The organism is Dickeya undicola, from assembly GCF_000784735.1.
GTDB classification, from domain to species: Bacteria; Pseudomonadota; Gammaproteobacteria; order Enterobacterales; family Enterobacteriaceae; genus Dickeya; species Dickeya undicola.
Genome location: NZ_JSYG01000039.1, coordinates 1 through 47,963, shown reverse-complemented (window position 1 = coordinate 47,963; position 47,963 = coordinate 1). Strand labels below are relative to the sequence as shown.

Annotated in this window: 47 protein-coding genes and 1 riboswitch; of the genes, 29 read left to right on the top strand and 18 right to left on the bottom strand. The window is 52.4% G+C overall.

Annotation, left to right across the window (positions count from 1 at the left end; translation table 11 throughout):
* Positions 1-605: 605 nt before the first annotated feature.
* A complete protein-coding gene (locus tag OB87_RS18255) occupies positions 606-1,856 on the bottom strand; it encodes a D-amino acid dehydrogenase (protein ID WP_033570817.1) in 1,251 nt (416 codons plus the stop codon).
* Positions 1,857-2,163: 307 nt separating this feature from the next.
* On the opposite strand from OB87_RS18255, the gene OB87_RS18250 reads away from it, so the two are divergent.
* Positions 2,164-3,699 (top strand): SpoVR family protein, encoded by a 1,536-nt coding sequence (locus OB87_RS18250; protein ID WP_033570816.1) that lies wholly within the window; start codon positions 2,164-2,166, stop codon positions 3,697-3,699.
* A gap of 92 nt (positions 3,700-3,791) precedes the next feature.
* On the opposite strand, the gene fadR is transcribed toward OB87_RS18250, so the two are convergent.
* Entirely contained in the window at positions 3,792-4,511 is a 720-nt protein-coding gene (gene fadR, locus OB87_RS18245; RefSeq protein ID WP_033570815.1) for a fatty acid metabolism transcriptional regulator FadR, read from the bottom strand.
* Positions 4,512-5,729: 1,218 nt separating this feature from the next.
* Between fadR and dsbB the strand changes: the two genes are divergently transcribed.
* A complete protein-coding gene (dsbB, locus tag OB87_RS18240; RefSeq protein WP_033570814.1) occupies positions 5,730-6,260 on the top strand; it encodes a disulfide bond formation protein DsbB in 531 nt (176 codons plus the stop codon).
* A gap of 114 nt (positions 6,261-6,374) precedes the next feature.
* Here the strand turns inward: dsbB and OB87_RS18235 are convergent, their stop codons facing one another.
* The 3 genes from OB87_RS18235 to OB87_RS18225 form a co-directional block, all read right to left on the bottom strand.
* Entirely contained in the window at positions 6,375-6,821 is a 447-nt protein-coding gene (locus tag OB87_RS18235) for a YcgN family cysteine cluster protein (protein WP_033570813.1), read from the bottom strand.
* Between the two features lie 104 nt (positions 6,822-6,925).
* Complete coding sequence (locus OB87_RS18230; protein ID WP_033570812.1) at positions 6,926-7,582, bottom strand: fumarylacetoacetate hydrolase family protein; 657 nt, start codon at positions 7,580-7,582, stop codon at positions 6,926-6,928.
* Between the two features lie 374 nt (positions 7,583-7,956).
* Positions 7,957-8,229 (bottom strand): YcgL domain-containing protein, encoded by a 273-nt coding sequence (locus OB87_RS18225; RefSeq protein ID WP_033570811.1) that lies wholly within the window; start codon positions 8,227-8,229, stop codon positions 7,957-7,959.
* A gap of 136 nt (positions 8,230-8,365) precedes the next feature.
* On the opposite strand from OB87_RS18225, the gene minC reads away from it, so the two are divergent.
* From minC to minE, 3 genes are read left to right on the top strand one after another with little or no spacing between them, the layout of a single operon-like run.
* On the top strand, positions 8,366-9,049 hold the full coding sequence (gene minC, locus OB87_RS18220) for a septum site-determining protein MinC (RefSeq protein WP_033570810.1): 684 nt from the start codon (positions 8,366-8,368) through the stop codon (positions 9,047-9,049).
* 20 nt (positions 9,050-9,069) lie between these two features.
* On the top strand, positions 9,070-9,882 hold the full coding sequence (gene minD / locus OB87_RS18215) for a septum site-determining protein MinD (RefSeq protein ID WP_033570809.1): 813 nt from the start codon (positions 9,070-9,072) through the stop codon (positions 9,880-9,882).
* Between the two features lie 3 nt (positions 9,883-9,885).
* Positions 9,886-10,167, top strand: a complete 282-nt coding sequence (minE, locus tag OB87_RS18210) for a cell division topological specificity factor MinE (RefSeq protein WP_033570808.1) — start codon at positions 9,886-9,888, stop codon at positions 10,165-10,167.
* 72 nt (positions 10,168-10,239) lie between these two features.
* Here minE and rnd read toward each other — a convergent pair whose 3' ends face one another.
* From rnd to OB87_RS18185, 5 genes are all read right to left on the bottom strand, one after another.
* Positions 10,240-11,361, bottom strand: coding sequence for a ribonuclease D (gene rnd, locus OB87_RS18205; protein ID WP_033570807.1), 1,122 nt, complete (start codon positions 11,359-11,361; stop codon positions 10,240-10,242).
* 234 nt (positions 11,362-11,595) lie between these two features.
* Positions 11,596-13,266: a long-chain-fatty-acid--CoA ligase FadD gene (gene fadD, locus OB87_RS18200; RefSeq protein WP_152605909.1), complete on the bottom strand. Its 1,671-nt coding sequence runs from the start codon at positions 13,264-13,266 to the stop codon at positions 11,596-11,598.
* A gap of 230 nt (positions 13,267-13,496) precedes the next feature.
* On the bottom strand, positions 13,497-14,114 hold the full coding sequence (locus OB87_RS18195; RefSeq protein WP_033570805.1) for a Slp family lipoprotein: 618 nt from the start codon (positions 14,112-14,114) through the stop codon (positions 13,497-13,499).
* A 77-nt stretch (positions 14,115-14,191) separates the two neighbouring features.
* Positions 14,192-14,893, bottom strand: a complete 702-nt coding sequence (gene tsaB / locus OB87_RS18190; protein WP_033570804.1) for a tRNA (adenosine(37)-N6)-threonylcarbamoyltransferase complex dimerization subunit type 1 TsaB — start codon at positions 14,891-14,893, stop codon at positions 14,192-14,194.
* 65 nt (positions 14,894-14,958) lie between these two features.
* Positions 14,959-16,878 carry an ATP-dependent DNA helicase gene (locus OB87_RS18185; RefSeq protein ID WP_033570803.1) on the bottom strand — a complete coding sequence of 640 codons (1,920 nt, stop codon included), beginning with the start codon at positions 16,876-16,878 and terminating at the stop codon, positions 14,959-14,961.
* 199 nt (positions 16,879-17,077) lie between these two features.
* On the opposite strand from OB87_RS18185, the gene OB87_RS18180 reads away from it, so the two are divergent.
* A complete protein-coding gene (locus OB87_RS18180; protein ID WP_033570802.1) occupies positions 17,078-17,425 on the top strand; it encodes a RidA family protein in 348 nt (115 codons plus the stop codon).
* A gap of 65 nt (positions 17,426-17,490) precedes the next feature.
* On the opposite strand, the gene OB87_RS18175 is transcribed toward OB87_RS18180, so the two are convergent.
* Entirely contained in the window at positions 17,491-17,682 is a 192-nt protein-coding gene (locus tag OB87_RS18175; RefSeq protein ID WP_033570801.1) for a YoaH family protein, read from the bottom strand.
* A gap of 146 nt (positions 17,683-17,828) precedes the next feature.
* Between OB87_RS18175 and pabB the strand changes: the two genes are divergently transcribed.
* From pabB to OB87_RS18160, 3 genes are all read left to right on the top strand, one after another.
* Complete coding sequence (gene pabB / locus OB87_RS18170; protein ID WP_033570800.1) at positions 17,829-19,199, top strand: aminodeoxychorismate synthase component 1; 1,371 nt, start codon at positions 17,829-17,831, stop codon at positions 19,197-19,199.
* A gap of 15 nt (positions 19,200-19,214) precedes the next feature.
* Positions 19,215-19,838: a CoA pyrophosphatase gene (locus OB87_RS18165; RefSeq protein WP_033570799.1), complete on the top strand. Its 624-nt coding sequence runs from the start codon at positions 19,215-19,217 to the stop codon at positions 19,836-19,838.
* A gap of 206 nt (positions 19,839-20,044) precedes the next feature.
* Positions 20,045-21,406: an L-serine ammonia-lyase gene (locus tag OB87_RS18160; RefSeq protein WP_033570798.1), complete on the top strand. Its 1,362-nt coding sequence runs from the start codon at positions 20,045-20,047 to the stop codon at positions 21,404-21,406.
* Positions 21,407-21,487: 81 nt separating this feature from the next.
* Here OB87_RS18160 and OB87_RS18155 read toward each other — a convergent pair whose 3' ends face one another.
* Positions 21,488-23,041 carry a TerC family protein gene (locus tag OB87_RS18155; RefSeq protein WP_033570797.1) on the bottom strand — a complete coding sequence of 518 codons (1,554 nt, stop codon included), beginning with the start codon at positions 23,039-23,041 and terminating at the stop codon, positions 21,488-21,490.
* Positions 23,042-23,682: 641 nt separating this feature from the next.
* Here OB87_RS18155 and manX point away from each other — a divergent pair.
* The 5 genes from manX (at position 23,683) to mntP (ending at position 27,889) form a co-directional block, all read left to right on the top strand.
* Complete coding sequence (manX, locus tag OB87_RS18150) at positions 23,683-24,639, top strand: PTS mannose transporter subunit IIAB (RefSeq protein ID WP_033570796.1); 957 nt, start codon at positions 23,683-23,685, stop codon at positions 24,637-24,639.
* A 68-nt stretch (positions 24,640-24,707) separates the two neighbouring features.
* Entirely contained in the window at positions 24,708-25,505 is a 798-nt protein-coding gene (locus OB87_RS18145; protein WP_033570795.1) for a PTS mannose/fructose/sorbose transporter subunit IIC, read from the top strand.
* Positions 25,506-25,519: 14 nt separating this feature from the next.
* Positions 25,520-26,356, top strand: coding sequence for a PTS mannose transporter subunit IID (locus tag OB87_RS18140; RefSeq protein WP_024106031.1), 837 nt, complete (start codon positions 25,520-25,522; stop codon positions 26,354-26,356).
* Between the two features lie 114 nt (positions 26,357-26,470).
* Positions 26,471-26,929 carry a DUF986 family protein gene (locus OB87_RS18135; RefSeq protein WP_033570794.1) on the top strand — a complete coding sequence of 153 codons (459 nt, stop codon included), beginning with the start codon at positions 26,471-26,473 and terminating at the stop codon, positions 26,927-26,929.
* A 196-nt stretch (positions 26,930-27,125) separates the two neighbouring features.
* A riboswitch (yybP-ykoY riboswitch) is annotated at positions 27,126-27,309 on the top strand.
* Positions 27,310-27,316: 7 nt separating this feature from the next.
* On the top strand, positions 27,317-27,889 hold the full coding sequence (gene mntP / locus OB87_RS18130) for a manganese efflux pump MntP (protein WP_033570793.1): 573 nt from the start codon (positions 27,317-27,319) through the stop codon (positions 27,887-27,889).
* Positions 27,890-27,940: 51 nt separating this feature from the next.
* Here mntP and rlmA read toward each other — a convergent pair whose 3' ends face one another.
* The 3 genes from rlmA to OB87_RS20110 form a co-directional block, all read right to left on the bottom strand.
* Positions 27,941-28,768, bottom strand: a complete 828-nt coding sequence (gene rlmA / locus OB87_RS18125; protein WP_235425297.1) for a 23S rRNA (guanine(745)-N(1))-methyltransferase — start codon at positions 28,766-28,768, stop codon at positions 27,941-27,943.
* A gap of 80 nt (positions 28,769-28,848) precedes the next feature.
* The gene (gene cspE / locus OB87_RS18120) at positions 28,849-29,058 is read right to left on the bottom strand and encodes a transcription antiterminator/RNA stability regulator CspE (protein ID WP_005968829.1); all 210 of its coding nucleotides are present in this window, start codon (positions 29,056-29,058) and stop codon (positions 28,849-28,851) included.
* Between the two features lie 39 nt (positions 29,059-29,097).
* Complete coding sequence (locus tag OB87_RS20110) at positions 29,098-29,214, bottom strand: DUF2627 domain-containing protein (protein WP_071526204.1); 117 nt, start codon at positions 29,212-29,214, stop codon at positions 29,098-29,100.
* Between the two features lie 1,174 nt (positions 29,215-30,388).
* Between OB87_RS20110 and OB87_RS18115 the strand changes: the two genes are divergently transcribed.
* Entirely contained in the window at positions 30,389-31,246 is an 858-nt protein-coding gene (locus OB87_RS18115) for a fructosamine kinase family protein (protein WP_033570792.1), read from the top strand.
* A gap of 45 nt (positions 31,247-31,291) precedes the next feature.
* On the opposite strand, the gene OB87_RS18110 is transcribed toward OB87_RS18115, so the two are convergent.
* Positions 31,292-31,840 (bottom strand): YniB family protein, encoded by a 549-nt coding sequence (locus OB87_RS18110; RefSeq protein WP_033570791.1) that lies wholly within the window; start codon positions 31,838-31,840, stop codon positions 31,292-31,294.
* Positions 31,841-32,057: 217 nt separating this feature from the next.
* The gene (locus OB87_RS18105; RefSeq protein WP_022633697.1) at positions 32,058-32,390 is read right to left on the bottom strand and encodes a cupin domain-containing protein; all 333 of its coding nucleotides are present in this window, start codon (positions 32,388-32,390) and stop codon (positions 32,058-32,060) included.
* A gap of 323 nt (positions 32,391-32,713) precedes the next feature.
* Between OB87_RS18105 and kduI the strand changes: the two genes are divergently transcribed.
* The 11 genes from kduI (at position 32,714) to OB87_RS18050 (ending at position 45,057) form a co-directional block, all read left to right on the top strand.
* Positions 32,714-33,550: a 5-dehydro-4-deoxy-D-glucuronate isomerase gene (gene kduI / locus OB87_RS18100; protein WP_033570790.1), complete on the top strand. Its 837-nt coding sequence runs from the start codon at positions 32,714-32,716 to the stop codon at positions 33,548-33,550.
* Positions 33,551-33,731: 181 nt separating this feature from the next.
* Positions 33,732-34,493, top strand: coding sequence for a 2-dehydro-3-deoxy-D-gluconate 5-dehydrogenase KduD (gene kduD / locus OB87_RS18095; RefSeq protein WP_033570820.1), 762 nt, complete (start codon positions 33,732-33,734; stop codon positions 34,491-34,493).
* A gap of 262 nt (positions 34,494-34,755) precedes the next feature.
* A complete protein-coding gene (gene pelW / locus OB87_RS18090) occupies positions 34,756-36,387 on the top strand; it encodes a pectate disaccharide-lyase PelW (protein WP_033570789.1) in 1,632 nt (543 codons plus the stop codon).
* Positions 36,388-36,431: 44 nt separating this feature from the next.
* Positions 36,432-37,322, top strand: coding sequence for a carbohydrate ABC transporter permease (locus OB87_RS18085; protein WP_022633693.1), 891 nt, complete (start codon positions 36,432-36,434; stop codon positions 37,320-37,322).
* Entirely contained in the window at positions 37,315-38,217 is a 903-nt protein-coding gene (locus OB87_RS18080) for a carbohydrate ABC transporter permease (protein WP_033570788.1), read from the top strand. The genes OB87_RS18085 and OB87_RS18080 overlap by 8 nt, the downstream gene beginning before the upstream one ends.
* A 13-nt stretch (positions 38,218-38,230) precedes the next feature.
* Positions 38,231-39,358 (top strand): ABC transporter ATP-binding protein, encoded by a 1,128-nt coding sequence (locus OB87_RS18075; RefSeq protein WP_033570787.1) that lies wholly within the window; start codon positions 38,231-38,233, stop codon positions 39,356-39,358.
* 13 nt (positions 39,359-39,371) lie between these two features.
* Entirely contained in the window at positions 39,372-40,664 is a 1,293-nt protein-coding gene (locus OB87_RS18070) for an ABC transporter substrate-binding protein (RefSeq protein ID WP_033570786.1), read from the top strand.
* A gap of 249 nt (positions 40,665-40,913) precedes the next feature.
* The gene (kdgM, locus tag OB87_RS18065) at positions 40,914-41,633 is read left to right on the top strand and encodes an oligogalacturonate-specific porin KdgM (protein WP_033570785.1); all 720 of its coding nucleotides are present in this window, start codon (positions 40,914-40,916) and stop codon (positions 41,631-41,633) included.
* A 307-nt stretch (positions 41,634-41,940) separates the two neighbouring features.
* Positions 41,941-42,867: a pectin acetylesterase PaeX gene (gene paeX / locus OB87_RS18060; protein WP_395857150.1), complete on the top strand. Its 927-nt coding sequence runs from the start codon at positions 41,941-41,943 to the stop codon at positions 42,865-42,867.
* Between the two features lie 83 nt (positions 42,868-42,950).
* Positions 42,951-43,529 carry a metal-dependent hydrolase gene (locus OB87_RS18055; RefSeq protein ID WP_033570783.1) on the top strand — a complete coding sequence of 193 codons (579 nt, stop codon included), beginning with the start codon at positions 42,951-42,953 and terminating at the stop codon, positions 43,527-43,529.
* 136 nt (positions 43,530-43,665) lie between these two features.
* Positions 43,666-45,057, top strand: coding sequence for an L-cystine transporter (locus OB87_RS18050; protein ID WP_033570782.1), 1,392 nt, complete (start codon positions 43,666-43,668; stop codon positions 45,055-45,057).
* A 66-nt stretch (positions 45,058-45,123) separates the two neighbouring features.
* On the opposite strand, the gene osmE is transcribed toward OB87_RS18050, so the two are convergent.
* Positions 45,124-45,453, bottom strand: coding sequence for an osmotically-inducible lipoprotein OsmE (osmE, locus tag OB87_RS18045; protein ID WP_033570781.1), 330 nt, complete (start codon positions 45,451-45,453; stop codon positions 45,124-45,126).
* Between the two features lie 225 nt (positions 45,454-45,678).
* Here osmE and nadE point away from each other — a divergent pair, with 225 nt between their 5' ends.
* The 3 genes from nadE (at position 45,679) to OB87_RS18030 (ending at position 47,950) form a co-directional block, all read left to right on the top strand.
* A complete protein-coding gene (nadE, locus tag OB87_RS18040; protein WP_033570780.1) occupies positions 45,679-46,503 on the top strand; it encodes an ammonia-dependent NAD(+) synthetase in 825 nt (274 codons plus the stop codon).
* 84 nt (positions 46,504-46,587) lie between these two features.
* On the top strand, positions 46,588-47,481 hold the full coding sequence (gene yddG / locus OB87_RS18035) for an aromatic amino acid DMT transporter YddG (protein ID WP_081977417.1): 894 nt from the start codon (positions 46,588-46,590) through the stop codon (positions 47,479-47,481).
* A gap of 70 nt (positions 47,482-47,551) precedes the next feature.
* Positions 47,552-47,950: a nitrous oxide-stimulated promoter family protein gene (locus OB87_RS18030; RefSeq protein WP_235425296.1), complete on the top strand. Its 399-nt coding sequence runs from the start codon at positions 47,552-47,554 to the stop codon at positions 47,948-47,950.
* Positions 47,951-47,963 lie beyond the last annotated feature (13 nt).

Genomic DNA, 47,963 nt, shown 5'->3' with positions numbered 1-47,963 from the left:
CACCGCTTTCATCCCTGAACTCCTAAATAATAATGCACAAGGCAAACCCGTAACCTAACGGTACAAATGCGTAGCCCATTCAGTTCGCATGGCGCGAATAGCAGCTGAACAGATCTGTATCGTTTTTTGTTTTATGCCAAAACGCTGCCGCGATATCGGCTGCTGTGTATTTCCGTCGGGGCGACGGCGAGGAAAAGCAGGATGTAAGAAGCAAGAAGGAATGACAGCAGGAACCGCCAACGCCCTGTTACGCAAACCACATCCATGCAGTAATAATCGGCGTCATATTAATTCGTCATCTTTTCAAAAACAATACAAAAATTTACAAAAAAATTCAATTAACACATAGAAAGAGAATAATTCAACAGACTGATATTAATAATTTTTTTGACACATCAGCCTCTTTTTCCTGTCTTCAGGAATCAACTGACCGCTTATTTATTCATGAAAAAGTAAGCGAGTGAAAACCAGACGAAAATCCAGATGACAACCGGATAACAGAGGCGTGTTGTTTACCCTCATTATGTTTCACGGCTTTTTAACAGGGTTTACAGATAAAGCAAACCGCCCCAATGGGACGGTTTGCTAGCGATGGAAATCACAGGTTAGGCATAACGGGAGAAGGAAAGATCATCGTATTCGATTGCTGGCGTATTACCGGAAATGATATCAGCCAGCAATTGGCCGGAACCGCATCCCATCGTCCAGCCCAATGTACCGTGCCCGGTGTTTAGATAGAGATTTTGTAATGGCGAACGCCCGACCAACGGTGTGCCATCTGGCGTCATCGGTCGTAATCCGGTCCAGAATGTCGCCTGTTCTATCGGCCCACAGTCTGGGTACAGATCACGCACCACCATCTCCAACGTTTCACGGCGTTTCTGATTCAGAGAAAGATCAAAACCAGCGATTTCCGCCATACCGCCAACGCGGATACGCTGGTCAAAGCGGGTAATAGCGATTTTATAGGTTTCATCCAGTACGGTGGAAATCGGTGCCCCTTCCTCGCTGGATAGCGGAATGGTCAACGAATAGCCCTTCAACGGATAGACAGGAATGTCGAACCATTTTTCCAATAGGCCACGGGAATAAGAACCACACGCCATGACATACGCGTCAGCGGTGATCTTTTCGCCGTTGCAATACACCGCGCTGACTCGCTGCCCCTCTACATCAAGATGTTGCACGATGCTGTCGAAACGGAACCTGACACCGGCCTGTGCCGCCATTGTCGCCAATTGCTGGGTAAACAGCTGGCAATCACCGGTTTCATCGTGCGGCAGGCGCAACCCACCGGACAGTTTATGACGCACACCAGCCAGCGCCGGTTCAACCGTGGCCAGTTGGTCAGCGTCCAGCAGTTCATAAGGTACGCCAGCGTCTTTCAGTACGGCGATATCACGGTAAGCGTTTTCATACTGCTGCGGGGTACGAAACAGTTGTAACGTGCCGCCCTGACGCCCTTCATAGGCAATACCGGTCTTGGTGCGCAACGCCTGCAGACAATCACGGCTATATTCAGCCAATCTGACCATACGGGCTTTATTGACACGATAATGTGCGCTGTCGCAATTCAGCAGCATCTGCCACATCCAACGGAGTTGCGTGGCGGTAAAGTCCGGGCGAATCGCCAGTGGTGCGTGCCGCTGAAACAACCACTTAACCGCTTTGAGCGGAATGCCCGGTGCAGCCCAGGGGGCAGAATAGCCTGGAGAAATCTGACCCGCGTTGGCGGCGCTGGTTTCCAACGCCGGTTCAGCCTGCCGGTCAATAACGGTGACATCATGCCCTGATTGCGCCAGATACCAGGCTGTGCTGACGCCGATAACACCACTCCCTAAAACAACCACCTTCATTATTACTGTTCTCCCTACTACCTTCGCCAGTCCCGCGGAATATGCTGCATAACGCCGTAAACACCAAAATAAACGTCTACTTTAGCATTTGGCTATTAATTGTCATCTGTTGCAGATATAGCTTTTATTTATTATGAGAGAGTGAACACGGCAACGTAGGATAAAGGCAGGCAACGTGCAGCCGATCAGGCATAGCGCGCGAAGGCTTCATCCAAGCTACCGATTTCACACCACTTTTCTCAAAGTAAGCTACGATTAAATAGGCCGACGCAATGAGGCGGCGGCTGTTATTGTGAGGGGTGCGCTGATGGTTATATCGACTGATGAGCGGGTAACGAACCCACAACGTCTGAGTGACGGACCTGACTGGACATTCGATTTGCTGCAGGTCTATCTGGATGAAATTGACCGGGTAGCCAAACTCTACCGTCTGGATACCTATCCCCACCAAATCGAGGTGATCACCTCCGAGCAGATGATGGACGCCTATTCCAGCATCGGGATGCCCATCAACTATGCCCACTGGTCATTCGGCAAAAAATTCATCGAAACCGAGCAACGCTACAAGCACGGTCAACAGGGGCTGGCTTACGAAATCGTTATCAATTCCAATCCCTGCATTGCCTACCTGATGGAAGAGAACACCATGCCGATGCAGGCACTGGTGATGGCTCACGCCTGTTATGGTCACAACTCGTTTTTCAAGGGTAACTACCTGTTTCGTAGTTGGACCGACGCCAGTTCAATCGTCGATTATCTGCTGTTTGCCCGTCAATACATCGCCCAATGCGAAGAACGCCACGGCGTTGACGAGGTGGAAAAATTGCTCGACTCCTGCCACGCATTGATGAATTACGGCGTGGATCGCTACAAACGACCGCAAAAAATCTCGCTGGAAGAGGAAAAACTGCGTCAAAAAAGCCGTGAAGCCTATCTGCAGAGCCAGGTAAACGAACTCTGGCGCACGCTTCCCCGCCGCGAGCAAGGAACATCACCGGAAAAAGCCCGCCGTTTCCCGAATGAGCCACAAGAAAACTTGCTCTATTTCATGGAGAAAAATGCCCCGCTGCTGGAACCCTGGCAGCGTGAAATCCTGCGTATCGTGCGTAAAATCAGCCAGTATTTTTACCCGCAAAAACAGACGCAGGTAATGAATGAAGGCTGGGCCACGTTCTGGCACTACAGTATCCTCAATCACCTCTATGACGAGGGAAAACTGTCCGACCGCTTTATGCTGGAGTTTCTTCACAGCCATACCAACGTGGTCTTTCAGCCACCGTACAACAGCCCTTACTATAATGGCATCAACCCCTATGCACTCGGCTTCGCCATGTTTCAGGACATCAAGCGTATCTGTCAGGAGCCAACGGAAGAAGACCGCTACTGGTTCCCGGACATTGCGGGCAAAGACTGGCTGGATACGTTGCACTTCGCGATGCAGAACTTTAAGGATGAGAGTTTCATCAGCCAGTTCCTGTCGCCTAAGGTAATGCGCGATTTCCGCCTGTTTACCGTTCTGGATGATGACCACAATAATTATCTGGAGATTGCCGCCATCCATGATGAAAAAGGCTACCGCAAGATCCGTCAGGAACTCTCTTCCCAGTACAACCTGAGCAACATCGAACCTAACATTCAGGTCTGGAATGTGGATTTACGCGGCAACCGCTCGCTGACGTTGCGCTACGTGCCGCAAAATCGCGCACCGCTGGACAAAAGTAGTCATGAGGTGATGAAGCATGTGTACCGGTTATGGGGATTCGAGGTAACGCTGGAGCAGATAAATGAGGATGGCAGCGTCGAACTGATTGACCGTTGCCCACCGCGTAACACCGCCCTATGACGCACGAGTGAAAAGGCAGCAACAAAAACGGGTAGCTGAAATCGCTACCCGTTTTTCTATCTGGCAGGTTTTATCAACCTGCGGTTTATCTACTAACCGCGGCCTTCGGCCAGATCACGCGGAATGGCACTCTGCATACTGTGCCACAGCGCTCCACTCTCTTTACCGTACTGGCGAATGACATCAGGAACCTGTTCATACAGCCCATCACGACTCAACGACTCCAGACGATGATAGAATGCCAGCGCCGTTTTACGCGCTTCCTGATTGGAGAAGTAATAGCGGCCAACACGGATATACAATCCTTTCAAGCCATTGATAATCAGGCCATAGATCGGGTTGCCAGAGGCAAACGCTAATCCGCGGAACACGTTGTAATCAAGCTCAGCGTAAGCATCTGATGTATCGTTGACTGATTCAGCCAGCTTAAGAATTTCCACTGACTTAGCCGGATGCAGACGAATCGCGGTGCGAATGAAAATCCCGGCGATATTGGTACGCACCGCCAGTAGGTTATCAATCAATTGAGGAACGCTGTCATGGTCCAGCCGGGCCAGCGTTTCAAGAATATTCAGCCCGGACGTTTCCCAAAAGTTGTTGATTTTGGTTGGTTTACCGTGCTGAATCGTCAGCCATCCGTCACGAGATAAACGTTGCAGTACCTCGCGCAACGTAGTACGCGTGACCCCGATTAATTCGGACAACTCCCGCTCTGCGGGCAGAATAGATCCTGGGGGAAAACGATTATTCCATATACTTTCAATAATGTACTCTTCCGCGAATCCCGCCGGACTTTGCGCCTTTATAACCATAAGTTTATATTCCGTAGCGATGTTTACTAGTGAAAGTCAACATCATCATACCAAACGAACCCTACATCACATAGCATAGCAGGACCTGAAAATCTTAATTCGATATAAAAACTGTGACTAAAGACAATTCCTGCCAGACAAACGCGAATATGCCCCGTTTTACGATAATTTTCTTTAAACACACATCGATTGTTAAATTAAATTAACGTTAAAAGAAGAAAGCCAACGGTGCGGGATCCGCCACTTCAACCGCATTCTTCTGAAAACGTTTCTGGCAACATTCCGACTGGGTACAAGCCAGCATTCTATTATTGATGATTATCAATCACCTGCTGTTCTTTCTGTTCAACGCTTTTGCCACCGGCTGGTCGGCCAGGTGTTATTTCATTCTGGACAGCCGTTGAAATACAACGGGTCCCAACCCGGTTGTTCTGCCTGACATCGGGGACTATTTTCACTGGCATGACCAGTCCAGATCAAGTATGGCATGGTGTTACCAATAATATAAAATTTTTGTCATTGCCCGTTTCCAATGATAACGGGAATTGCGCTCCTCAAACAGGGCTTGCGGCTTATGCTTATCGTAGTCTGCTGAATACCTGATTGGTCGCGAATTCGTCGACGCCTGAACGGTGTGGGATATTCATTTTCCTGATACCTCGCCACCATACCGCTCACATCTCTATACCCGTCATACTTCAAGTTGCAGGTGTGTTGGCTGCGTTCATTCACCCGAATCACTTACCTAAGTAAGCTCATCGGGATTCACTCACTTGCCGCGTTACAAGGCTCAAATGAGCCTTGCCCTGAAGGGCCAACGCTTCGCGTTGTTCAAAACGCAATACGTTTTGTCCTGCAACTTGAATTATTTAGGGTATATACCCTATTGATATTTTCCACTATTTATCATTGTGTTGACCTCTCACCAGTCGGTGCGAACACTTCATTGATCAATACCGTCATGCACCAGCATAAATCGTGTATAGTAAGGGGCGGATTTCGCCATGAAACTGGCGTTCCCCCATAGAAAGCGTTAAAAACAGCAGAGTATTTGTTGGCACAGCAGAATCTCTCAGGCACTGATGCAAGTTCCGTGCGGTACAAGGCGTCACTGGCACTGCCGTAAGAAACGTCAGGTCACCCGGATCAGAGATTCAATGAGGGCAGCGAGCACGGTTATCACTGCCCATACTATCGTTTTTAGCATGGAATATTTTTATGTTGCGATTTTTGAACCGTTGCTCCCGTGGTCGGGGCGCCTGGCTTTTGATGGCGTTCACGGCACTGGTTTTTGAACTGATTGCCCTCTACTTCCAGTACGTGATGATGCTTAAACCCTGCGTACTGTGCATTTATCAACGCACCGCGCTCTATGGTGTGATGGCCGCCGGTCTTGTGGGTGCCGTCGCCCCCGGTACGCTGCTGCGCTATCCGGCTATCGGTTTATGGATTTACAGTGCCTGGGAAGGGTTATCACTGGCCATCAAACACACCAATATCCAGTTGCACCCGTCACCGTTCGTCACCTGCGACTTTTTTGTCAGCTTCCCGTCCTGGTTGCCGCTGGATAAATGGCTGCCAACGATTTTCACCGCCACCGGCGACTGTGCCGAGCGCCAGTGGAGTTTCCTGAATCTGGAAATGCCGCAGTGGATGATCGTGATTTTCGGTGCCTATCTGCTGGTCGCCGTGCTGGTACTGATTGCCCAACCTTTCCGCCCCAAACGCCGCGACCTGTTCGGTCGGTAAACGCGTTCTGAACCGGGTCTGACCGTTGTCGGCCCGGTTTAGCGATTATCCAGCCTTTTCAACGCAGCAGCATTGAGCAAATTGGCCGTCATCAGTGCGGCGATAAACAACGAATTATCTGGCCCACTCCGGTTTGTTCAGGATGTGATCCTGCCAGTCCATCACGTCACTTTCACGCACAGCGATGTTGCGTACCGAGATCCGTTGCTGGTGCATCGCCGCTTTAGAGCCAGACAACAACGGATGCCACGGTTGTAGCCCTTTCCCTTCGTGTATCAACCGGTAAGCGCAGGTTTCAGGCAACCAGTCAAACGACAACAGGTTTTCCCGCGTCAGCTTGATGCAGTCCGGCTCGTACTCAAACCGGCGCGCATAATTACGGCACTGGCAGCTTTTAATATTCAGCTGATTACAGGCTACATTGGTGAAATAGAGTTCCTCCGTGTCTTCATCGATCAGCTTGTGTAAACAGCAACGCCCGCAGCCGTCACAAAGTGCTTCCCACTCGTCGTCCGACATTTGCTCCAGGGTTTGGGTTTCCCAAAAGGGTTTTTGAGTCATAACTGCAATTCCGATGATGATAAACAGGGCGTCTGGTTGTGTATTGTAAAGGGGGATGAGGCGGGATACCACCCACGACAACGCCGCGGGTGGTCACAAGAGACTCAGATAACGTGGGTTGTCAGTACGCGATCGTTGAGCGTGATGGTTAATGCATCGCTCGGTTGCAGCGGCCCGACCCCTTGCGGTGTACCGGTCAGGATGATGTCGCCAGCGCGCAGGGTGAAAAAGCGGCTCATGTAGGCAATCAGCGGCAGAATCGGCGTGATCATGTCTCGTGTATTCCCCTGCTGACGCACTTCGCCATTGATGCTGATACCGAGTTCCGCCTGCTGCGGATCGCCAAATTCAGCCACCGGAATAAATCCAGACACCGGGCAGGAACCATCGAACCCTTTGGCTTTCTCCCACGGCTGCCCGGCTTTCTTGAACCCGGCCTGCAAGTCACGCAGCGTCAGATCCAGCGCCACACCGTAACCTGCAATCGCTCTGGCAACGCGCTCTTCGTTCGCTTGCTTGAGCGGCGTGCCGATCAACACCGCCAGTTCCACTTCATGGTGTACCGAGCCCAGATCTTTAGGAATCGCCACCGGCTGACGTAAATCGCATAACGCGGTTTCAGGCTTGATGAACAGAACCGGTTCCGCCGATTTGGCGCTGCCCATTTCACGAATGTGCTCGGAATAGTTGCTGCCGACGCAGACCACTTTGTTAACCGGAAAATCCAGTAATGCGCCCTGCCAGTCTCTGTGTTGATACATGTACCTTCTCCTGACCTTCTGTTAGCGGATAGCGCCAGCCTGTGATGACAGGCTCAGCTTGACCATCATACCGGCATCGCCAGCAAAAAAGTAAGCACGATTGATGAACAACAGTATCCAAAATTTATCATCATCCCCGGGCACTCTTTTGCGACCACTATCAAAACACCAGCCCAAGAAAGCAATTGCGCGGGATGGATGAAAATTCGTTTATTTAGTCACTGCGACGAATATACCTGTATATAAATCAGTATCGAGAAATAGCATCAACAGAATTAAACCATTGCCCGGTTTATTTCTGACACCCCTGTATTAAAAAACAGCGGCCCATTCCCGTCATCACATCGAACATTATCTGAAAAATAATTCGAGTATTATTTTTTTACACTTGCCTGCAGTTCATCCAATAGATTTTCTGGCGGCGGCGGTAGTTGCAGATAAAAACCCTGTTCGGTAAGCATCTGTTTTACTTTATTAATATCAGCTGACGCCAGTTTTTTCCTGCCATCAAGCGGTAATAACATGACCAAATGCGGCAGGCCGAAACTTTTCATCAGTTCGTCAGGTACGCGGGAAAAATCGTCTTTTTTTTCGACATAAAGATATGTTTGATCGCGTTTGGAACTTCTGTAGATCACACAATACATGTTTTTTACTCTGAACTAGGGGAATGGTGTCTTGCCTGTATTTTCATGTAACTATAACATGCTTAAAGCGCTCTGGAATATCATGCCTTAAAGGCTACTCTGGGGATTTAAAGATGCTGAAACTGAGTCAGGACAGATGTCACAAACGCCAATTGAGTTGAAAGGCAGCAACTTTACCTTATCCGTTGTTCATCTGCATGATGCGCAGCCCGATATTATTCACCAGGCCCTGCAGGAAAAGATCGAACAGGCACCGGCGTTTCTTAAAAACGCGCCGGTCGTCGTCAATGTCTCGACGCTGCCCGTCGACGCTGACTGGATTAAGCTCCAGCAGGCGATTACGGCTGCCGGTCTGCGGGTCGTGGGGGTAAGCGGGTGCGATGATGAGCAACTGAGGCTATCTATTACCAAAGCGGGGCTCCCGCTGTTGCGTGAAGGCAAGGAACGCCGGGCGACCCAACCTCCAGCCCCCGTCGCCGCACCGGTTAAAACCCGAGTAATCAATACCCCCGTCCGTTCCGGACAGCAGATTTACGCCCGCGACTGTGACCTTATCGTTACCAGCCATGTTAGCGCCGGTGCCGAGGTCATTGCCGATGGCAATATCCATATTTACGGCATGATGCGCGGCCGAGCGCTGGCGGGGGTTTCTGGCGATGTCAGCAGCCAGATCTTCTGCACCCATCTGGCCGCCGAGTTGGTGTCGATCGCCGGGCGTTACTGGCTTAGCGATCAGATACCGGAAAACTATTTCGGGAAGGCGGCACGCTTGAAACTCAGTCCGCCCGACCATGCTCTGACTATTCAACCTCTAGACTAGGCCCTTGGAAGGAATTATTTATGGCACGCATCATTGTTGTTACTTCAGGTAAAGGGGGCGTTGGCAAGACCACTTCAAGCGCGGCCATTGCTACCGGTTTAGCCCAAAAAGGTAAGAAGACGGTTGTCATTGATTTTGACATCGGTCTGCGTAACCTCGACCTGATCATGGGATGTGAGCGACGGGTCGTGTATGACTTTGTGAATGTCATCCAGAACGACGCTACCCTGAATCAGGCGCTGATAAAAGATAAGCGTACCGAAAATCTGTATATCCTGCCGGCATCGCAGACCCGCGATAAAGAAGCCCTGACCCGTGAGGGTGTGGATAAGGTACTCAAGGATCTGGCTGATATGGAGTTCGACTTCATTATCTGCGATTCCCCCGCTGGTATCGAAACCGGTGCGTTGATGGCGCTTTACTTTGCCGATGAAGCCATCATCACCACCAACCCGGAAGTGTCGTCAGTACGCGACTCCGACCGTATCCTGGGGATTTTATCCTCCAAGTCGCGCCGCGCCGAACAGGGCCAGGAGCCGATCAAAGAGCATTTGCTGCTCACCCGTTACAACCCAGGCCGCGTCAGCCGCGGCGACATGCTGAGCATGGAGGACGTGCTGGAAATTCTGCGCATTCCGCTGGTCGGCGTGATCCCGGAAGATCAGTCGGTGCTGCGTGCGTCCAACCAGGGTGAGCCAGTCATTCTGGACAAAGAGGCCGACGCGGGCAAAGCCTATGAGGACACCGTAGATCGTCTGCTGGGAGAAGAGCGGCCTTACCGTTTTATCGAGGAAGAGAAGAAAAGCTTCCTGAAACGACTCTTTGGGGGGTAAATCATGGCGTTACTTGATTTCTTTTTGTCCCGCAAAAAAACGACAGCCAATATCGCCAAGGAACGGCTACAGATTATTGTCGCGGAGCGACGCCGAGGGGACAGTGAACCGCATTACCTGCCGCAGTTAAAGCGCGATATTCTGGAAGTTATCTGCAAATACGTGCAGATTGACCCGGAAATGGTGACGGTACAGTTGGAACAGAAAGGCGACGACATTTCGGTACTGGAACTAAACGTTACCTTACCCGAAGCCGACGAGCCAACCACGCCCGCCGATAAATAATCACCGTTTCCTCTACACCAGCAGGAAACGATTTCGGTCGCCGCCCTTATCTGCAAGGGCGGCGTGCGGATATCAGTAATGCGCCAGAATATCTTTCAGACCGTCACCAAACAGGCGGCCACGCCAGCCAGTTACCATTTCAGGTTCATTTTCCGACAACGTTAGTTTCCAGTACCCGTTCAGCAAGCGGTTAATCTGCCGCCGGGATGCCAGCAATTCGGCCGACAATCCGCTTTGCTCCGCACACTGCTGCACCAGCGCCTTAATGTCGCGAAACGCTTTCTTATAGCCAGGATGATCGATCAGATTGGCTACCGGCGGTGGATAATCCGCCTCGCTCAGCGACGCACTTTCCGCCACCAGCGCCAGCAGCGTCTTGCCGTGATAACGAATTTCCGGCCCGCTCAACCCCAGCGAATCCAGCTCGCCAAGCGAACCCGGCAGACAGCGGGCCACTTGCCACAAGTTCTCTTCGCGAACGATAAAATTGACCGCGCTGTCGCGCTCCCGCGCCTTACGAAGACGCCACGCCGCCAGCTTCTGCAAGCAGGCCAGATGACGGCCACGCAGTTGCCAGGCATTGCCGATCTCCCGATACGCCACCTCCGGTGCCAGCACCTCCTGACGGCGTTGGCACAGTAACAGGCACTCGTCCAGCGCCGCTTCCAGCCAACCAGCCGCACGCGTTTCCTCCACCAGCGTTCTGGCGACCGGCAACAGATAGAACACGTCCGCCGCGGCGTACTGGCACTGTTTCTCGCTGAGTGGACGCGCCAGCCAGTCGGTGCGGGATTCGCTTTTATCCAGCACAACCTGACGGTAGTCGGCCACCAGCGCAGCAAAACCATAGGACAACGGCTTACCCAGAAACGCCGCCAGAATCTGGGTATCGATGAACGGCGACGGCAGGCAGCCGAACGCATTCAGAAACACTTCCAGGTCTTCACTACCGGCATGTAGAAACTTGGTCACCTGCGGGTTCTGCAACAGTGTGCGAAACGGTGCCCAGTCACTGATCGCCAATGGGTCGATCAGTGACAGATGGTCACCGTCATACAGCTGAATCAGCCCCAGTTGCGGGTAATAGGTACGGGTTCGGACAAACTCAGTGTCCAATGCCACCTCAGACACCGCGCACGCCTGCGCGCACACCGCTGATAATCCTTCATCGGTAGTAATCAACTGATAATTCAAAACGGTATTCTCTTGGTTGTGCCCCGATGCGGCAACCGCAACAGGGCATGGAACATATTTATGGCGGACAATACATCACGCGAGTCAGACCGCGCCATCAAGGTAGATAATGTCTTAACAACAAATAATGTCTTGACACAAGCAGGTAACCTTTTGACGCGAAAGGCGATGTTGACCTGTGGTACTCAGCAGGCAGGCCACCACCATACCCGTCATGACTACCACAGGCAACCATCAGGCGGCTGACTGCTCATTACGCAGCTCACGCCGGAGAATTTTCCCCACGTTAGATTTTGGTAACTCGGCACGAAACTCGAATAGCCGCGGCACCTTATACCCGGTGAGATTACGACGGCAGTGGCTGATCAGCTCTTCTACCGTTAGTGAGGGATCACGGCACACCACGAAGACTTTAACCGCCTCACCCGACGTTTCGCTGGGCACGCCAATCGCCGCCGCTTCGGATACCTTCGGATGGCGCACCACCACTTCCTCGATTTCATTGGGATAAACATTGAAGCCGGACACCAGAATCATGTCTTTTTTACGGTCGACGATTTTCAGGAATCCTTGCTCGTCAGACGTGACAACGTCACCGGTCGCCAGCCACCCTTCTTTCAGCACGTCATGCGTCGCGGCAGGTTGCTGCCAGTAGCCGGACATCACCTGCGGGCCGCGTACCCACAATTCGCCAGGCTCGCCAGGTGCCACATCCTGACCGTTGTCATTAACAATGCGCACATCGGTGGACGGCACCGGCAAACCGATGCTGCCGCTATAATGTTGCAGGTCATACGGATTTCCCGCCACCAGCGGTGCGCTTTCTGTTAATCCATAGCCTTCCAGCAGATGGATGCCGGTCAGTTTTTCCCAGCGTTCAGCCACCACCTGCTGCACCGATGCGCCGCCGCCTACCGACAGCCGCAGCGTGGAAAAATCCAGCCGACTAAACGCGGCGTTGTTCAGCAACGCGTTGAACAGCGTATTCACCCCGGTAATGGCGGTAAACGGATAGTGCGCAAGCTCTTTGATCATGCCGGGAATATCACGCGGGTTGGTGATCAGCAGGTTTTTTCCGCCGATTTCGACAAACAACAGGCAATTCACCGTCAGCGCAAAAATGTGATAGAGCGGCAGCGCCGTCACCACCAGTTCTTTCCCTTCCTGCAATACCGGACCGTAAGCGGCTTTGGCCTGCATCAGGTTGGCCTGCATGTTCCGGTGAGTCAGCATCGCCCCTCTGGCGACGCCAGTGGTGCCGCCGGTATATTGCAGGAACGCCAGGTCCTGATTGTTCACCTCCGGCTTCACATACGGCATCCGCTTGCCCTGTTGCAACACCTGACGGAACGAGATGGCGTCCGGCAGGTGATATTTCGGCACCAGACGCTTGATGTACTTGACCACGAAGTTGACCAGCGTGCCTTTAGCCGGTGCCAGTTGATCGCCCATGCGGGTCAGGATCACATGTTTCACCGGGGTGTTGTACACCACCTTTTCCAGCGTATGAGCAAAATTAGAAACGATAACGATGGCCGAAGCACCGCAGTCTTTCAGCTGGTGTTCCAGCTCGCGCGGCGTATACAGTGGATTGACGTTGACCACCACCAGACCGGCCCGCAGGACGCCGAATAGCGCAATCGGATACTGCAACAGGTTGGGCATCATCAACGCGACGCGCTCACCTTTTTTCAGTTTCAACTGTTGTTGCAGGTAAGCGGCAAAAGCACGGCTGCGCTCCTCCAGCCGACGGAAGGTCATCACCTCGCCCATATTGATAAAGGCGGGCTGGTCGGCATAACGTGACACCGCGTGTTCAAACAACTCGATTAGCGAAGTGTAGCGATCCGGGTCAATTTCCGCGGGGACATCCGCCGGATAACGCGCTAACCAGATTTTTTCCAAAACGTCACTCCCGAGATATTTTTTAAGTGGCATAAGCAATCCCAACCTGAGTGATCTGTAACAACATTTTAACTCATATTAACAACTGTGAAATTCACAATGTTCAGGTTGAGAAGATGATCACTTATTTCAACTTGTTATCCGTGCCGAAAAAACAGTACCGAAAAAAAACGAGGCGACCCAGGCCGCCTCTGTTCACTGTCAGGCTGTCGCCTGATTGCTGACGATCGTTACTCCGTGACGACAGACTCCACCTGAGCAGGCGCATATCCATCGTTCCAGTTCGGCCCCCAGCCAGGTCCCCAGACATGGCGGTAACGGCGATCCCACCAGGGATCGTAAGCACGTGGCGGCAACACCACCTGCTGCACCACGCGCCAGCGTTTGTAGCCCTGCACGCTAATCACCACGTACTGATATGGCCGTTCACCAATTTTACCCTGCTCGGTGCCGGTAATTGGCCCTACCACAGTGATCAGTTGGTTTTTGAAATCCACCGGCTCCAGAAACCCATTGACGTAGGCGACCAGACGGCCGCCTGATGGCTCGCTCAGTCGCGGCCGCCCCGCCTCATCCAGCGGTAAACTGACAATTTCCAACCGAGTGCGATGAGCTTCGTTGCGAATATCCGCAATCCGACCACCGAAACGCGATTCCTGCCCAACGTACAGGTTCGGCGCATTCATCACCCGAATCAGGTCCATCTGCGGTGTGGCCGAGGTCCCACGGATTTCATCCGGCAACGTAACGCAACCAGACAACACGCTCAGACTCAGCAACAGCAGTCCGCACAGCCCAGCTCGGCGCAGTCGCATCGACGTTTTATTTCCGAAAGAGTGGATAGTCATCACCTATACCCTGATTGCCATCGTCAATGTGTGAAGATACTTGTGACTTAGACTGTAGCCGATGCGATAAGTTGCTGTTATTCCCGGCCGGGTAATTTTTTCCACGCCACTTCGTTGCGCAGGTAACGGGGTTCGGCCTGCTCCACGCTGACCGCTGCGCCCGAGGTCCACAACCGCCACGCCAGCGGCAGCATGTCCTGCGCCTGCGGCAACAACATATCGGTGTGATTCAGAGCGATATCAGCAGAGCCGACCAAATCCGGATAGGTTTGCCAGCCGGTTCCCGCGGTGGCCCAGTCGCCGTTCAGCGCAGCCGCCAGTGACTGCACCTGAACCGGTGCCAGTACAGCTTCGCTGGCCTCGCCGTGCCAGTTGCCTTGCTCGTCACGTTCGTAGCTCGCCCAGTAGACTTCGCCCATGCGGGCATCAATGGCGGTCAGCACCCTGCTGGCACCGGTCAGGCGGTACGCCCCTTGCGCCAGCGTCGCCAGCGTCGATACCCCGAGCATCGGTAAATCCGCACCCAGTGCCAGCCCTTGCGCGATGCCGATGCCAATACGCACGCCGGTGAAGCTACCTGGCCCACGACCGAATGCCAGCGCATCCAGTTGGCTGAGCGCCACACCATGCTCGGCCAGCACTTGCCGGACCATCGGCAATACCCGCTGGGTATGCTCGCGGGGGCAAATTTCAAACAGGGAATGGATTTCACCGTCATTCCAGAGTGCAACGGAACAGGCTTCCGTTGCGGTATCAAGCGCTAAAATTCGCGTAGACATGCCAACCTCAGGCAGGGAGAGAATATTTCAACGGCGCGCATCATAACAGCCAGCGCCGGTGAGCGTCACGGTTTGCGCGTCAGAAAATCGATGGCGTGCCGCAAATCCCGTGTTCTGGGTGCTGGCGGCAGGCTGGTGAGAAACACTTCGCCATACGGCCGCGTCACCAACCGGTTGTCGCAAATCACCAGCACACCCCGGTCTTCCACGTCACGAATCAATCGGCCGACGCCCTGCTTCAACGTAATCACCGCATCGGGCAATTGCACCTCGTCGAACGGGTCGCCGCCGCGCACCCGGCAATCTTCCATACGCGCCTTGAGCAACGGATCGTCCGGGGAGGTAAACGGCAGCTTGTCGATAATAACGCACGACAGCGCATCGCCCCGCACGTCCACCCCTTCCCAGAAACTGCCGGTCGCCACCAGTAACGCATTACCTGCCGCCAGAAACTGCGCCAGCAGCTGCGGTTTACTGGTTTCACCCTGCACCAGCACCGGCAATGTCAGCGACGCCCGAAACTCAATGGCCAGGTCGCGCATCATCTGGTGTGAGGTGCACAGCATAAAACACCGCCCCTGATTGGCTTCGATCAGCGGGCGCAACATGCGCGCCAACTGTTTGGCCGCGCCGGGCCGATTGGTTTCTGGCAAGTAGCGCGGCACGCACAATAACGCCTGACGCGCGTAATCAAATGGGCTCGGCAGCAGCAATGTGCGGGCCTGATCCAGCCCCAGACGGTCAATAAAATGTGTGAGCTGATCGTTTACCGACAGCGTAGCCGAGGTGAATACCCAGCAGGCTGGTTTTTCTTTCATCACATCCCGGAAACGGTCCGCAACGGACAGCGGCGTCAGCGCCAGCACGAAATGACGCGAGGTGCATTCATACCAGTAGCTATAACCGGGTTGCTGCACGTCCCGCAGCCGCTTCAGCCGGGCACGGTATACCGTCGCGCGTTCAAACGCCGCATCCAGCAACGCGGAGCGGCCCAGCGACAGCTTGGCGACATCGCAACACAGTTCCAACGCGTCATCCAGCAACGTCAGCGACCGCTGCAACAGGTTATCCGTGACAATGTCACGTAAATTGCCACGAAAGCCTGGGTCACCCAGTGCCAGGCGAAAATCCTGCGTACTCTGGCTCAGGCGATCTGCGCTTTTCTGTAACTGGTTGGCGTCCCGCACTTCGGTGCGGTAGGCAATCACGATATCTTTAGCGAGGTCCAGCAACTGGCGACTGGAAAGTTGCTGACCGAAGTACTGGCTGGCGATGTCCGGGATCTGGTGAGCTTCATCAAATATCACCACGTCGCTATCGGGGATCAATTCGGCAAATCCGCTCTCCTTGACCACCATATCCGCCAGATAAAGATGATGATTCACCACCACCACATCGGCATCCATCGCCCGTCGGCGCGCCTTCACCACAAAGCACTCCTTGTAATGCGGGCAGTCGCTACCGAGACAGTTATCGTTGGTGCTGGTCACCAGCGGCCATACCGCGCTGTCTTCAGCCACATCGCCGCACTGGCTGATGTCGCCGTCTTCAGTTTCGGAACTCCAGCCACGCAGCCTCACCAGTTCGCGCAGCACATCACGGCCAAGATCACCGCCCGCCAGCGATTGTTGTTCCAATCGCTCGATGCACAGATAATTGGCGCGCCCTTTCAACAGCGCCAGCTTGCCCTGAAACTTCAGCGCGTTGGCGACAGTCGGTAAATCACGGCTGTACAGTTGATCCTGTAGCGCGCGTGAGCCGGTGGAAACAATCACCTTTTTGCCAGAGCGCAGCGCAGGTGCCAGGTAAGCGTAGGTTTTACCGGTGCCGGTGCCCGCCTCCACCACCAGTGGCTTTTTGGCGTCGATCGCCTCCAGCACGGCGGCTGCCATCTGGCGCTGCGGTTCACGCGGCTGGAAGCCACGAATCGCCTGCGCCAGTACGCCATCGGTTGCAAAATCGTCGATTGAGCTGTCTGCTGCCACGCTGCCTCTCTTGTCTGACACTGCCGTCGCCGTGATTCGGCCGGATAAAGGTGGCTGATTATGCCAAGCCTGCGCGCACGACACCACTTCGGGTCGTGTCGCTGTTCCTGCTCGGGGGTCACCTGTTGGGAAGAACTGTGTTAGTCTCTGCGGTTTTAGCACCTGTCCCCGCGCAAACTGAACCGAGGAGCCTGACTTCATGTCGATTACCCGCATCAACCCGGACGCACGCTGGTCCGACGCCGTTATCCACAACAACACGCTGTACTACACCAGCGTGCCGGAAAACCTCGACGACGACGCCCGCGCCCAGACCGAAAATGCGCTGGCGTCACTGGATGCCATTCTGCAACAGGCGGGTAGCGATAAAAGCCGTCTGCTGGACGTGACTCTTTTCCTGGCCGATAAAGCTGATTTCGCCGCCATGAACGCCGCCTGGGACGCCTGGGTCGTGCCCGGTAGCGCACCGGTGCGCTGCACCGTGGAAGCCAAACTGATGAACCCGAAGTTCAAAGTGGAAATCAAAGCGATCGCCGCTGTCGGCTGACCCGGCTCGGGCGGCGGCGTCTACGCCGCCCGTAAACCATGCGCCCGTAAACCATGATAGTGCTGTTACTCCTGCGAAGACGCCTCATCGTCTTCAAAACGCGCCACCACCCGCGCCCCTTGATGATTCTGACGCAATTCTTCCGCCACCAGCGCGATGGCTTCGCCGCTGCTCAAGCCGTCCTCCATCAGCTGTTGTATTCTTTCCACCGCCTGTTGCTGCTGCTCATGGGTCAGCGCCGGGATACCTGCAAACATCTTTCTTCTCCTGAAAACCTTTTTATGCCAACGACACCCGCGATCCACCACGGTTTGTGGTACGCTTGCACCCGCTGCGATGCAGCTGCCGGTTCAGCGCACGGCTACCGGCATGATCAACGCCGGGAAACGATACCAATACTGCTATGCCGACACCGATAGTCTATCACGCGCTCCCGTATCAGCCGGATGCGCTGTTGCGCCTTTTTAGTTCCCTGTCGCACCAACCCTGGGCGATGTTGCTTCATTCCGGGTTTGCTGACCATCCTCATAACCGTTTTGACATTCTGGTGGCGGAGCCGCGCCTGACCCTGCAGACCGTCGGCGAATTGACCACTACCCAACACGGTGATACCCGACAGACCTCCACGGAAGACCCGTTTTACCTGCTGCAACAGCAGCTCGATGCACTGGCGTTGGATGTGCCACCTCACCCGGATTACCCATTTCAGGGCGGTGCTCTCGGCCTGTTCGGTTACGATCTGGGGCGTCGGGTCGAGCAGTTACCGACCATCGCCGAGCGGGATATCAACCAGCCCGACATGGCGGTAGGTATTTACGACTGGGCGCTGATTGCCGACCATCATCAACAGCGACTGACCCTCATCGCCCACGGCGACATCGACACCAGACTGGCCTGGCTCAGCGCCCTGTCGCCTGCCAAACCGGGTGCATTTCATCTGACCAGTGACTGGCAAGCCAACATGAGCCGCGAGCAATACGGTGAAAAATTCCGCCGTATTCAGGCTTATCTGCGCGCGGGCGACTGCTATCAGGTCAATCTGGCCCAGCGCTTTCAGGCCGGTTATCAGGGCGACGAATGGCAGGCGTTCCTGACACTTTCCGCCAGTAACCGGGCACCGTTTTCCGCTTTCCTGCGGTTGCCGCACAGCGCGGTGATCAGTATTTCGCCGGAGCGCTTCCTGTGGCTGCACGATAGCCATATTCAAACCCGGCCGATCAAGGGCACATTGCCACGGCTGCCGGATGCCGACGCCGATGCCCGTCAGGCACAGCAATTGGCTGATTCCGAAAAAGACCGTGCTGAGAACCTGATGATTGTCGACCTAATGCGTAACGATATCGGCCGGGTAGCGGTGCCGGGCAGCGTTCGGGTGCCGGAATTGTTTGTGGTGGAGCCGTTTCCGGCGGTGCACCATCTGGTCAGTACTATCGAAGCGCGCTTACCCGCACAGCAGCACGCCACAGACGTGCTGCGCGCCTGCTTTCCCGGCGGTTCCATTACCGGAGCCCCCAAAGTGCGCGCCATGGAGATCATCGAAGAGTTGGAGCCACATCGCCGTAACGCCTATTGCGGCAGCATCGGCTATCTCAGCGTCTGTGGCACGATGGATACCAATATCACCATCCGAACACTGATCGCGGCTAATGGCTTACTGTCCTGCTGGGCTGGCGGTGGAATTGTGGCCGACAGCAAAGAACAGGCAGAATATCAAGAAACCTTTGACAAGATTGGCCGTATTCTGCCGTTATTAAGCGTATCGACCACGGATTAAACAGGGCTGACCGACATGACCGACATTTCGCTGTTGCCTTTCACAGATAGCACTGACGGATACCATCCTTATAATCTGGACACGTTTATTACCCGTTTTCAGTTGCAGAGCGCCCCCAGCCTGCCGGTCACGCAGTATCACAGGCAGGCCGCGGTGCTGGTGCCGATTATCCGTCGCCCTGACCCTTGCCTGCTGCTGACCCGTCGTTCACTTCGTTTACGCAAACACGCCGGACAGGTGGCCTTTCCCGGCGGTGCGGCTGACCCAGAAGATCAATCACTTATTGCCACTGCGCTGCGCGAAGCACAGGAAGAAGTGGCGATTCCGCCCGCATCGGTCCAGATATTGGGAACGCTACCCTGCTTTGACAGCACCAGCGGTTATCAGGTCACCCCGGTAGTTGGCCTGCTGCCGGAAAACACCTCTTTTCATCCCAATGCCGACGAAGTGGCGGAACTGTTTGAAATGCCACTGCGGGAAGCCTTTGCCCTCCAGCGCTACTACCCACTAGATATCAAACGCCACCAGCAGCGCCACCGGGTTTACCTTTCCTGGTATCAACAACAACTGGTTTGGGGGCTGACCGCCGCGATTATCCGCCAATTGGCATTGCAAGTGGCGACGCCGGAAGCGGCGTAATCGCCCGGCCAATACGTCGAGTCTGGCATAAGTTATTTTTCGGCATAACATAACTTTATTTCATGTGAAAAGCCGAATGCAGCAGCATACTCTCCACTACAATAGCGCGATCTATCGAGTTTTATTCTGGAGCGAGTCGTATCATCGACCATAACGTCCCCCTCGCTCCCCTATAGTAACAAGCCGTGCCCTAAAGGAGTTTCAGCGTGATAAGCGTATTCGACATGTTCAAAATCGGTATTGGCCCCTCCAGCTCTCACACAGTCGGACCGATGAAAGCCGGTAAGCAATTTGTCGATGAACTGCAACAACGGGATTTGTTGTCCCGCACCGATCGTGTGATGGTGGAGGTTTATGGCTCCCTTGCCCTGACCGGCAAAGGCCACCATACCGATATTGCGATTATTCTTGGCCTGGCGGGCAATCAACCGGATACCGTGGATATTGATGCTATCCCGACGTTTATCCGTGACGTGGAGCAGACGGAGCGGCTATCGCTGGCTGGCACGCATGACGTCGCGTTCCCCCGCGAAGGCGGTATGATTTTTCGTGGCGAAAACCTGCCGCTACATGAAAACGGCATGACACTTACCGCCTTTGCCGCCGACCTTCCACTGTTTCGCCAAACCTATTACTCGATCGGCGGCGGGTTCATCATTGATGAAGCACACTTTGGTCAGTCTCAGGAATCCACCTTCACCGTGCCGCATCCTTACCGCTCCGCGCGGGAAATTCTGGAGCACTGTAAACAAAGTGGCCTGTCTATCTCCGGCATGATGATGCGCAACGAGCTGGCGCTGCATAGCCGTCAGGAGATAGAAGACTATTTTGCCGCTGTCTGGCAGACCATGCGTGCCTGTATGGATCGTGGCATGAATACCGAGGGCGTGCTCCCTGGTCCGCTGCGAGTCCCTCGCCGCGCCGCCGCGCTACGCCGTATGCTGGTGTCATCGGACAAGTTATCCAACGACCCGATGAACGTCGTGGATTGGGTCAACATGTTCGCCCTGGCGGTTAATGAGGAAAACGCCGCGGGTGGGCGCGTGGTCACTGCGCCGACCAATGGTGCCTGCGGCATTGTGCCTGCGGTACTGGCCTACTACGATCATTTTATCGAGCCAGTCGGCCCCGGTATTTATCTGCGCTATTTCATGGCTGCAGGCGCGATCGGGTCGCTGTATAAAATGAACGCCTCGATCTCTGGAGCGGAAGTGGGTTGTCAGGGCGAAGTCGGCGTAGCCTGTTCGATGGCGGCGGCTGGCCTGGCCGAGTTACTGGGTGCCAGTCCTGAACAGGTGTGTGTCGCCGCAGAAATCGGCATGGAACACAATTTGGGGTTGACCTGCGATCCGGTGGCAGGTCAGGTGCAGGTGCCTTGTATCGAGCGTAACGCCATCGCCGCGGTCAAAGCTATCAATGCCACCCGCATGGCGGTGCGTCGCACCACCGAAGCCCGCGTGTCACTCGACAAAGTGATTGAAACCATGTACGAAACCGGTAAAGACATGAACGCCAAATACCGTGAAACCTCCCGCGGTGGTCTGGCTATCAAGGTGCAATGCGACTAACCAAAAACAACGCCGACGGGGGTTCCCTCGTCGGCGTTGACATTACTGGCTAAAAAATAGGTATTAGGTTCGCGGCAAGCATTACGCCTCTTCTTCCGCAGTCGCTTCTGGAATACGGGTAATGCGCACCAGCTCGATACGATAGTCCGTTGCTTCCACGATCAAGAACCGCAACCGGTGCAATTCCACCCAATCCCCCACTTTGAGGAATTCATCGCTGTGCGCCAGTAGCAGACCGGCCAGCGAGGTGTACTCTTCTTTCGGATCGACTAAGTCCTGCACGTTGAGCACCTGCTGCAACGAATGCAAGTCGGTGCCGCCTCGCACCAGCCAGCCGTCACCGTCTTCGATGATATCCAGCGTTTCATCTTCATCCGGGAACTCACCGGCGATCGCTTCCAAAATATCCAGCGGCGTTACCAGCCCCTGCACAACGCCAAACTCGTTGGTGATCATCACCAGGCTGCCTTTCGCGCGGCGTAGCACCGGCAACAGGTTGATGACATCCAGCGTTTCCGGCACCACGATCGGCGGGTTGGTAGCGGCGAACTGCTCCACATCGGTGTGTTCATCCAGCGCCACCAACAGGTCTTTGGCGCGCACTACGCCGACCAGTTCATCCAGCGAGCCGCGGCACACCGGGAACAGACTGTGCGGCGTATCTAACAGTTGCAGGCGAATATCCTCCACCGAGCGCTCGCAATCCACCCAGGAGATATCGGTACGCGGTGTCATCACACTGCGCAGGGAACGGGAGGCCAGCGTCAGCACGCCGCTGATCATATAGCGCTCTTCTTCAGCAAACGTTTCTTCCGGTTGCTGCTGCGGTTGTTCTTCCTGATCGTCATGGCTCGCTTTGCGTGACCCCATCAGGCGCAGAATCGCTTCGGCGGTACGCTCGCGCATCGGCCGGTGCGACTGATGTTTGATGAAGTTGTGCCGGGCAATCTGGTTAAACATCTCGATGACGATCGAGAAGCCGATCGCAGCATACAGATAGCCTTTCGGAATATGGAAACCAAACCCTTCCGCCACCAGACTTAAGCCGATCATCAGCAAGAAGCTAAGGCAGAGCACCACCACCGTCGGATGGGCATTGACAAAGCGGGTCAGCGGTTTGGAGGCCAGCAGCATCACGGCCATGGCGATTACCACGGCGGTCATCATAACCCCCAGATGGTTCACCATCCCTACGGCGGTAATAACCGCATCCAGGGAGAACACCGCGTCAAGAATCACAATCTGTGCCACGACAGCCCAAAAGCTGGCCTGGGCGCGGTTGGCATTCGGGTCGAGCGGGCGGTTTTCCAGCCGCTCATGCAACTCCATCGTGGCCTTGAACAGCAGGAACACCCCCCCGGCCAGCAAAATCAGGTCACGGCCGGAAAAACTGAACTGCCCGACAGAAAACAGCGGCTGTGTCAGCGTCACCATCCAGGAAATCAGCGATAGCAGGGCAAGACGCATCAGTAGCGCCAGTGACAAGCCGATAATACGTGCTTTATCGCGCTGTTTAGGTGGCAGTTTATCCGCCAGAATGGCGATGAACACCAGGTTGTCGATACCCAAGACAATTTCGAGTACCACCAACGTCAGTAAGCCTGCCCAGATTGAGGGATCCAGCAAAAATTCCATGTCAGACTCCGGAAAATGAACGAGCGAACGGCATCAATGCAACAGCATTGCGCGACGAAAGTAAAAAGGAAGTGTCAGTGTAGGGCTGAATTCGGCCTGAATGGCCCACAGGGTAAAGAACAGCACCGGCCAGCGCCGGAGCAAAGGAAATGAATCGTCGGTGACAGTCCATAGGAAGGGCGCTTGCCCGTTACTCCTCTGTAATTAAAGGGAGAACAACTTTAACAGAGTTAATACGATTTTCCACAACGATTTTCCTTCGCTCCGCGAAGCGGGTCGCATTCATTGGCATCATCGTTCTCCCTGAATGTATTCCGCCACCGATTGTCGACCGGTATCACATAATTTATTTCTTCGACCCCTAAAATAAATCCTGCCGATATCAGCCTGGCCTGAATCGATTCATAACCTGGCGCACTGGGTACTTATATACCCCCAATAATTCGAGTTACAGGAAGGTAGCCAACGTATCGACTACTTGAAGGATGACGGGTATAGACGCTTTTTGTGCCATCTATCGGGCAAGAAACAGTATTACGGCCATACTGAATATCGCTCACGGATAAAAGTGACTAATTTATCTCGATTATCAGACAGATTTCACTCTCAACAAAACAGTGATTCATGAAAGGAGGGAGCAAGTGAGTATCGCTATCATATTATGCACTCACGGCGCCACTGCCGGTCCGCTGCTAAATACGGCTGAAATGATTCTTGGTGAACAGAGTAACGTTGGCTGGATTGATTTTGTTCCCGGCGAAAACGCCGAGATCCTGATGGAAAAATATCAGGCGAAACTGGCCGAACTGGACACCTCACAAGGTGTGCTTTTTCTGGTAGACACCTGGGGGGGCAGCCCGTTTAACGCCGCCAGCCGACTGGTGAATGACAAGAAAAATCATGAAGTGATCACCGGGGTCAATATTCCAATGCTGGCCGAGACGTTTATGGCCCGCGACGACAATCCTGAATTTGGCGAGCTGGTCGCTATCGCGGTGGAGGCTGGGCGCGCAGGCGTCAAAGCGTTCAAGGCACCCGATCCGGAGAAAGCGCCCCGCCCTGCGCCGGTCAGCGCCAAACCGGCAGCAACGCCGGGTGCGGGTGGGCACATGAAGATCGGGCTGGCACGTATTGACGACCGCCTGATTCACGGGCAGGTCGCGACTCGCTGGACGAAGGAAACCAACGTCAACCGCATCATCGTAGTGAGTGATGAAGTGGCAGCAGATAATGTGCGAAAAACCCTGCTGACACAGGTAGCCCCACCCGGTGTGTCGGCCCACGTGGTTGATGTCGCCAAAGCGGTCAGGGTTTACGACAACCCGAAATACGCGTCTGACCGCGTTATGTTGCTGTTCACCAATCCAACCGATGTACTGCGACTGGTGGAGGATGGCGTCAAGATTACGTCGGTCAACATCGGCGGCATGGCCTATCGTCAGGGCAAAACACAGGTCAATAACGCCGTCTCGATTGACGACAAGGACATCGTAGCGTTCAACAAGCTCCATGAGCGCGGTATTGAACTGGAAGTTCGCAAAGTCTCGACGGATACCAAAATCAATATGATGGATTTGATCACCAAGGTGGCGCGTTAGCACTTCCGAAGCAACGGATTGGGTAACGACGTTATTTTTTGGACCACTATTCTCACAGGAGAAGTACCATGGAGATCACCACGTTTCAAATCGTGCTGATATTTATCGTGGCCTGTATATCAGGTATGGGTTCCATCCTCGATGAATTCCAGTTTCACCGGCCGCTGGTGGCTTGTACCCTGATCGGGCTGGTGCTGGGCGACATCAAAACCGGGATCATTATCGGCGGTACGTTGGAAATGATCGCGTTAGGCTGGATGAACATCGGGGCCGCCGTAGCACCTGATGCAGCACTGGCTTCTATTATTTCCACCATTCTGGTTATCGCCGGTGGGCAAAGCGTTGGTGCCGGGATTGCGCTGGCTATCCCACTGGCAGCCGCAGGCCAGGTACTGACTATTATTGTGCGTACCATCACCGTCGCCTTCCAACATGCCGCCGACAGCGCGGCTGAGCGCGGCAATCTTTCTGCCATCAGCTGGATTCACGTTTCCGCCCTGCTGTTGCAGGCCATGCGTATCGCTATTCCTGCGGTGATTGTCGCCATCTCGGTCGGGACTGAAGCGGTGCACGGCCTGCTCTCTTCCATTCCCGAGGTCGTCACCACCGGTCTGAATATCGCTGGCGGCATGATTGTCGTCGTCGGTTATGCCATGGTCATCAACATGATGCGGGCCGGTTATCTGATGCCTTTCTTCTATCTGGGCTTCGTTACCGCCGCCTTCACCAACTTCAATCTGGTGGCGCTGGGTGTTATCGGTGTTGTCATGGCGGTGCTGTATATTCAGCTAAACCCCAAATACAACAAGGCTCAGGGCGTAGCCGCTGCATCGTCAAACAACGATCTTGATAACGAATTGGATTAACAGGAGAGCAAGAAATGGTGGATACGACAAAGAAACTGACTCCCAGCGATATTCGCGCCGTATTTCTGCGTTCTAACCTGTTCCAGGGGTCGTGGAATTTCGAACGTATGCAAGCTCTGGGGTTTTGCTTTTCCATGGTGCCGGTAATCCGTCGCCTTTACCCGGAAAATTCGGAAGAACGTAAGCAGGCCATTAAACGTCATCTGGAGTTTTTCAATACTCAGCCTTTTGTCGCGGCGCCAGTATTGGGCGTAACCATGGCGATGGAGGAGCAACGCGCCAACGGTGCGCCGATCGACGACGGGGCTATCAACGGCCTGAAAGTCGGGCTGATGGGACCACTGGCGGGGGTTGGTGACCCGATCTTTTGGGGAACCGCGCGTCCGGTCTTCGCTGCGCTCGGTGCAGGTATCGCCATGAGCGGTAGTCTGCTCGGACCAATTCTGTTCTTTGTGCTGTTTAACCTGGTGCGTTTGCTGGTGCGTTATTACGGCGTCGCCTACGGCTATCGCAAAGGGGCAGATATCGTCAGCGACATGGGTGGCGGTCTTTTGCAAAAAATGACCGAAGGGGCATCGATTCTGGGGTTGTTCGTCATGGGGGCGCTGGTCAACAAGTGGACCCACGTCAACATCCCGCTGGTGGTATCGCGCGTAACGGGGCAGGATGGGAAGACTGCGGTCACGACAGTGCAATCGATCCTTGATCAACTGATGCCTGGCCTGGTGCCGTTACTGCTAACGTTTGGCTGTATGTGGCTGCTGCGACGCAAGGTTAATGCGCTCTGGCTGATCGTCGGCTTTTTCGTTATTGGCATCATAGGCTACTGGATTGGTTTATTGGGGCTGTGACGCTACCGGCCGGGGTAACCCGGCCATTCCCCCATCCCCATAATGGGTGTTTTGTTTTCATCATATTACCCCGTTGCCTTACACCTCATATTCACACCACCACTGGAGTTGTTCATGTCTTTTACCGACGTTGTTCTGATGGTATCCATTGCGCTGGCCCTGCTATATGCAATTTACGATGAATTCATCATGGACCGGCGGCAAGGCCAAACCCGACTCAAGGTGCAACTACGGCGTGCACATCGCCTCGATGCGCTGATCTTCAGCCTGCTGGTGGCAATACTCATTTATAAAAATGTGACAGCTCATGGCTCACCACTCACCACGCTGCTGCTTTTTTCACTGATACTCATGGCGATATATCTAACCCTAATTCGTTACCCGAAATTACTCTTCAAAGATCAGGGTTTCTTTTATGCCAATACTTATATTGCTTATCATCGCATTAAAAATATGAATTTATCGGAAGACGGCATTTTGGTGGTAGAACTTGAAAAAAGTCGGCTACTTATTGCGGTCAATGAATTGGATGACCTGGAGAAAATATATCACTTTATGATTGAAAATCAGTGATTTAAAATAAATTCATTCTCCATGAGAATAATAAGCCACCTTTCCACAAAAAACATGCTGCTATTTTAACCATATGGTTACTGCTGTAATTAACAGCAATTGTTTCCAAATTATCAAAGATGAAAATAATTATCAATTGCATTACTAACCCATATATTATTTATTGTTGTTTAATGCAGGAATAATATGATATCTTTGCGCCGTCATTGGGGAGTAGCCGGTTCCTGAACCCTCAAATTCAGGAATGCTCGTGTCAACATACTCGTTCTTCACTGAACGTGGTACGGGCGGCCAGGTTGGCAGGCGAGACCATAGACACGTGATCCGTCGTCTGGTTGGGGGTGGGTTACGTGGATATGGAGAACCGCCCAGCCGAGGCTATTACACATGAACTTATCTGCTACACTCATTCTTGCTTTTGGCATGTCTATGGATGCTTTTGCTGCATCCATTGGTAAAGGTGCCGCACTGCACAAACCTCGTTTTCGTGAAGCTATTCGAACCGGCTTAATCTTCGGCCTGATTGAGGCGCTGACGCCATTAATCGGCTGGGCGCTGGGTTTTTATGCCAGTCGTTTCATTATCGCCTGGGATCATTGGGTTGCCTTCAGCTTGCTGCTGATTTTAGGCGGCCGCATGATTATGGAAGGTCTGAAAGGCGAAGACAGTTGCAACTGTGAAAAAATCTCCAAACACAGCCTGTTCGTTCTTATCTGTACTGCTGTCGCCACCAGTCTGGATGCGATGGCGATAGGTGTCGGTTTGGCTTTCCTGCAGGTCAATATCTTCCACACCGCGATGGTTATCGGTTGTGCCACCATGATTATGGTGACACTCGGTATGATGATTGGCCGTTATGTTGGGCCGATCCTCGGCAAACGTGCTGAAATCCTCGGTGGTATCGTACTGATCGGCATTGGCTGCAACATTCTTTACGAACATCTGCTCGACCTCGCCTGATAGATACACCAACGGGCAGCCAAGGCTGCCCGTTTCGCTACGCTATACGCATCAGCTTTCGCGTCGATGAAAACGAATCAAAAAATCGGTTTCACACTCAAACTGCGCTTCCGCTTTCAATCCTTCGCTCACGTCCGGCGTGGCTCGCCAGGCGAATGGTGTCATTTGTAGCAGACTGGCGGCATCGGCTCCCGTCATCGTCATGCGGTACTGCAACCGTTCGACCGTTTCCAATACAAACCCCGGAAATACCTCTTCTACGTCGGGGTGCGGCCTGACTTCCTGATACACCCGCGCCTTCAGAGACAGCAAATGATTTGGCCCCGGAGAAACCGTCATCAGGCCACCGCCAGGCCGAATGACTCGCGCCAGTTCGTCACCGTTACAGGGCGCGTAGATTTTCAATACCGCAGCCAGAGAATGGTCCTGAAAAGGTAAACGCTGACTGGACGCCACACAAAACATGACCTGGGCATAACGTTTCGCCGCGCGTTGTATCGCCGCTTTGGAGACATCCAGCCCATAAACCGGCATCCCCAACGGCGTCAGTTTATCTGCCAACGCCGCCGTGTAATACCCTTCCCCACATCCAATATCCAGCAGTGCGCCCGGTTGTATCTGCAGGAGGGCAGCCAACTGCTCCGATACCCGATCCCGTAATGGCTGATAGTGCCCATTATCAAGAAACGCCCGCCTGGCCTGCATCATTTCGGCGCTGTCTCCCGGCTGTTTGGAACGTTTAAACTGCACCGGCAGTAAATTGACGTACCCTTCCCGCGCACGATCGAAATGATGACGCCCGCAGGACCATCGACCAGCTTCAACATTCAGGGGTTGATGACACAGAGGGCATTGATAAGGCACTGAAGATTTTTGCATAACACTCTTGATGATTTCGCGGATAACACCAGAAAAGCAAAAAACCCGCACAAGGCGGGTTTTATGGCATGAGCTTAAAATTACAGCGCAGTAACGTTCACTGCGGAAGGACCTTTCTGGCCATCCTGAATTTCAAACTCAACATTCTGGCCTTCGGCTAAGGTTTTAAAACCGTTGCCCTGAATTGCAGAGAAGTGTACGAACACGTCTTTGCTGCCATCAGCCGGAGTGATGAAACCGAAGCCTTTAGACTCGTTGAACCACTTAACCTGACCTTTAATCTTTGCCATTTCAAAGTTTCCTTTAATAGTTTAAACCGCACAGAGGCGTTATACAGAAAAACCAGAGTCGTTACTGCTTGAGGCACTAAAATAAGGATCGGCAGAGAAGTGGTATTCAACGCTAACGTTTGTACTCAAGACTTCTTTACTGAAAATGCCATTCATATACAGAACTGTACCTCGTTTTACCCAGATGCGTTATTACATACTCTGTAATCGTTGGCAAGCCATTTTTTGCCAGCGATGGATACACCGCACAAATTAGAGTCTTTAATGTATCATTAATATCCACTCTACAATATTCCGGGATATTGACACGCTAAAGCATTCTCTGTGGCACATCCAATCGTTTGATTATGTGCATGGTATTCCAATTACGCAAGTCGGCATGATTAACTTATTGCCAGTCACCTCATGCCATAACAAAATGATATTACCCCACTGGTTGCAAGATGTATCGGCTCGCTAGCTACCGTTTGTCAAAAATGTGATTAAGGCGTTCTTTTTTTAGCTATCCATACCAACAAATTCCTTTTATAACAAACAGATGAAATCAATCGACTCCTGATAGTGACTGTCTGGTCATATAATAATAATGAAACATAACGAGTATAATCTTTCGCGACTTATCCCCTTCATACTTCAAGTTGCAGGTGTGTTGGCGGCCTTTGCTCACCCCAGTCACTTACTTGTGTAAGCACATGGAGATTCACTCACTTGCTGCCTTCCTGCCGCTCGAATTATTTGGGGTATAGAACAGGGATAACATTATTTTTTCAAAAATATGATTTACCGATGGCTTTCCTTTACCTTACTCCGGTTTTATTTCTGTTTTTTAGCCGCTAAAAAAATGTTTATGTCGTACATTATGTGACGTCGTACCGATTATTTTCCCATCCTTCAATTATGTTGCTGGGTTATTTTTTCTCCCTAAGAACACAGTATGGATTCATCCTTGCACGATCACATTTTATGCTGATAAAAAACCCATCTGCGTCAATCGGCAAGATCCTGACGGTCGATACCAAATACCGCTCTGGGTCAAATCAGCCATCACACAGGTCATTTGCATAGATATCGCCTGCGTTTTTTCGACATCCACAGTGACAACCCCGGCAGAGCGCGTTATTGTGTCCCTGCCGCCACCTTCCAATCACACCATACCCGGCGGACTCACACATTTTGAGGGAAGCAATCAGACTACGGTTGTTATGACGACCGCCCGCTTCCCCCCGTTTCGGCAGCCAGATAGCGCTGTCAGCTGTGCGCCAGATTCCGTTTTTACACTGCATGAATCGCTAATGTAATGATAATCGGCAACATCAACGGGAGGTGACCTATGTGGCAGACGATTGAGCAACTGCTGGAAGAACATCTCGGCCCTGGTGATATTCTGGATCGCCGGGAATTACCAGGTGGCGAGGTACACTCCGCCTGGCACCTGCGTTATGGTCAACATGATGTCTTCGTCAAGTGTGATGCACGTGAGCTGCTGACCAAATTTCGTGCGGAAGCCGAGCAATTGGAACTTCTCGCCCGCAGTAAAACGGTACAGGTCCCGATGGTGTATGGTGTAGGCAGTAACCGCGATTACAGTTTCCTGCTGTTGGAATACCTTTCACCTAAGCCTGCGTCTGCCCACGATGCCTGGCGTCTGGGACAGCAATTGGCACAATTACACCAATGGAGCGACCAGCCCCAGTTTGGCCTTGATTTCGATAATGATCTGTCCACTACGCCGCAACCCAATACCTGGCAACGTCGCTGGTCCAGTTTTTTTGCAGAGCAGCGTATTGGCTGGCAACTGCAACTGGCTGCCGAGAAAGGGCTTCACTTCGGTGATATCGATACGTTGATAGCTCAGGTAGAAAAACGACTCTCCGGTCATCAACCGCAACCGTCATTACTGCACGGCGATCTGTGGTCCAGCAATTGCCTCAATACCGACCATGGTTATTACCTGTTCGACCCCGCCTGTTACTGGGGCGACCGAGAATGCGATTTAGCGATGTTGCCACTTCATGCCGAGTTACCGCCGCAAATCTATGACGGTTATCAGAGCATCTGGTCGCTGGAAAAGGATTTTGTCGAGCGTCAGCCGATTTATCAGATTTACTATCTGCTTAACCGCGCCAACCTGTTTGGCGGCAAGCATGTGGTTACGGCCCAACAGGCGATAGAAGGTCAGTTGTTATAGCGAGGAGAGAAACCGCTGCCGAGGCAACATACCCCGGCAGCGCCATCAGGCTAAGATACCCACGGCTTTCAGCGTGAAATAGCCGATTACGGCAATCACAACCGGCAGGATATACAACGGGAAAAACTGCAACAGGATAGTATGACGAGGTAACTCCACCCGGGATTCCAGCTCCTCACGGGTTTTGCCTTCATCGCCTTTGACCTTCTCCAGAATCAGCTGATCTTCCAGCCCTTCACGAATATGTTTGACCTGGCGGGACAACCGGGAACCCGACACCTGCAGTGCCAGACCGACAAACATCAATAGATAGATTAACCAGAACATGATGGTGGCTGACGCCGACAGACGCCCAAAATCAGGCACCGGCGAGTTATACCAAAAGATGTTCAGAAATGGCGTATTGAAACGTAGTACTTCCACCACCAGGTGCAAAAAATCCTGCATCACGCCGCTAATCCCCTGCTTCTTCTCGGTAAAGGCATGAATAAGATTAGCCAACGAGATAATGGTTGAGAGCAAAGCAGGGAGAAAGATGACCCATCCCGCAATACGTTTGATCACGGCAAAAAGGCCAGCTTGTCGATACGTCATGTGTTCCCCTTGTGCGTGACGTCGTATCCAGTGCCACAGTGAGCAAGAAAAGTGTAGCCCCATAAACCCGTTAGCAGGGTACTTCAGGTTTTCGCAGAGTCAACGTTTTCTTTCCCGATAGCACATAACCGTCGGGCTGATAAAGAATGGACTATAAAGGAAGGGGTTCGGCAAGGCACCGACAACATCGTCGTCGGCACCTTATTAATAGAAAGGATTAGAGGAAGTCAGCACGTTTCGGCGAGAAGGTGTCAATCAACACACTACCTTCTTCCAGCGATACCACGCCGTGCATTTCATTCTTCACCGCCATATAGGCATCACCGGTTTTCAGGATACGCTTTTCACCTTCGATAACCACTTCGAAGCTACCAGCCGCCACATAGGCGATCTGATCGTGGATGTCGTGCTTGTGCGGCGTACCGATGGCACCTTTGGCGAAATGAACGCACACCATCATCAGATCATCACTCCAGGTGATGATTTTACGTTTAATACCACCGCCCAGCTCTTCCCACGGCGTCTCATCGTCAATAAAGTACCTTCTCATGGTTTCTCCTTTAAGATCATTCAGCGTGCCTCCCTTGTGTGAACAAGGTAACACAAAGGGTAAATACCGATATTCTAGTAACATCGGCATCAGATGAAACATAAAATAAGCAAAACCATGACGCCTCTCAAGAAATAAATAAAACATTATTTCATTTTTATTGAATTCACATCTCAACCACACTATCATCGCGCCATAACACGAAAGAACCGGGCAAAAAAGGTTCAGGTGACGTTGTCACTGCCACGCAAGGTCACCTGTTCCGCCCGGCGCTTTCCTGTCAGGCCCCCAGCCTGATTTCCATCTGAAAGCGAGGAGCAAGTATGCAAGTCCGTCAGAGCATCCACAGCGACCACGCCCGTCAGCTTGACACCGCTGGCCTACGGCGCGAGTTTCTGATCGAACACATTTTTGATGCAGATGCCTGCACCATGACCTACAGCCACATCGACCGAATCATCGTGGGCGGGGTAATGCCCGTTCATCAGGCGGTCACTATCGGTGAGGATGTGGGAAAACAGCTGGGCGTCAGCTACTTCCTTGAACGTCGTGAATTGGGCGCAATTAATATCGGTGGTGACGGCGTAGTCAGCATAGACGGCGAGCGCTATGAAATCGGTCATGAAGAAGCCATTTATATCGGCAAAGGCGCACGGGATATTCGTTTTACCAGCGTGAACCCGGCCAGCCCTGCCCGCTTCTACTATAACAGCACACCAGCGCACACTTCTTATCCAACACGCAAGATTACTGCGGCAGACGCTTCTCCGCAAACCATCGGTGATGCGGCGACCAGCAACCTCCGGACTATCAACAAGTATATCGTTCCGGATGTGTTGCCCACCTGCCAGCTCACGATGGGGTTAACCAAACTGGCGGAAGGCAGTCTCTGGAATACCATGCCGTGCCATACCCATGAGCGTCGCATGGAAGTCTATTTTTATTTCGATATGGATGAGGAAACGGCGGTGTTTCACATGATGGGACAACCACAGGAAACCCGCCACATTCTGGTGCACAACGAGCAGGCGGTGATTTCACCGAGCTGGTCGATTCATTCGGGTGTAGGCACCAAACGCTACACCTTTATCTGGGGTATGGTTGGCGAGAATCAGGTTTTCTCAGACATGGATCACGTCAAAGTTAGCGAATTACGCTAACGACTTACCCAATAATTTCGCGTTGCGGGAAAGTGGCAAGTGAACACATCCCCAGTCAGTGACCGGGATGAGTGAAAGTAGCCAGCAAGCCGGCAACCTGAAATATGACGGGTATGAACCGGTATTTCCCTACAGTAACAAGCTCACGACAAAGCATGTCGTTTACAGAGAGATCAAAGCTATGATTCTTAATACATTCAATTTACAGGGCAAAGTGGCGCTGATCACCGGTTGTGATACCGGTCTGGGTCAGGGTATGGCTGTCGGTCTGGCTGAAGCTGGCTGTGACATCGTCGGTGTCAACATCGTTGAGCCGAAAGAAACTATCGAAAAAGTCACTGCCACAGGCCGTCGTTTCCTCAGCCTGACCGCCGATATGAGCGATATCTCCGGTCATGCAGCACTGGTGGAAAAAGCCGTTGCCGAGTTCGGTAAAGTGGACATTCTGGTTAACAACGCCGGTATTATTCGTCGTGAAGACGCCATCGAGTTCAGCGAAAAGAACTGGGACGATGTGATGAATCTGAACATCAAGAGCGTGTTCTTCATGTCACAGACCGTTGCCCGTCAGTTCATCAAACAGGGTCATGGCGGTAAAATTATCAATATCGCGTCTATGCTGTCCTTCCAGGGTGGTATCCGCGTACCGTCTTACACCGCTTCCAAAAGCGCGGTCATGGGGATCACCCGCCTGCTGGCCAACGAATGGGCAAAACATAACATCAACGTTAACGCCATTGCCCCCGGCTACATGGCAACCAACAACACCCAGCAGTTGCGTGCTGATCAGGACCGCAGCAAAGAGATCCTGGACCGTATCCCGGCGGGTCGCTGGGGTCTGCCGCAGGACCTGCAGGGCCCAGCCGTGTTCCTGGCTTCCAGCGCGTCCGACTATATAAACGGTTATACCATTGCCGTTGACGGTGGCTGGTTGGCTCGTTAAGTTTTTCCGCAAAATTTTTTTGTGATCAAAGGCACAATACTGAATTGTGCCTTTTTTATATCTATCAGTAAGTTATCTTCCAATCCCTTTTCCCGCTCGTTTCCAAATCTTCCATAAAAATTTTTCAAAACAACGTTCCGACTTTGATCACACTTTCGATATTGAGCACATGACGAAATTAGAAGTTGGGCAATATAATCAATCAAAACAATGTTTCTATTTATAAGGAACTGTTTCGCACAGTTCTGAAAGAAGGTACTCCATGAGTATTTTTACTGATTTGAACACCAGCAGAAAATGGCAAATCGACCAGTGGTTATCGGCGATTAACAGCCACATTGAAAAGATTCAACAATACGGTCATAGTGCTGTCAACCCAACGCCATTATTAGCTGACGGATTTGAGATAAAAACACAGTCTCCGGTTGTCTGGCAGTTTCCTGACGGCCATGATGCGCCGATCTCTAACTTCGCCAGCCAGCAAAACTGGTTACGGTTGTTAATTTCTATGAGTGCCGTCACAGAAGCAGAAAAATATCGACAGATGGCACACTCTCAGAGCGAATATTTTCTGAATCGCTTTGTCGATGAAAATAGCGGGCTTTTTTATTGGGGTGGCCACCGCTTTATTAATCTTGATACGCTGGCTGGTGAAGGTCCAGAATCCAAATCGATGGTGCATGAATTAAAACACCATCTGCCCTATTACGAATTTCTGCATCAGGTGAATCCAGAAAAAACCCGCCATTTTATTCAGGGATTCTGGAATGCTCACGTAGAAGACTGGAACTGTCTGGACCTGGGCCGTCACGGTGATTACGCCAAGCAACGCGATCCGGAGGTGTTTCAGCACTCCCGTCACGATGTGGTCAACCCAGCCCAATGGCCGGAATTGCCACTGACAAAAGGGCTGACTTTCGTCAACGCCGGTACAGACCTGATCTACGCCGCTTTTGTCTATGCGCGTTACACTGGCGACGAGCACGCAGCAGCCTGGGGTAAGCATCTCTACCGTCAGTATGTGCTGGCGCGTAACCCAGAAACCGGGATGCCGGTTTACCAGTTCAGCTCGCCCTTGCAACGCCAGCCTGTGCCCACAGACGATAACCAGACACAATCCTGGTTCGGCGACCGTGCTCAGCGGCAGTTCGGCGCAGAGTTTGGTGCCATCGCACGCGAAGCCAACGTGTTGTTCCGTGACATGCACCCGCTGTTGATCGATAACCCGCTGGCCATGCTCGATATCCTGCGCCATCAACCCGATGCCGAAATCCTGACATGGGTGATTGCCGGTCTGAAAAACTACTATCAGTATGCTTACGACGTTGACAGCAACAGTCTGCGCCCAATGTGGAACAACGGCCATGATATGACAGGTTACTGCTTTAAACGTGACGGTTACTACGGTAAAGCCGGTACGGTGTTGAAGCCCTTCTCGCTGGAAGGCGACTATCTGTTGCCATTGGTACGCGCCTGGCGTCTGAGCAACGATGATGATCTGTACACGCTGATCGTCACCATGCTGTCTCGGCTGGAAAAACAAGGCATCCATCAATCAGCCTCACCTTTCCTGCTACTGGCAATTACCGAGCTGGCGCAAGCAAAACAATCGGCACAATGGGCGGAATATGCCTGGCAAATGGCGGAGATTTTATTTAAACGTTATTTCCACCACGGTTTGTTTGTGCGTTCTGAACATCATCGTTATGTACGACTCGATGATCCTTTCCCAGCCATCCTGCTGACGTTGATCGCTGCCTGCAGAAATAAATGGCCGGAAGTTCCTGCAGTCCTGACACAAGGGGGATACATCCATGGAGATTATCGAATTAATGGGGAAAGCCGGGTTATTTACGATACGGAATTTATTTACCCAGAAAAATTAATCCACTGATTTTATTTTTACAGATTCACCATTACTAAAAGTAGGTAGGCATTATGAATGAAAACAGAATGCTGGGGTTAGCTTATATCTCCCCCTATATAATAGGGCTGATAGTTTTTACCGCTTTCCCTTTTATTTCATCGTTTGTACTCAGTTTTACTGAGTATGATTTAATGAGTCCACCCACATTCACCGGTCTGGAAAATTACCACCGAATGTTTATGGAGGACGATCTTTTCTGGAAATCCATGGGAGTCACCTTTGCTTATGTGTTCCTGACCATCCCGTTAAAACTGATTTTCGCACTGCTTATCGCGTTCGTGCTGAACTTCAAGTTACGTGGAATCGGTTTTTTCCGTACCGCCTACTACGTGCCGTCGATTCTTGGCAGCAGCGTAGCGATTGCCGTACTGTGGCGCGCGCTGTTTGCTATCGACGGGCTGCTGAACAGTTTTATCGGCGTTTTCGGGCTCGACCCGGTCAACTGGCTGGGCGAACCGTCCCTGGCGCTGATGTCGGTCACCCTGCTACGTGTTTGGCAGTTCGGTTCCGCGATGGTGATCTTCCTGGCTGCGCTGCAGAACGTGCCGCAATCCCAGTATGAAGCCGCCATGATCGACGGTGCGTCGAAATGGCAGATGTTCCTGAAAGTGACCGTGCCGCTGATTACACCGGTTATCTTCTTCAACTTCATCATGCAGACAACACAGGCGTTCCAGGAGTTTACCGCACCCTACGTCATTACCGGTGGTGGACCAACCCATTACACCTATCTGTTCTCGCTCTATATCTACGATACGGCCTTCAAATATTTCGATATGGGGTACGGTGCGGCCCTGGCCTGGGTGCTGTTCCTGGTGGTAGCCGTATTCGCCGCTATCTCCTTCAAATCGTCTAAATACTGGGTGTTCTATTCCGCCGATAAAGGAGGAAAAAATGGCTGATATTCATTCCCCACTGTCTGCGCAGGCTATTGCAGCGGCAGAAGTTCGCCGTACGCTGCGCCGTGAAAAAATCAGCGCGGGCATCCGTTACACCATTCTGCTGGCTGTCGGCATTCTGATGCTCTACCCGCTGGCGTGGATGTTCTCGGCATCGTTCAAGCCGAACCACGAGATCTTCACCACCCTGAACCTGTGGCCGACACACGCCACCTGGGATGGCTTTATCAATGGTTGGAAAACCGGCACCGAATACAACTTCGGTCACTACATGATCAACACCTTCAAGTATGTGATTCCGAAAGTATTGTTGACGGTAATCTCCTCAACCATCGTGGCTTATGGCTTCGCTCGGTTTGAGATTCCGTGGAAGAACTTCTGGTTCGCCACCCTGATCGCCACCATGCTGCTGCCAAGCACCGTACTGTTGATTCCTCAGTACATCATGTTCCGCGAAATGGGCATGTTGAACAGCTACCTGCCACTGTATGTGCCGGTGGCGTTCGCGACGCAAGGTTTCTTCGTCTTCATGCTGATCCAGTTCCTGCGTGGTGTACCGCGCGATATGGAAGAAGCGGCGCAAATCGATGGCTGCAACTCCTGGCAAGTATTGTGGTACGTCGTCGTGCCGATTCTGAAACCGGCCATCATTTCGGTCGCACTGTTCCAGTTCATGTGGTCAATGAACGACTTTATCGGCCCGCTGATTTACGTTTACAGCGTGGACAAATACCCGATTGCGTTGGCTCTGAAAATGTCTATCGACGTTACAGAAGGCGCACCGTGGAACGAAATTTTGGCAATGGCGAGTATCTCCATTCTGCCGTCTATCATCATCTTCTTCATGGCTCAGCGCTACTTCGTTCAGGGCGTTACCAGCAGCGGAATTAAAGGTTAAGTGAGGATTTATCATGGCTGAAGTCATTTTCAACAAACTGGAAAAAGTTTACTCCAACGGTTTCAAAGCAGTTCACGGTATCAACCTGACGATCAAAGACGGTGAATTCATGGTAATCGTCGGGCCGTCCGGCTGTGCGAAATCCACTACCCTGCGTATGTTGGCCGGGCTGGAAACCATCAGCGGCGGTGAAGTCCGCATCGGCGATAAAATCGTCAACAACCTGGCACCGAAAGATCGTGGTATTGCGATGGTGTTCCAGAACTATGCGCTCTATCCGCACATGACGGTTCGCGAAAACCTGGCCTTCGGCTTGAAACTCAGCAAAATGCCGAAAGACAAGATCGAAGCACAAGTTAACGAAGCCGCCAAGATTCTGGAGTTGGAAGAACTGATGGATCGTCTGCCGCGTCAGCTGTCCGGTGGTCAGGCCCAGCGTGTGGCAGTAGGTCGTGCCATCGTGAAAAAACCGGATGTGTTCCTGTTCGACGAACCACTGTCCAACCTGGACGCCAAACTGCGCGCCTCCATGCGTATCCGTATTTCGGATCTGCATAAGCAATTGAAAAAGAGCGGTCACCCGGCCACCAGTGTCTACGTTACCCACGACCAGACCGAAGCGATGACCATGGGCGATCGTATCTGCGTCATGAAACTCGGCCACATCATGCAGGTGGATACGCCGGATAATCTCTACCACTTCCCGAAAAACATGTTTGTCGCCGGTTTCATCGGCGCACCGGAAATGAACATCAAGCCAGGCAAACTGCTGGAAGAAAACGGTCAGATCACGCTGCAGGTAGGCCAGTACACCATGGGCCTTAACCAGACTAAACAGGACAAAGTGCGTGATTACGTCGGCAAGGACATCTGTTTCGGTGTTCGTCCAGAGTATGTCACGGTATCGGAAGCCCCTTTCGACGGCGGTCACTTCCAGGGCGAGCTGGTACGCGCCGAAAACATGGGCCACGAATTCTTTATGTATATCAAGGTTGATGGTTTTGAACTGACCAGCCGTATGCCTTCAGATGAAGCCCGAGTCATTATCAGTAACTGCATGAATAGTAAAGTTTACTTTAAGTTTGATATGGATAAATGTCATATCTTTGATGCAAAAACAGAACAAAATATCTCTCTTTAAAGGAGTATAACCGATGAAAAAAGTAATCCTACGCACATTGATTGCCTCTTCTCTGGCGCTGATGGCACATCAGTCTTTCGCCGCTGACCAGGTTGACCTGCGCATGTCATGGTGGGGCGGCAACGGGCGCCACCAGGTCACGCTGAAAGCCATTGAAGAATTTCAGAAACAGTACCCGAACATCAAAGTGAAGGCGGAATACACGGGTTGGGACGGGCACCTGTCCCGTTTGACCACCCAGATCGCCGGTAACACCGAGCCAGACGTAATGCAGACTAACTGGAACTGGCTGCCCATTTTCTCCCGCACCGGTGACGGCTTCTACGACCTGAACAAGGTGAAAGATGTGCTGGATCTGTCGCAGTTTGAACCGAAAGAACTGCAGGCCACCACCGTAGACGGCAAACTGAACGGGATTCCGATCTCCGTGACGGCGCGTGTGTTCTATTACAACACCGAAACCTGGAAGAAATCCGGCCTGACTGCCCCGAAAAACTGGGATGAACTGCTGAACGCCGGTAAAGTGTTCAAGGAAAAACTGGGCGACCAGTTCTACCCGCTGGTGTTGGAACATCAGGACTCACTGGCACTGCTGAACTCCTACATGGTGCAGAAATACAGCATCCCGGCGGTAGACGAGAAGAACAAGAAGTTCTCTTATACCGACGCACAGTGGGTAGAATTCTTCCAGATGTACAAAAAAATGGTTGATTCCCACGTCATGCCGTCTGCGAAGTATTACGCCTCATTCGGCAAAAGCAACATGTATGAAATGAAGCCGTGGATTACCGGTGACTGGGGCGGCACATACATGTGGAACTCCACCATCACCAAATATTCCGACAACCTGCAGCCACCGGCCAAGCTGGAACTGGGTGCCTACCCAATGCTGCCAGGTGCTAAAGAAGCCGGTTTGTTCTTCAAACCAGCACAGATGTTGTCTATCGGTAAATCTACCAAGCACCCGAAAGAAGCCGCCATGCTGATCAACTACCTGCTGAACAGCAAGGAAGGCATTCAGGCACTGGGGCTGGAGCGTGGTGTGCCATTGAGCAAAGCCGCCGTTGCCCAGTTGCGTGCCGATGGCGTCATCAAGGACAGCGACCCGTCAGTCGCAGGTCTGAATCTGGCATTGTCTTTACCGCATGAAACCAAGACATCACCTTATTTCGATGACCCGCAGATTGTCGCCCTGTTTGGTGATGCCATTCAATATATCGATTACGACCAGAAATCTGTGGAAGAAACAGCCAAATATTTCCAACGGCAGGCTGATCGTATTCTGAAACGTGCCATGAAAGAATAATCTTTAACTGGCTTTTTATTTTAAGCCCCGAGCGCTCCGCCGGGGCTTTTTTATTAAAAATGAAACAAAACGAATCATCCTGTCGATCATCATCACAATTTGAAATCATTGTGAATTCATTATGAATCTAAAAGATCCAGATCACAAAACGATATTAAATAATCCATAAAATAGAACTTGTTCCATAAGAACACATCGATTTTATTTTTTTATTCTTTTCTTTATCTGTATATCTATAGGGAAAATACAATGAAGATTAAATTATTGACTGTGGCTATTGCATCTCTGATTAGCGTCAACGCTCTGGCTGTATCTATCGACTATCGTCATGAAATGCAGGATACTTCAAGTGCCGGTCATAAAGACCGCTTGTTAATTTCTCACCGTTTTGCTAACGGTTTCGGATTATCTTCCGAAGTAAAATGGGCGCAATCTGGCCAGGATAAAACGCCAAATAAACCGTTTAATGAACAAGTGAGCAACGGCACAGAAGTTGTCGCCAGTTACGTTTACAAGTTCAATGACGTCTTTTCTATCGAACCCGGCTTTTCTTTAGAATCAAGCTCTTCAAGCAACAACTACCGTCCATACCTCCGCGGGCGTGCTAATATAACTGACGACTTATCTGTTGCTTTACGTTATCGCCCTTATTTCAAACGTAATAGCGGAAGCATCAATAATACGAAGGGTGATAGTACAATGGACAAGGGCTATACCTTGACCGGTAATATCGATTACACCTTCCTGAACGTTTATACTATCGGTTACGAGCTGGAGTACAAAAAAGGCACCTCGGGTGATACGCTTCTCTCGGATAACGATGATTACGATATTACCCATGATGTTAAGTTATCTTATAAATGGGACAAAAACTGGAAACCTTACATCGCCGTGGGCAACGTTTCTGGCTCTAAAACCACCGATGAACGTCAGACTCGCTACCGTGTAGGTGTACAATACAGCTTCTAATAGCTGCCCGTAGCACCTGAATACCGGTGCCGAAATGGATGATAAACAACACAGCAATAGATTGTTATTTATCATCCAGGTTAATTACCTGACGGGAATTAGCCAAACCATCAATTCGTCTTTTAAATTTCTGTGTCTATTTCCCTCCAAGGGGAATAATGCCATTCGCCAATTTGGGTAAACATTTTATTCTCTTCGATGAAATGTTTACCTGTTTTTTTATCCCCACCAGCGTCATACTGATTTCTATTAATCAATTAGGTAAACTGTCATGTCACTACGAAGGGTAATTGCAGGAACGCTTATGATGTCTGTCAGTGGATTCAGCCTCGCCGACACCATCTTCCCAGTATGGCCGCAGGGCGAAGCGCCTGGTGCGGTAACATCGTCAGTACAGCAGCAGGTCATTGAACGCAGTAAAGACCCTACCTTACCAGACCGGGCGGTGACGGGTATCCGCAGCCCGGAAATCACGGTTTACGCCCCGGAAAAACCGAATGGTACAGCACTGTTGATCACCCCCGGCGGCTCTTATCAGCGTGTGGTGCTGGACAAAGAAGGCAGCGATTTAGCGCCCTTTTTCACCCGGCAGGGCTACACCCTATTCGTCATGACATACCGGATGCCAGGTGATGGTCATCAGGAAGGCGCAGATGCGCCACTGGCCGATGCCCAGCGCGCTATCCGCACGTTACGAGCCCATGCCGCGCAATGGCAGATTGACCCGCAACGCATCGGCATCATGGGTTTCTCCGCTGGTGGGCATGTCGCGGCCAGCCTGGGCACCCGTTTTGCACAACGCGTTTACCCGGTACAGGATGAGGTAGACCATCTGAGCGCTCGCCCGGATTTTATGGTGCTGATGTACCCGGTCATCTCCATGCGGGAGGACATTGCGCACGCAGGCTCTCGTAAAGCGCTGATTGGTTCCCACCCCAGCAACGCGCAGATCCAACGTTACTCCGCAGAAAAACAAGTCAGCGTGAAAACCCCGCCGACATTTTTAGTCCACGCCATTGACGATCCTTCGGTATCGGTAGACAACAGCCTGGTGATGCTGGCAGCACTGCGTGCACACCAAATCCCGACAGAAATCCACCTGTTTGAACAGGGAAAACATGGTTTTGGCATCCGTGGTACAGTCGGATTGCCAGCCGCTGTCTGGCCACAATTACTGGACAACTGGATAAAATCACTGCAACTGGATAAAAAGACGGGCGAATCAACCAGATAAAAATACCTGGTTACACCGTCACACCTTCCGCCGTCTATCACAATCTCCTATACTGTATAAAATAACAGTTTTTGAGATGTTTCATGACCGCGGAAGGCCACCTCTTATTTGCCGTAGCCAGCGCAATCTTCGCCAAAAAAGCAGAATTATCGCCCGTTCTGGCAGCTGGCGACTGGTGGCATATTATTCCCGCCGCCATGCTAACAGCGCTGCTGCCCGACATCGATCACCCAAAATCCATTCTGGGCCAGCGCTTGAAATGGATTTCGGTGCCAATCGCCAGGCTATGCGGCCACCGCGGTTTTACGCACAGCCTGCTGGCGATTCTGGCTGGCGTTTATGTTATCCGCACCCGACTTCCCACAGACTGGCCGTTGCCGGGCGATGTTTACCACGCCATGATCGTAGGGTATCTGAGCCATATCGTTGCTGACATGTTGACGACTGCGGGCGTGCCATTGCTATGGCCCTGCCGCTGGCGCTTTCGTTTTCCCATCCTCAACAGCGACAAAGGCAATCAGCTGGAACGATTACTGTGCGTAGGGCTGATTCTGTTTATGCTATGGCAACCGCAACAACCGCTAGAATCCTGGCATTACGGCGAACCGGCGCGCTGGTTGCAACAATTCAGCCAGCAAATCCGTCAGTTGCTGAGGCTCTAAGCTGGGGCATTATTCCATTCCTATCACCCCATGTTAGTTATCTCTATAAACGCGATATAAAAGACCTGCTATGCTACCGCGCTGGTTACGGTTCTCTGACCGTAGCCATTTTGAACATTAAAAAAGGAGTAGTGGGATGAATTTTCCGCTGATAATAAATGTGGTTGTTTTTGCTGTGCTGCTCTTTGCGCTAGGGTATGGCGGTAATAAAAACTGGAGTCTGTCTAAAAAGGTATTGCTGGGTCTGATTACTGGCGTCCTGTTTGGGTTGGTATTGCATCTGATCTATGGCGACGACAATCCGGTCGTGAAACAATCCATCGCCTGGTTTAACATCGTCGGTAACGGCTATGTACAATTGCTGCAGATGATTGTGATGCCGCTGGTCTTCGTTTCCATTCTCAACTCGGTTGCCCGGTTGCATAACGCCTCATCGCTGGGGAAAATCAGCCTGCTGGCGCTGGGTACGTTACTGTTGACCACCTTGATTGCTGCGTTGATCGGCATCTTTGTCACCCACCTGTTTGGCCTTACCGCCTCCGGATTGGTACAAGGCGCGCAGGAAAGCGCTCGTCTTTCTACGATCCAGAATAGTTATGTTGGCAAAGTCGCGGACCTGAACGTCCCGCAGTTGCTGCTGTCGTTTATCCCCAAAAACCCGTTTGCCGACCTGACCGGTGCTAACCCGACCTCGATTATCAGCGTGGTGATTTTCGCTGCGTTTCTCGGTGTCGCCGCGCTGCACCTGCTGAAAGACGATGCGGTAAAAGGTGAACGCGTGCTGACAGCCATTGATACGCTGCAATCCTGGGTGATGAAGCTGGTCCGTCTGGTCATGCGTCTCACGCCTTATGGTGTGATGGCGCTGATGACCAAAATGGTCGCCAGCTCTAACCTGCAGGATATCCTCAAGTTGGGCAGCTTTGTCGTGGCCTCATATCTCGGACTGGGGCTGATGTTTGGCGTACACGCTGTGCTGCTGGCGCTGACTGGCGTGAACCCGGCTCGTTTCTACCGCAAGGTGTGGCCGGTGCTCAGCTTCGCCTTCACTAGCCGCTCCAGTGCGGCCACCATTCCGCTGAATATTGAGGCCCAGACGCGCCGTATCGGCGTACCGGAATCTATCGCCAGCTTTGCCGCTTCCTTTGGCACTACCATCGGCCAGAACGGCTGCGCCGGGCTTTATCCGGCTATGTTGGCGGTCATGGTCGCGCCGACGGTAGGCATCAACCCGTGGGATCCGATGTGGATTGCCACTCTGGCAGGCATCGTGACGCTCAGCTCGGCAGGCGTGGCTGGTGTCGGCGGTGGTGCGACCTTCGCCGCGCTGATTGTTCTGCCCGCTATGGGGCTGCCGGTGACACTGGTTGCCCTGCTGATTTCCATCGAACCGTTGATCGACATGGGGCGTACCGCGCTGAACGTCAATGGTTCGATGACCGCAGGCACCATTACCAGCCAATTGCTGAAACAAACCGATAAAACCGTGTTCAATCAGGACGACGACGCGGCATTGACGCAACGGTAGTGCTTGTTGTCATGGCGTAAAAAATGCCGGAGCGGTTTCCCCCTCCGGCATTTTTTTATGCGCCGATCAGAGTTTCGGATTAGTATCGTATTCCTGACAGCTCTGGAAGCCTTTGTTCAGCACGTGACCGGTGTCATCAAAGCTGACGAAGTAGTACTGAATCTTGCCATCACGCGTACCGAGCACGTAGGTGTTGCAGGTGCCGTGAGCGTGAATCATCGTGGCCTCTGTCGAGGCAGGGCCAGCAATCCGGTTTACTTCCTGACGGCTCATGCCTTTTTTCACATCCTTCACCACCGGCTTGGTGAGAAAGTTTTCTGCACGATCATAAGCCACACAGCCAGAAAGCATCAGCGCACTTGCTGCAATACACATGAGTAAACGATTTTTCTTCATAGTATGACCTCATTGACTGTCAGTGCTGCTAAGACTAGATAGCAACCGTAGCTTTTTCAAATTGATTTCATCGCTTTCAACAGGCTGATAGTTGGCGAAAAAGCCCCCGGATCGATGTAAAACCGCCTGCTTTCTCTTGTTCTTTTGTTCCGCTGGAATTAACGTTACCCTCTGGTGATGTGAATAATTATTCTGGCACATCAATAGGTTCAGGAGGGGGGTGACATGTCATTACAGCTGGAAATCATTCAAGCGCTCGGGGTGAAAAGCACCATCGATCCGGCGCAGGAAGTTCGCGTGAGCGTTGATTTTTTAAAGAATTATCTGAAGGCGCATCCATTCGCCAAAAGCCTGGTGCTGGGGCTTAGCGGCGGACAGGACTCGACGCTTACCGGCAAATTATGCCAGACGGCGATCACCGAATTGCGCGAAGAAACCGGCAAAAGCGATTATCAGTTCATCGCGGTACGTTTGCCCTATGGCGTGCAAGCCGACGAGCAGGACTGCCAGGATGCCATCCAGTTTATCCAGCCTGACCGGGTGCTGACCGTTAACATCAAACCGGCGGTGGACGCCAGCGAAGCAACGCTACGCGCTATCGGCATCGAGCTGTCTGATTTCGTCAAAGGTAACGAAAAAGCGCGCGAACGGATGAAAGCCCAGTACAGTATTGCAGGCATGAACGCCGGTCTGGTCGTCGGAACCGATCACGCGGCGGAAGCCGTCACCGGGTTTTTCACCAAATACGGCGATGGTGGCACCGATATCAACCCGATTTTCCGCCTCAACAAGCGCCAGGGCAAAGCCTTGCTAAAACTGCTGGGCTGCCCGTCACACCTTTATACTAAAGCACCCACGGCCGATCTGGAGGACGACCGTCCATCCCTGCCAGATGAAGTCGCGCTGGGTGTAACCTACGAGAAAATCGACGACTATCTGGAAGGCAAGCAACTTGACCCGATGGATAGTGCAATTATCGAAAACTGGTATCGCAGAACCGAGCACAAGCGTCGTCCCCCCATTACCGTCTTTGATGATTTTTGGCGTTGATAACCGTGCGGCGTTAGGCCCAAGACATTCATGCGGATGCCACCTGGTATCCGCCTTTTATACCATCGATAGCGTAACCTCCTGATGATAGCCATAACCCCTTATCGCGCCACACTGGCTGGTCTGCTGGCGATTATGCTTTGGAGCACCTCCGTTGGCCTGATCCGCAGCCTGACCGAAACGCTCGGCGCGTTAGGCGGCGCAGCCATGATTTATACCACCTGCGCCCTCTTCCTTCTGCTATTCGGGCATCGCCCCACATTTCGTTCCCATTCAAAAACTTACCTGCTACTCGGTGGCGCGCTGTTTGTCAGCTACGAAATCTGCTTCTCGCTGTCGATTGGGCTGGCGCAAAACCGGATGCAGGCGATGGAATTGGGAATGATCAATTATCTGTGGCCCTGCCTGACGATTCTGTTTTCACTGTTTATCAATCAACAGAAAAGTCGGTTTTGGCTGTGGCCGGGTCTGGCCTTGTCGGTAACGGGGATCCTGTGGATTCTGAAAGGCGATGGAGATTGGTCGCCCGCACTGATGTGGCGGAATATTAGCGCCAATCCCCTGGCCTATAGCATGGCGCTGACCGCAGCGCTGGTCTGGGCGTTGTACTGCAACGTGTCACGACGCTTCGGCAACGGGAAAAGCGGTATCTTGCTGTTTTTTATCACCGTTTCTGTCGTCCTGTGGGGAAAGTATTTGCTCAGCGACGCGCCCGAATTTTCCTTCTCGGTACAAACCCTGCTGGAGCTATTGTTCATCGGCGGCTCAACCGCGCTGGCCTACGCCGCCTGGGATGTCGGTATTCAGCGTGGCAACATGGCGCTGCTGGCAACCGCGTCTTACTTTACACCGATCCTCACAACGCTGATGGCGGCGTTATGGCTGCAAACCGTGCCGGGCTTTAGTTTCTGGCAAGGCGTCATCATGGTGACGCTAGGATCATTGCTTTCGTGGCTAGCCACACGCTCAAACAATTAATCTGCATCAGAACACGGTTTTTGCATTAAATTGCATATAATATGCAATTTAATACACCCACGGGAGCGCTATGATGTCTTCTTCCTCCGGCAAACGTATCCAGCGTGAAATCCAAACGATTCAGGCGATGCTCACGCTGTATGAACGCGCCTTCCCTGCTCCGCCAGATGATGCAGGTTACTATACCAAACTGCACGATTACGCGCTGAACCGGCTGCAAAAATGCTATTACGGTGAAAATAAACCCGCCTGTAAACAGTGTCCAATTCACTGCTATCAGCCAGCAAAACGGGAAGCCATCAAAGCGATTATGCGTTGGGCAGGGCCGAGAATGCTGCTGTATCATCCGATACTGTCTATCCGCCACCTGCTGGATGACCGTAAACCTACACCCGCTGCACCGCCACGTCCGCGCACAGGGAAAAGACCTGAATCACCCGCCTCACTTTCAGACGATTCCGCAAAATAAATATCCTCCGGCA

What these genes read in the sequence shown, in the direction of transcription:
- OB87_RS18180 (WP_033570802.1), top strand. Translation starts at nt 17,078, where the DNA reads ATGTCGATTACCCGCATCAACCCGGACGCACGCTGGTCCGACGCCGTT.
- minD (WP_033570809.1), top strand. Translation starts at nt 9,070, where the DNA reads ATGGCACGCATCATTGTTGTTACTTCAGGTAAAGGGGGCGTTGGCAAG.
- OB87_RS18075 (WP_033570787.1), top strand. Translation starts at nt 38,231, where the DNA reads ATGGCTGAAGTCATTTTCAACAAACTGGAAAAAGTTTACTCCAACGGT.
- OB87_RS18255 (WP_033570817.1), bottom strand. Translation starts at nt 1,856, where the DNA reads ATGAAGGTGGTTGTTTTAGGGAGTGGTGTTATCGGCGTCAGCACAGCC.
- OB87_RS18080 (WP_033570788.1), top strand. Translation starts at nt 37,315, where the DNA reads ATGGCTGATATTCATTCCCCACTGTCTGCGCAGGCTATTGCAGCGGCA.
- osmE (WP_033570781.1), bottom strand. Translation starts at nt 45,453, where the DNA reads ATGAAGAAAAATCGTTTACTCATGTGTATTGCAGCAAGTGCGCTGATG.
- OB87_RS18230 (WP_033570812.1), bottom strand. Translation starts at nt 7,582, where the DNA reads ATGTATCAACACAGAGACTGGCAGGGCGCATTACTGGATTTTCCGGTT.
- fadR (WP_033570815.1), bottom strand. Translation starts at nt 4,511, where the DNA reads ATGGTTATAAAGGCGCAAAGTCCGGCGGGATTCGCGGAAGAGTACATT.
- OB87_RS18155 (WP_033570797.1), bottom strand. Translation starts at nt 23,041, where the DNA reads ATGGAATTTTTGCTGGATCCCTCAATCTGGGCAGGCTTACTGACGTTG.
- pelW (WP_033570789.1), top strand. Translation starts at nt 34,756, where the DNA reads ATGAGTATTTTTACTGATTTGAACACCAGCAGAAAATGGCAAATCGAC.
- OB87_RS18055 (WP_033570783.1), top strand. Translation starts at nt 42,951, where the DNA reads ATGACCGCGGAAGGCCACCTCTTATTTGCCGTAGCCAGCGCAATCTTC.
- dsbB (WP_033570814.1), top strand. Translation starts at nt 5,730, where the DNA reads ATGTTGCGATTTTTGAACCGTTGCTCCCGTGGTCGGGGCGCCTGGCTT.
- mntP (WP_033570793.1), top strand. Translation starts at nt 27,317, where the DNA reads ATGAACTTATCTGCTACACTCATTCTTGCTTTTGGCATGTCTATGGAT.
- kduD (WP_033570820.1), top strand. Translation starts at nt 33,732, where the DNA reads ATGATTCTTAATACATTCAATTTACAGGGCAAAGTGGCGCTGATCACC.
- paeX (WP_395857150.1), top strand. Translation starts at nt 41,941, where the DNA reads ATGTCTGTCAGTGGATTCAGCCTCGCCGACACCATCTTCCCAGTATGG.
- OB87_RS18235 (WP_033570813.1), bottom strand. Translation starts at nt 6,821, where the DNA reads ATGACTCAAAAACCCTTTTGGGAAACCCAAACCCTGGAGCAAATGTCG.
- OB87_RS18135 (WP_033570794.1), top strand. Translation starts at nt 26,471, where the DNA reads ATGTCTTTTACCGACGTTGTTCTGATGGTATCCATTGCGCTGGCCCTG.
- OB87_RS18070 (WP_033570786.1), top strand. Translation starts at nt 39,372, where the DNA reads ATGAAAAAAGTAATCCTACGCACATTGATTGCCTCTTCTCTGGCGCTG.
- OB87_RS18145 (WP_033570795.1), top strand. Translation starts at nt 24,708, where the DNA reads ATGGAGATCACCACGTTTCAAATCGTGCTGATATTTATCGTGGCCTGT.
- OB87_RS18050 (WP_033570782.1), top strand. Translation starts at nt 43,666, where the DNA reads ATGAATTTTCCGCTGATAATAAATGTGGTTGTTTTTGCTGTGCTGCTC.
- OB87_RS18225 (WP_033570811.1), bottom strand. Translation starts at nt 8,229, where the DNA reads ATGTATTGTGTGATCTACAGAAGTTCCAAACGCGATCAAACATATCTT.
- OB87_RS18105 (WP_022633697.1), bottom strand. Translation starts at nt 32,390, where the DNA reads ATGAGAAGGTACTTTATTGACGATGAGACGCCGTGGGAAGAGCTGGGC.
- OB87_RS18030 (WP_235425296.1), top strand. Translation starts at nt 47,552, where the DNA reads ATGATGTCTTCTTCCTCCGGCAAACGTATCCAGCGTGAAATCCAAACG.
- OB87_RS18110 (WP_033570791.1), bottom strand. Translation starts at nt 31,840, where the DNA reads ATGACGTATCGACAAGCTGGCCTTTTTGCCGTGATCAAACGTATTGCG.
- rlmA (WP_235425297.1), bottom strand. Translation starts at nt 28,768, where the DNA reads ATGCAAAAATCTTCAGTGCCTTATCAATGCCCTCTGTGTCATCAACCC.
- kduI (WP_033570790.1), top strand. Translation starts at nt 32,714, where the DNA reads ATGCAAGTCCGTCAGAGCATCCACAGCGACCACGCCCGTCAGCTTGAC.
- cspE (WP_005968829.1), bottom strand. Translation starts at nt 29,058, where the DNA reads ATGGCAAAGATTAAAGGTCAGGTTAAGTGGTTCAACGAGTCTAAAGGC.
- yddG (WP_081977417.1), top strand. Translation starts at nt 46,588, where the DNA reads ATGATAGCCATAACCCCTTATCGCGCCACACTGGCTGGTCTGCTGGCG.
- minC (WP_033570810.1), top strand. Translation starts at nt 8,366, where the DNA reads ATGTCACAAACGCCAATTGAGTTGAAAGGCAGCAACTTTACCTTATCC.
- OB87_RS18085 (WP_022633693.1), top strand. Translation starts at nt 36,432, where the DNA reads ATGAATGAAAACAGAATGCTGGGGTTAGCTTATATCTCCCCCTATATA.
- minE (WP_033570808.1), top strand. Translation starts at nt 9,886, where the DNA reads ATGGCGTTACTTGATTTCTTTTTGTCCCGCAAAAAAACGACAGCCAAT.
- OB87_RS18165 (WP_033570799.1), top strand. Translation starts at nt 19,215, where the DNA reads ATGACCGACATTTCGCTGTTGCCTTTCACAGATAGCACTGACGGATAC.
- OB87_RS20110 (WP_071526204.1), bottom strand. Translation starts at nt 29,214, where the DNA reads ATGAATGGCATTTTCAGTAAAGAAGTCTTGAGTACAAACGTTAGCGTT.
- nadE (WP_033570780.1), top strand. Translation starts at nt 45,679, where the DNA reads ATGTCATTACAGCTGGAAATCATTCAAGCGCTCGGGGTGAAAAGCACC.
- OB87_RS18250 (WP_033570816.1), top strand. Translation starts at nt 2,164, where the DNA reads ATGGTTATATCGACTGATGAGCGGGTAACGAACCCACAACGTCTGAGT.
- OB87_RS18140 (WP_024106031.1), top strand. Translation starts at nt 25,520, where the DNA reads ATGGTGGATACGACAAAGAAACTGACTCCCAGCGATATTCGCGCCGTA.
- OB87_RS18115 (WP_033570792.1), top strand. Translation starts at nt 30,389, where the DNA reads ATGTGGCAGACGATTGAGCAACTGCTGGAAGAACATCTCGGCCCTGGT.
- OB87_RS18175 (WP_033570801.1), bottom strand. Translation starts at nt 17,682, where the DNA reads ATGTTTGCAGGTATCCCGGCGCTGACCCATGAGCAGCAGCAACAGGCG.
- pabB (WP_033570800.1), top strand. Translation starts at nt 17,829, where the DNA reads ATGCCGACACCGATAGTCTATCACGCGCTCCCGTATCAGCCGGATGCG.
- tsaB (WP_033570804.1), bottom strand. Translation starts at nt 14,893, where the DNA reads ATGTCTACGCGAATTTTAGCGCTTGATACCGCAACGGAAGCCTGTTCC.
- OB87_RS18195 (WP_033570805.1), bottom strand. Translation starts at nt 14,114, where the DNA reads ATGACTATCCACTCTTTCGGAAATAAAACGTCGATGCGACTGCGCCGA.
- kdgM (WP_033570785.1), top strand. Translation starts at nt 40,914, where the DNA reads ATGAAGATTAAATTATTGACTGTGGCTATTGCATCTCTGATTAGCGTC.